This is a genomic window from Paenibacillus sp. MDV22-iso6 (assembly GCF_058408365.1).
On record NZ_JBZVDZ010000001.1, the window covers coordinates 113,444 to 171,114 of the forward strand.

47 protein-coding genes (2 of these 47 running past the window's edge) are annotated in these 57,671 nt (G+C 46.6%); 41 read left to right on the forward strand and 6 right to left on the reverse strand.

Annotated features, from left to right (window positions below; translation table 11 throughout):
- The 12 genes from AC4PM4_RS00615 to AC4PM4_RS00670 all read left to right on the forward strand — a co-directional run.
- Nucleotides 1-302: the 3' portion of an IucA/IucC family protein gene (locus AC4PM4_RS00615; RefSeq protein ID WP_491612441.1), read on the forward strand. Its footprint begins 1,771 nt before the window's first position; 302 of the gene's 2,073 nt are visible here — the last part of the coding sequence; the start codon falls outside the window, past its left edge; it ends in the stop codon at nt 300-302.
- A 134-nt stretch (nt 303-436) separates the two neighbouring features.
- Entirely contained in the window at nt 437-1,408 is a 972-nt protein-coding gene (locus tag AC4PM4_RS00620; protein ID WP_072733454.1) for an ABC transporter substrate-binding protein, read from the forward strand.
- 304 nt (nt 1,409-1,712) lie between these two features.
- Nucleotides 1,713-2,714 carry a FecCD family ABC transporter permease gene (locus AC4PM4_RS00625; protein WP_491612442.1) on the forward strand — a complete coding sequence of 334 codons (1,002 nt, stop codon included), beginning with the start codon at nt 1,713-1,715 and terminating at the stop codon, nt 2,712-2,714.
- Nucleotides 2,711-3,718, forward strand: coding sequence for a FecCD family ABC transporter permease (locus AC4PM4_RS00630; RefSeq protein ID WP_090949367.1), 1,008 nt, complete (start codon nt 2,711-2,713; stop codon nt 3,716-3,718). The genes AC4PM4_RS00625 and AC4PM4_RS00630 overlap by 4 nt, the downstream gene beginning before the upstream one ends.
- Before the next feature lie 57 nt (nt 3,719-3,775).
- Complete coding sequence (locus AC4PM4_RS00635; RefSeq protein WP_491612443.1) at nt 3,776-5,362, forward strand: helix-turn-helix domain-containing protein; 1,587 nt, start codon at nt 3,776-3,778, stop codon at nt 5,360-5,362.
- A gap of 76 nt (nt 5,363-5,438) precedes the next feature.
- Nucleotides 5,439-6,251, forward strand: coding sequence for a phosphotransferase family protein (locus AC4PM4_RS00640; RefSeq protein ID WP_090805693.1), 813 nt, complete (start codon nt 5,439-5,441; stop codon nt 6,249-6,251).
- A gap of 43 nt (nt 6,252-6,294) precedes the next feature.
- The gene (locus tag AC4PM4_RS00645; RefSeq protein ID WP_491612444.1) at nt 6,295-8,604 is read left to right on the forward strand and encodes a class I SAM-dependent methyltransferase; all 2,310 of its coding nucleotides are present in this window, start codon (nt 6,295-6,297) and stop codon (nt 8,602-8,604) included.
- Entirely contained in the window at nt 8,601-9,188 is a 588-nt protein-coding gene (locus AC4PM4_RS00650; RefSeq protein WP_072732531.1) for a histidine phosphatase family protein, read from the forward strand. Before AC4PM4_RS00645 ends, AC4PM4_RS00650 begins: the two co-directional genes overlap by 4 nt.
- An 11-nt stretch (nt 9,189-9,199) precedes the next feature.
- Nucleotides 9,200-9,925, forward strand: coding sequence for a 3'-5' exonuclease (locus tag AC4PM4_RS00655; protein ID WP_491612445.1), 726 nt, complete (start codon nt 9,200-9,202; stop codon nt 9,923-9,925).
- Nucleotides 9,918-10,289 carry an immunity protein PIM1 family protein gene (locus AC4PM4_RS00660; protein WP_175381236.1) on the forward strand — a complete coding sequence of 124 codons (372 nt, stop codon included), beginning with the start codon at nt 9,918-9,920 and terminating at the stop codon, nt 10,287-10,289. The genes AC4PM4_RS00655 and AC4PM4_RS00660 overlap by 8 nt, the downstream gene beginning before the upstream one ends.
- A gap of 180 nt (nt 10,290-10,469) precedes the next feature.
- Nucleotides 10,470-11,471, forward strand: coding sequence for an ABC transporter substrate-binding protein (locus AC4PM4_RS00665; protein ID WP_310852733.1), 1,002 nt, complete (start codon nt 10,470-10,472; stop codon nt 11,469-11,471).
- Between the two features lie 167 nt (nt 11,472-11,638).
- The gene (locus AC4PM4_RS00670; RefSeq protein ID WP_491612446.1) at nt 11,639-13,228 is read left to right on the forward strand and encodes a helix-turn-helix domain-containing protein; all 1,590 of its coding nucleotides are present in this window, start codon (nt 11,639-11,641) and stop codon (nt 13,226-13,228) included.
- A 211-nt stretch (nt 13,229-13,439) separates the two neighbouring features.
- On the opposite strand, the gene AC4PM4_RS00675 is transcribed toward AC4PM4_RS00670, so the two are convergent.
- Both AC4PM4_RS00675 and AC4PM4_RS00680 read right to left on the reverse strand, forming a co-directional pair.
- Nucleotides 13,440-14,108, reverse strand: a complete 669-nt coding sequence (locus AC4PM4_RS00675) for an SOS response-associated peptidase (RefSeq protein ID WP_310852735.1) — start codon at nt 14,106-14,108, stop codon at nt 13,440-13,442.
- A 253-nt stretch (nt 14,109-14,361) separates the two neighbouring features.
- Complete coding sequence (locus AC4PM4_RS00680; RefSeq protein WP_053779906.1) at nt 14,362-14,739, reverse strand: VOC family protein; 378 nt, start codon at nt 14,737-14,739, stop codon at nt 14,362-14,364.
- A gap of 251 nt (nt 14,740-14,990) precedes the next feature.
- On the opposite strand from AC4PM4_RS00680, the gene AC4PM4_RS00685 reads away from it, so the two are divergent.
- The 6 genes from AC4PM4_RS00685 to infC all read left to right on the forward strand — a co-directional run bounded on the left by AC4PM4_RS00685 (nt 14,991) and on the right by infC (nt 23,192).
- Complete coding sequence (locus tag AC4PM4_RS00685; protein WP_491612448.1) at nt 14,991-17,261, forward strand: putative PEP-binding protein; 2,271 nt, start codon at nt 14,991-14,993, stop codon at nt 17,259-17,261.
- 104 nt (nt 17,262-17,365) lie between these two features.
- On the forward strand, nt 17,366-19,303 hold the full coding sequence (locus AC4PM4_RS00690) for an LTA synthase family protein (protein ID WP_491612449.1): 1,938 nt from the start codon (nt 17,366-17,368) through the stop codon (nt 19,301-19,303).
- A 181-nt stretch (nt 19,304-19,484) separates the two neighbouring features.
- A complete protein-coding gene (locus AC4PM4_RS00695) occupies nt 19,485-20,492 on the forward strand; it encodes an LLM class flavin-dependent oxidoreductase (RefSeq protein WP_269056026.1) in 1,008 nt (335 codons plus the stop codon).
- 113 nt (nt 20,493-20,605) lie between these two features.
- On the forward strand, nt 20,606-21,337 hold the full coding sequence (locus tag AC4PM4_RS00700; protein WP_491613046.1) for a metallophosphoesterase family protein: 732 nt from the start codon (nt 20,606-20,608) through the stop codon (nt 21,335-21,337).
- Between the two features lie 305 nt (nt 21,338-21,642).
- The gene (locus tag AC4PM4_RS00705) at nt 21,643-22,575 is read left to right on the forward strand and encodes a manganese-dependent inorganic pyrophosphatase (RefSeq protein ID WP_063563370.1); all 933 of its coding nucleotides are present in this window, start codon (nt 21,643-21,645) and stop codon (nt 22,573-22,575) included.
- Between the two features lie 125 nt (nt 22,576-22,700).
- A complete protein-coding gene (infC, locus tag AC4PM4_RS00710) occupies nt 22,701-23,192 on the forward strand; it encodes a translation initiation factor IF-3 (protein ID WP_063563371.1) in 492 nt (163 codons plus the stop codon).
- A 187-nt stretch (nt 23,193-23,379) separates the two neighbouring features.
- On the opposite strand, the gene AC4PM4_RS00715 is transcribed toward infC, so the two are convergent.
- Nucleotides 23,380-24,207 (reverse strand): protein-glutamine gamma-glutamyltransferase, encoded by an 828-nt coding sequence (locus AC4PM4_RS00715; RefSeq protein WP_491612450.1) that lies wholly within the window; start codon nt 24,205-24,207, stop codon nt 23,380-23,382.
- A gap of 274 nt (nt 24,208-24,481) precedes the next feature.
- Between AC4PM4_RS00715 and AC4PM4_RS00720 the strand changes: the two genes are divergently transcribed.
- Nucleotides 24,482-27,229 (forward strand): hybrid sensor histidine kinase/response regulator, encoded by a 2,748-nt coding sequence (locus AC4PM4_RS00720; RefSeq protein ID WP_491612451.1) that lies wholly within the window; start codon nt 24,482-24,484, stop codon nt 27,227-27,229.
- A gap of 102 nt (nt 27,230-27,331) precedes the next feature.
- Here AC4PM4_RS00720 and AC4PM4_RS00725 read toward each other — a convergent pair whose 3' ends face one another.
- Nucleotides 27,332-27,544 (reverse strand): cation:proton antiporter regulatory subunit, encoded by a 213-nt coding sequence (locus AC4PM4_RS00725; protein WP_053779896.1) that lies wholly within the window; start codon nt 27,542-27,544, stop codon nt 27,332-27,334.
- 142 nt (nt 27,545-27,686) lie between these two features.
- Entirely contained in the window at nt 27,687-28,427 is a 741-nt protein-coding gene (locus tag AC4PM4_RS00730; RefSeq protein ID WP_072732543.1) for a hypothetical protein, read from the reverse strand.
- A gap of 689 nt (nt 28,428-29,116) precedes the next feature.
- Between AC4PM4_RS00730 and AC4PM4_RS00735 the strand changes: the two genes are divergently transcribed.
- The 14 genes from AC4PM4_RS00735 to AC4PM4_RS00800 all read left to right on the forward strand — a co-directional run bounded on the left by AC4PM4_RS00735 (nt 29,117) and on the right by AC4PM4_RS00800 (nt 47,234).
- Complete coding sequence (locus AC4PM4_RS00735) at nt 29,117-29,923, forward strand: glycoside hydrolase family 12 protein (RefSeq protein ID WP_231952556.1); 807 nt, start codon at nt 29,117-29,119, stop codon at nt 29,921-29,923.
- 261 nt (nt 29,924-30,184) lie between these two features.
- Nucleotides 30,185-31,879: a M3 family oligoendopeptidase gene (locus AC4PM4_RS00740; RefSeq protein ID WP_491612452.1), complete on the forward strand. Its 1,695-nt coding sequence runs from the start codon at nt 30,185-30,187 to the stop codon at nt 31,877-31,879.
- 131 nt (nt 31,880-32,010) lie between these two features.
- Nucleotides 32,011-32,868 (forward strand): GNAT family N-acetyltransferase, encoded by an 858-nt coding sequence (locus AC4PM4_RS00745; RefSeq protein ID WP_491612454.1) that lies wholly within the window; start codon nt 32,011-32,013, stop codon nt 32,866-32,868.
- 282 nt (nt 32,869-33,150) lie between these two features.
- Nucleotides 33,151-34,302 carry an iron-containing alcohol dehydrogenase gene (locus AC4PM4_RS00750; protein ID WP_491612456.1) on the forward strand — a complete coding sequence of 384 codons (1,152 nt, stop codon included), beginning with the start codon at nt 33,151-33,153 and terminating at the stop codon, nt 34,300-34,302.
- Between the two features lie 211 nt (nt 34,303-34,513).
- A complete protein-coding gene (locus AC4PM4_RS00755) occupies nt 34,514-36,133 on the forward strand; it encodes an ABC transporter substrate-binding protein (RefSeq protein ID WP_064638877.1) in 1,620 nt (539 codons plus the stop codon).
- On the forward strand, nt 36,130-37,074 hold the full coding sequence (locus AC4PM4_RS00760; protein ID WP_491612457.1) for an ABC transporter permease: 945 nt from the start codon (nt 36,130-36,132) through the stop codon (nt 37,072-37,074). The genes AC4PM4_RS00755 and AC4PM4_RS00760 overlap by 4 nt, the downstream gene beginning before the upstream one ends.
- Nucleotides 37,071-37,937 carry an ABC transporter permease gene (locus tag AC4PM4_RS00765; RefSeq protein ID WP_090805739.1) on the forward strand — a complete coding sequence of 289 codons (867 nt, stop codon included), beginning with the start codon at nt 37,071-37,073 and terminating at the stop codon, nt 37,935-37,937. Before AC4PM4_RS00760 ends, AC4PM4_RS00765 begins: the two co-directional genes overlap by 4 nt.
- The gene (locus tag AC4PM4_RS00770; protein ID WP_072732548.1) at nt 37,937-38,689 is read left to right on the forward strand and encodes an ABC transporter ATP-binding protein; all 753 of its coding nucleotides are present in this window, start codon (nt 37,937-37,939) and stop codon (nt 38,687-38,689) included. Before AC4PM4_RS00765 ends, AC4PM4_RS00770 begins: the two co-directional genes overlap by 1 nt.
- A gap of 2 nt (nt 38,690-38,691) precedes the next feature.
- Complete coding sequence (locus AC4PM4_RS00775; RefSeq protein WP_491612458.1) at nt 38,692-39,477, forward strand: ABC transporter ATP-binding protein; 786 nt, start codon at nt 38,692-38,694, stop codon at nt 39,475-39,477.
- Nucleotides 39,461-40,519, forward strand: coding sequence for a pyridoxal-phosphate-dependent aminotransferase family protein (locus AC4PM4_RS00780; protein ID WP_491612459.1), 1,059 nt, complete (start codon nt 39,461-39,463; stop codon nt 40,517-40,519). The genes AC4PM4_RS00775 and AC4PM4_RS00780 overlap by 17 nt, the downstream gene beginning before the upstream one ends.
- A 2-nt stretch (nt 40,520-40,521) precedes the next feature.
- Nucleotides 40,522-41,664 (forward strand): amidohydrolase family protein, encoded by a 1,143-nt coding sequence (locus AC4PM4_RS00785; RefSeq protein ID WP_491612460.1) that lies wholly within the window; start codon nt 40,522-40,524, stop codon nt 41,662-41,664.
- Between the two features lie 505 nt (nt 41,665-42,169).
- Complete coding sequence (locus AC4PM4_RS00790) at nt 42,170-43,339, forward strand: glucose-1-phosphate adenylyltransferase (protein ID WP_090805747.1); 1,170 nt, start codon at nt 42,170-42,172, stop codon at nt 43,337-43,339.
- Between the two features lie 27 nt (nt 43,340-43,366).
- Entirely contained in the window at nt 43,367-44,470 is a 1,104-nt protein-coding gene (gene glgD, locus AC4PM4_RS00795; protein ID WP_491612462.1) for a glucose-1-phosphate adenylyltransferase subunit GlgD, read from the forward strand.
- A 331-nt stretch (nt 44,471-44,801) separates the two neighbouring features.
- Entirely contained in the window at nt 44,802-47,234 is a 2,433-nt protein-coding gene (locus tag AC4PM4_RS00800) for a glycogen/starch/alpha-glucan phosphorylase (protein ID WP_090805749.1), read from the forward strand.
- 111 nt (nt 47,235-47,345) lie between these two features.
- Here AC4PM4_RS00800 and AC4PM4_RS00805 read toward each other — a convergent pair whose 3' ends face one another.
- A complete protein-coding gene (locus tag AC4PM4_RS00805) occupies nt 47,346-48,155 on the reverse strand; it encodes a CPBP family intramembrane glutamic endopeptidase (protein ID WP_491612463.1) in 810 nt (269 codons plus the stop codon).
- Between the two features lie 291 nt (nt 48,156-48,446).
- On the opposite strand from AC4PM4_RS00805, the gene AC4PM4_RS00810 reads away from it, so the two are divergent.
- The 8 genes from AC4PM4_RS00810 to AC4PM4_RS00845 all read left to right on the forward strand — a co-directional run.
- On the forward strand, nt 48,447-48,596 hold the full coding sequence (locus AC4PM4_RS00810) for a hypothetical protein (RefSeq protein WP_491612465.1): 150 nt from the start codon (nt 48,447-48,449) through the stop codon (nt 48,594-48,596).
- A gap of 43 nt (nt 48,597-48,639) precedes the next feature.
- Nucleotides 48,640-49,098, forward strand: coding sequence for a VanZ family protein (locus tag AC4PM4_RS00815; RefSeq protein ID WP_090949437.1), 459 nt, complete (start codon nt 48,640-48,642; stop codon nt 49,096-49,098).
- Nucleotides 49,099-49,218: 120 nt separating this feature from the next.
- Nucleotides 49,219-50,910, forward strand: coding sequence for a glycoside hydrolase family 13 protein (locus AC4PM4_RS00820; RefSeq protein WP_491612466.1), 1,692 nt, complete (start codon nt 49,219-49,221; stop codon nt 50,908-50,910).
- A gap of 89 nt (nt 50,911-50,999) precedes the next feature.
- The gene (locus tag AC4PM4_RS00825) at nt 51,000-51,692 is read left to right on the forward strand and encodes a metal-dependent hydrolase (RefSeq protein ID WP_064638869.1); all 693 of its coding nucleotides are present in this window, start codon (nt 51,000-51,002) and stop codon (nt 51,690-51,692) included.
- Between the two features lie 240 nt (nt 51,693-51,932).
- On the forward strand, nt 51,933-53,285 hold the full coding sequence (dctA, locus tag AC4PM4_RS00830; protein ID WP_072732559.1) for a C4-dicarboxylate transporter DctA: 1,353 nt from the start codon (nt 51,933-51,935) through the stop codon (nt 53,283-53,285).
- 312 nt (nt 53,286-53,597) lie between these two features.
- The gene (gene treC, locus AC4PM4_RS00835; protein WP_491612467.1) at nt 53,598-55,319 is read left to right on the forward strand and encodes an alpha,alpha-phosphotrehalase; all 1,722 of its coding nucleotides are present in this window, start codon (nt 53,598-53,600) and stop codon (nt 55,317-55,319) included.
- Between the two features lie 29 nt (nt 55,320-55,348).
- Complete coding sequence (gene treP, locus AC4PM4_RS00840; protein ID WP_079694493.1) at nt 55,349-57,361, forward strand: PTS system trehalose-specific EIIBC component; 2,013 nt, start codon at nt 55,349-55,351, stop codon at nt 57,359-57,361.
- A gap of 274 nt (nt 57,362-57,635) precedes the next feature.
- A protein-coding gene (locus AC4PM4_RS00845; RefSeq protein ID WP_072732562.1) for a chemotaxis protein crosses the window boundary here: on the forward strand, nt 57,636-57,671 show its beginning. 819 nt of this gene lie beyond the right edge of the window; only the first 36 of its 855 coding nucleotides appear in the window; the start codon lies at nt 57,636-57,638; its stop codon lies beyond the right edge, outside the window.

A 57,671-nucleotide genomic window follows, 5' to 3' on the forward strand; every position in this document is an offset into this window, starting at 1 on the left:
TTTTCTTTATCAATCTTGGAGAGCTGGCTTTGTTCATGCAGGAGCATTACCAGATCAGAGAGCAGACCTTCTGGAACAGTGTTCGTAAGATCATTACCGACTATCAACAGCGTTTCCCTGAATTTCATGAACGGTACGAATTGTATTCCTTGTTTGATCCTGAGATCGGAGTAGAGCAATTGACGAAGCGGCGCTTGTTTCCAGATCATGAATTGCGTATTCATCAAGTTCCGAATCCACTGGAGCACACGATTATGGATAAATATGGGTCTAATGAGGATGAATTAAAAAATAGTATATGAGATCAAAAGAATATTGCATGGACAGAAACTGGAATTGTGGGATATTGTTTTAATAATGATAATCATTATTGATTAGGTTATTAAATAGGATCAGGGGGTTGGATGGGATGCAAGTAGAGAGAAAGAGGATTGGAATGAAATCATGGGTACATTTTGCTATGCTGGCGGTACTGATGCTGGTGCTAGCGGGTTGTGGAAATTCGGGATCGGGTGCAGCCAATGGTTCAGCAGCGGAAACCGCTCCAACCGAACCAAAGCAAGAAGAAACCGTAGCTAATACTGGCGATACACGTACCGTCAAAGATGCATATGGTGAGGTACAGGTTCCAACCAATGCAAGTCGAATTGTGGTACTGGACATTGGGGCCTTGGATAATTTGCTCGAGTTGGGCATTAAACCTATAGGCGCACCTTCCATCCTGGCAGCAGGCGATCCGTATCCGGCTTATCTAAAAGGCACAGAAGGCATTGAGAATATCGGATCGGTGAATGAACCAAGCCTGGAGGCTATCGATGCACTGAAGCCGGACTTGATCATTGGTAATAAAGATACACATGATGCTATCCATGATCAGTTAAAACAAATCGCGCCTACGGTGTTTGTAGAAACACTTGGGGTTACCTGGAAAGAAAATCTGCAGCTTCATGCCGATGCTGTAAACAAGCTGGAAGATGGCAAGAAGCTGTTGGATACATATCAGCAGCGCATTGAGGAATTGAAATCTACGCTTGCAGGCAAAGATGCCAAGGAAGTATCGCTGTTCCGTCCCCGTGAAGACAAAATTCAGGTCTATCTGAAAGAAACATTTGCAGGTACGATTATGGAAGATTCCGGAATTGTTCGTCCCGCAGCACAGCAGGATGCAGGCTTCTCCAAGGATATTACGGAAGAACAGATTGCTGATCTCGATGGTGACGTAGTCTTCTGGTTTAACCGTGAGCCGGATGCATTCGCCAAACTGGAGAAAAGTAAATTGTGGGCAACGTTGAAAGGAGTCCAAAACGAAGCTGTGCACCCGGTTGACTGGGAGTACTGGATGAGTGGCCTGGGCATTCAGGCTGTAAACAAGGTCGTGGATGACCTGAACACCTATGTAGCCAACTAAACGCAAAACATGCAGGACCTTTTCTAGCGGCAATGGATTGATATTCAGCACTTATCAATTGCAATTATGCTTCCAAGTGGTCATAGCTTAACTGTAAAATTGGGTCGTCGAATGTGACGATCCAATTTTTCTGATTTTTCTGCATAGGGTTCGTTCCATGTTATATTCGTGCTCTATATTTGTTCTTATATATTTGTTCTTATATAATAGAAGGAAAAATTTTGACAGTTCGTTTTTTCAAGTGATTTATACAACATATTGAAGTACATAAATCAAGCAGCATGCAGGTTGGAGGCGTAGAAAAATGAACACAAACACCAGGTTTAAAATCACTGGTTTAGCAACCATCATCGTGTTGACACTTCTCGCGTTTCTATTCAGCATCATGTATGGCATCGTACAGATTCCATTGCGTTCTGTTGTGGATACGTTCTATGCCTTTGATGGCTCGCGTGAACACCTGATCATTCAAACCGTCAGGCTGCCAAGAGCGGTTATTGCCGTAGTGGTTGGCAGCTCACTGGCTGTGGCCGGGTGCCTGATGCAGGCGATTAGCCGCAATGCCCTCGCAGGTCCTGAACTGTTCGGTATTAATTATGGCGCGGCACTTACCGCGGTGCTTGCTTCCTTTTGGCTGGGAACGACGTCTCTACAATTATTTGCATGGTCTGCGCTGTTGGGGGCGGCGGTTGCAGGCGTGCTGGTTTTCCTTCTTAGTTCCACGGGCAGACAACCCTTATCTTCAGTCAAACTAGTTCTGGCAGGGGCTACATTAAATTTGTTATTTGCTTCATTGACACAAGGCATTCTTATCCTGAATGAGCAGTCCCTGGATACGATGCGTTTCTGGTTGGCGGGTTCATTAACAGGCAGAGATCTCGATCTGTTTATTCAAATTCTGCCTTATCTGATCATTGGCATCATCTGTGCGTTTGCATTAAGCAGTCAATTGAACATTTTTGGCTTAGGAGATGAAGTGGCTCAAGGATTAGGACAGCGAATGAAGATGATTAGGATCATCTGTATTATCGCCATTGTTCTGCTGGCTGGCAGTGCCGTCGCACTTGCCGGACCCATCGGGTTTATCGGGTTGGCCGTTCCGCATATTGCAAGATCGATAACAGGCAGTGATTATCGCTGGGTAGTTCCTTACTCTGCTGTTCTCGGGGCACTACTGCTGCTCACAGCAGATATTGGGGCGAGATTTGTGTTGCCGGGGCAGGAAATTCCTGTTGGGGTGGTTACAGCCTTCTTCGGTGCTCCTTTCCTCATCTATCTGGCCCAAAGAAAGGAGAGATCGATATGATTTCTTCTATTATAAAGAGACGTGCAATCACCCTTATTCTGATCCTGTTGTTATTGAATGTGGGAGCGCTTGTGCTTAATGTGATGTCGGGAGATCGCTCCATCCCTCCGGGAGAAGTATTGCGTAGCTTGATAGGCAGAGGAGATCAGGAATATCACTTCACCATTCATCAGTTAAGGCTGCCCAGGGTACTGACCGGTTTTCTGGTTGGATGCGGTCTGGCATTGGCGGGTACAATCCTACAGGTCATTACGAGGAATCCTCTGGCATCACCTGGCGTGATTGGGCTGAATTCGGGTGCGGCTGCGGCGGTGGTTGCCGTCATGGTGCTGGTTCCTACTTTTCCAATGCGTCATATGCCGTGGATTGCATTCATTGGAGCCTTTCTCGCGGCCGCGGTAATCTATGGATTGTCATGGAGAAAAGGAGAGGCGAGTTCCACGGTTCGCATGCTGCTGATTGGTGTGGGCATCTCTTCAATGGCAGGTGCGTTAATCACGTATTTGCTAACGGTAGGCAAAATATTCCGGGTCTCCCAGGCTTCCGTGTGGATGGCAGGTAGTCTATACGGACGAACGTGGGAACACTTTTGGCCTTTAATGCCGTGGCTGCTGATCCTGTTTCTTCTATTAATATGGATGTCCAGATGGCTGGATATGTTTCTGCTGGATGTCCAGTCGGCTGCTGGACTCGGTCTGCGGGTGGAGACGATGCGGGTGTTGTTCCTTCTGATGAGCGTAGGGCTCGCCGGGTCTGCGGTGTCGATGGCAGGAACGATTGGATTTGTCGGCTTAATGGCCCCTCACATGGCAAAACATCTGGCAGGCAGCCGGAGTCTGGTTCGCTTGCCGATTGCGGCGTTGCTTGGAGGACTGATCGTCATGCTCGCAGATCTCGCCGGACGGACATGGTTCGCTCCGTATGAGATTCCAGCCGGATTAATTACGGCGATTATTGGGGCTCCGTATATGATGTATTTGCTGTTACGACGCAGAGGGATATAATGAAGAAAAGGATTCAGAATGCAAGAAAGGCTGGTGCATTTTTTCATGCCATCATATGTGAACGAAGCCAATCTAATCTATCTTTTATCTTCAGTACGTAAACGAAAGTTTCCCATGACCCGACAAGCCAAACATGTTCGGGTTCCTGTATACATATTATGCTTTATTACAGAGGGCGAAGGGGTTGTTGTACTGGATGGTGCGCTACAGAAGGTTCGTCCTCTCCAGTTATATTTGCTTGTACCCGGCATGATTGTGGAATTCCCGGAACAAGGTAGTACGTTCGAATATTATGGTGTATGGTTTGAACCGATTCGGCTAACCAAGACCAGAGGTAGATATGAAACATTGCCTTCCCTATCCTTATCCGGTGCACTCTCACCAGGGCATATTCCCGTTCATCATCCACAACAGATCCTCCAACAGATCGTGCAGTTGTATCATCACAGTCGGCAAGAACGAAATCGGGATTCATTGAATTTGAGAATTCAGTTAGAGCAATTGATCCAGAATATTATGAAGAATGAACCGGAACAGCCGGATACCGTAATGGATGAACGGGTTGAACGGAGCATCCTTTATATGGAGCAGCACTATACGGACAAAGTAAGCATTGAACAGCTGGCTGAAGCAGCAGGTGGCATGCCGCCGGTTGCTTTTTCACGGTTGTTCCGAAGTGAAACAGGTCTGCCACCAGTCGAGTACCTGAGCAATGTGCGCATGACCCATGCGAAACAGATGCTGAATACAAAGAACAGTCGAGTGAAGGAAGTGGCAGCTGCAGTCGGGTTTCGAAGTGAATTTTACTTTAGTCGCATGTTTCAGCGCATGGTGGGTGTATCCCCTACATTATATATGAAGCGAGGCAAGTTAAAGGTGGCTGTAGCATCCTCACTCGGATTCGGAGACCATCTGAAATCAGTTGGAATCGAGCCGGTCTGTGTGGTGGATTTATTCCAGTATCCAGGTCAGAGCAATGAGCAGTATGCGGAACAATTGCACAGCCAACTGCTGGAATTGGAGCAGTCCAATCCGGATATGATCATCGCCGATCATTATCATACAGAGTTCAGAGAGCAGTTTAAACAAACGGCTGCGCCTGTATTTCTGGATTTCTCTGTGTGGGACTGGAAAGGAAACTTTGAGAAAATTGCCGAGTTGGTGAACCGGGAACGTGAGGCTGCGGAGATGCTGACTCGTCTGGATGTGCAAACTGAGACAACAGGCCAGACATTGCGCCGTATACTGGGCCAGGAACGGATGACCATCATGCAAGTGAGCCACCGGACGATTGGCATTCAGGGCAGGGTGAATCATCCGCTCAATGAATTGGTATACGGCGAGCTTGGTCTGCGCCCGGGTAATCAGGCTCCAGCAGAACTGTGGCGTATGGAGCTGCAACCGGAGGCCATGCCTGTATTGGAGACGGAACATTTGTTAATTCATCATCATCATATTCTCGCCGGTAGTGACAAAATGTATGACCAGTTGACCAGAACGGCAGCATGGCCCCAGATTCCGGCGGTGAAGGATGGAAAAGTTAAGCGCATTCCCAATTGGTTTGTGATGAGCTGGACCCCACTGGGGAGACAACGAATCATGAATGAATTGATGGCAGCCGTGGGTGAACATCAACAGCGATAAACAGCACTGAACTGGTAGCGTTACAACAGGGATCGTACTGCAATAGGTAGTCTACTCATGTTAGGGAGAGTGAAGAATGAGACGTATTGGGCAAGGACGAACGGCTGAGATCTATGAGTACCCATCAAATCAGATTATGAAATTATACCATGCGGATTTTTCTGCCGAAGCCGTCCAGAATGAGTTTCGAATTACCGAGGCAGTATTCCAAAAGGGCTTACCTGTTCCACAAGCAATGTTGTATATGGATGATGTAATGCGCAAAGGGATTATATTTGAACGGATTGAAGGCAACACGATGTTATCCCTTATGATTCAGGAACCCTCGCTGATCGAAGAACTATCGCGTCAAATGGCAGACTCTCATCATAGCCTTCACGCCCAGCAGGATGATGAAGGAGCACTCCCCACACAAAAGCAGATTCTTACTGGGGCCATTCAAAATACCTCTCTATTGTCGGAAGAAGATAAGGTGCAGGTTATCAATTATATGTCGTCTCTTCCAGAGCGAAAGCAAATTTGTCATGGCGATTTTCATCCCGATAATGTCATGTTAAATGAAACGAGAGATCAATATTGGGTTATAGATTGGATGACAGGCATGTCGGGTGATCCAGCGGGTGATGTGGCACGAAGCTGGGTAATATTAATGAGCGGCACGTTGCCGGAGGATACAGACCTGGCTGTTCATAGGGGATTTGAATTGGCTCGCAATGTAATGCTGGATCATTATATCCAACATTACATCCAGATTTCCGGGATATCTCGCCAGGAGATGGATGCCTGGATTTTGCCTGTCGCGGCTGCACGTCTAGACGAGAGGTTACCTGCAGTGGAAGCGGATCAGTTAATCAAGCTTGTGCAGGATCGTATTCGTCTGCTGAAATGACATATCTAGCTTAACTAACAAGGATAACGAGGTGAAGAAATCAATGCTAAACGCACTAAAGACCATACAATCTTACAAGTCAGGCCATCTCCCGGAGGGGGAGCAGCCACTGTGGCTACAGCTGCTGGCAGCGGCAGAACAGCCGAATATTAACCTGGAACGCATTTTTTCTATAGCTGAGCTGGAAGGCACGAATCCGGTACTGGATTACGTAGAACGCACACTCCAGGTGCTGGAGCAGCTTCAGGTTTCTTTTTGGATGCGAGAAATTCTGGAGGATGTGCTGGTCTGGTCGGAAACGGCAAAGGTAGGATCACCGAAACAGCGGCGAAAATGGCAGAAACAGGGGGTTAACCTGTTCGTGCACAATGTGGGTTCAGCACAGGTATATGACATGTACGGAAGTATTGGACATTTGCATGGCAAGCAAGGACATCGTGAGGAGAAACATTCATCTCGATTGGAATCCCCGAGTGATTTATCAAATGATGATCCAAGTGGTAGTACACAAATTGTGCAAACAGCATATGGTTCACTCCCACCTCGGTATGAGATCATTCGTACCCTTATTGCCACACACGGACTTATTGGTCAGTACATAAGAGGAGAAATTCCATTTGCCGAAAATGCCCCACTGCACTCGTTCATAACGCAAGGGTGGCTGACCGCAGATGAAATGCAGGCCATCCTGATCGCATTAAATGAATGTATCATTGCTGGCGTTGACCCAGCGTTGTGGAATCAAGTTCAGGCTGAAGTGCAGCGTATCGTAGGTTGGATTATTACAAAGCCGGATCATACAGACTGGAATGTGAAGGAGCGGCTGTCACGCTTACGGAGCTCATCTATACGTCAGGGAGAAGCGATGGATGAAGCATATGCGAAACTTCAAGCTCAGCTTGAGATAGAGAAACTTCTCGCTCCTCTGGCTCATCGGACCTTATGGTATGTGGAGTCAGCGATGCATGATTTTTCATTGCAGGAGATGGTTAAGATATTCCTTTTGACGCTGCACAGTGAAGCTATGGTGGTATCTGGAGATGACTCGATGAATAACAGCACAGGTATTGGCATAGAAGCCGAAGAAGAAGCAGTGGGCTTGAACTCGACTTCGCAGGAGCAACAAGGGGATATGGTAAGGCATATCAGCTTCGAACCATTAATGAACACGATGTATTACGATTATAAAGGTGTCAAGAAACTGAATGTTTACAAGAAACGAATGATTGAAAAGTATTTGGAGCAATATTCGTGGGAGCAGATTGAAGCAGGTGAGACGATTACTTACCCCCATCTGACACATCGGATTGAGCGGCACCCGGATTTGAGGGATACGGTATTTGTGACATTTGAATTTTCCCCGGCGGCCGAGAAGCTAATTGCTTTTTGTATTGAAGCAGAAAAGTCTCCGTTATACGAAAAGGCTGTGCTGTTGTTATTTGACCTGTTTGGACTCCGTCGGGATGCGTATGATCGGTTCCATAATGAAGAGACGTATCTGGCCGACATGAACAGCTCAGGTGATTACAAGAAAGTACTGCTGGATTACATGGTTGGCAAACGTGTGCTCGATATCGGTCCCGGCGGTGGAATATTGCTCGATCTGATTGAGCAGGAACGACCTGAGATGGAACCAATCGGCATTGATATTTCAGCGAATGTCATTGAGGCGTTGGAGCGCAAAAAGCAGCGGGAGGCACATCGCTGGCAAGTATTGAAGGGAGATGCTCTTCAACTGGATCAATACGTACAGTCAGGCACGGTGGATACGGTTATTTTTTCATCCATTCTGCATGAACTGTATTCGTATATTGAACGTGACGGACGAAGCTTTAACAGCGATACGGTCGTTGCTGCGCTGAGAAGTTCATTTAACGTGTTGTCACCCGGGGGCCGGATTCTGATCAGGGATGGTATCATGACTGAACCCGAAGCGCAGAAGCGTCGAATTCGTTTCCTCGAACCGGATGGGATGCGATGGCTGGAGCGGTATGCGCAGGATTTCCAGGGACGCAGCATTGAATTTGAGCAGATCTCTGAGGACGAGGCGGTGCTGGATATTAACGATGCTATGGAATTTCTGTACACCTATACATGGGGCGAAGAAGCATATGTCCATGAGATTCAGGAGCAATTTGGCATATTTACCCCATCGGCATATGAGCACTGTATTCGCGAAGCGCTGGGTGAGCAAGCCGAGATTATTACATTCAGGCACTTTCTTCAGGAAGGATATACGGAGGCGCTTGGAGAACGAATTATATTTATGGATGAACAGGGTCAACCTGCACCTTTGCCAGACAGCACTTGCCTAATTGTGATTGAAAAGAAGAAAGGAATGGCGGACAGATGACGAATGAAGCCAACACGGCTTTATATTTTGTAAGGCACGCGCAGTCTGAATATATGGAAGGGCAGGAACGCGAGCGAGGTCTGACGGAACAAGGAAAAAGGGATGCGGCGACCGTCGCGGGTCTGCTCCACCGGGAGCAGATACAATCGTTTTATTCCAGCCCGTATAGACGGGCCGTGGATACGATTCAGGGGTTGGCTGAAGTGTCAGGTGGCATTGTGGTCACCGAAGAGGATTTGCGTGAGCGTGAGCTGTCAGGTCCTGAAGTGAAGCATGAACATTTTCGTGAAGCCAAACAAAGGCTCTATGATGATCCTGCATTTGCTTATTCAGGTGGAGAATCCGGCGAAGTCGCTGGGGCGCGGGCAATCGCTGTTATACAGCGTATCCTGGATAGGCATCCGGGACAAAAAATAGTGATTGGCACCCATGGGGACATCATGACCCTGATTTTCAATTATTATGATCCGTCCTATGGTTATGACTTCTGGGCAAACACAACGATGCCGGACATCTACAAACTGGAGTTTGATCGTGATGGTAGGTTGGTTCAGGTAACACGATTGTGGGAAGAGCAGGTGTAGTCCTTTGAAATATGCGTTCTATAGATGAAAAAGGGGAGAGCCAAATGAAGATTACATTTATGCCGGATACGTACACTGTTGAAGAGCTAAGAGTCTCTCGCTTGCAAGATAGGATGTACTGCATATTTGATCTAGAGGGCACAGGGATTAATCCGGCAGAGGAGAGTGTGACCCAATTTGGTGCAATGAACTACAAAAAAGGAGAATCATTAGATTCATCGTTCACTTCACTTGCATGTGCCTTTAAACCGATTCCGGAAGCGGTCTCGAAGTTAACGGGTATTTCAAATGAGGATATGATCCAGGCTCCCTCATTTGCAGAAGCATACCAGGCTTTTCTGGAATTCATCGGGGATAAGGTGTTAGTAACGCAGGCGGGTTATGAGTATGATTTGCCCATATTGAAACGACATTGTGATATGAATGGGCTGCCGATGTTTACCAATCCGGTGTTGGATACAAAAGCGATGTTTACATATATTCATCCTGAAATCTCCGAGGTCATCTCTACCGATTTCCTGATCCAGTATTATGACCTGAATACAGACGGAATTCACAGGCACAATGCCTTAGCTGATTGTAGTGTGATTGCTCGTATTTTTGAGCATGTCCTGAATGAATATCAGGCTCTTGCATTGGATCATTTTACTGCGGATGGGGAACGTGAGATGAAGCGTTTTGTGATTCCCGAGATGTATTTAACAGCACCGAATGGAGGAGGGAAGCCGGATGAGTAGAGTGGATGTGGATAAATTGCTGGCTGATATGAATGAGGGGCGGCTTCTTAGTCAGCAGACATTCGAAGGACTGGATGTGGAAGCCTATCTGGATCAACGGGATGCTTCCGAATTTGCCGATGAGTGGATGCAGGCATTTGAACGGTTTGCTCAGTCTGACGTCGTGGAAGAAGAAGTGCTTCGTGCAAGCAGGGAACTGGCTTTCAAACGAACGATCGCTCTTGCGGGCGATCCTGAACTGGCCGGATATGTCAGTGATGATATTGGATTGATTGGCGCTGCCCTGTTACAGGACGAAATGCAGGATTCATTTGTTATGCAATTACTTGAACGTTATCAACAAGGTACATTGCCCCTGCGTTAAGCGGGGGTGACGGTTGTATATTCTTTTCGTTTGTATAAAAAAATAGCTGCGAATGTGTATTGTGAGTTTTACACAGCATAAGGTACAATTCATCTAAGCATTGAGTGAGAATGATAATCATTATTTATAAAACATGTTCTCACCGATACAACAACAGATTACATAGGGGTGAAGGGTATCATGGTAAGCTTCAGTAAAGGCTTCAAAGGGTGGACGATCATACTGCTACTCATAGTGGTAGTTATATCGGGGTGTAGTGCAAATTCTGAGTCAAAAGCAGAAGAGGCTCCTGCATCTGAGACAGCGGTTTCGGATGGCAGTACATCTGAAACAACAGAAAAAGAAGCAGAGACACGTGTCGTTCAGGATGAATTCGGTGATGTGACGATCCCGGTGCATCCGCAGCGGATTGCTGGTATTTATGTGGAAGATTATCTCAAGGCTCTCGATATCACACCTGTAGTACAGTGGTATAATCCGATGTGGGGTGTGCAGGAATATCTGGATCTGGATGTGCCTCAATTCGATACTACAGGTAGCATTGAGGCTTTGTTGGAGTATGATCCGGATCTCATCATTGTGGATGGCGGAGCGGACATGGAGAAATATGAGATGTATTCAAAGGTGGCACCGACGTATCGTCTGCCTGAAGATATTTTGCAGGATTCCAATCAAATCTTGACGACTATTGCCGATGTTGTCGGTAAACCGGACAAGGGTAAAGAAGTTGTTGCGGCATTTGAGGCCAAGATTGCAGATGCTAAGGCGAAACTTCAGGCAGCCGTTGGGGATGAGACCGTAGCGGTTGTCCGATTGAATATCAGCAATAATACATTGGCATTGTTCGGTGTGAAAAATCGATTTACCGGATTTCTTTATTCGGAGCTTGGTCTAACACCTCATCCTCTGGTCGCCAAGATGGAAGAATATCAGGAAATTCTGTCCGAAGAGGCTTTTCCAGAGCTTGATGCGGATCATATTATTGTATTTCCATCCAATGGAGAGTGGTCATCTCCAGAGAACAAGGAAGCTTTGAAGGTGCTGGATAGCAAGTTGTGGAAATCTCTCCCGGCAGTCAAAAACAACCATGTGTACATGATGGAAAGATCGTATTGGCAATCAGGTGCGATTACGGCAAACACAATGAAGATTGATGATCTCTTGCAAAAAATGACGCCATAATCCCTTTTCCATAAGAAAGTTCTTCCCTCAGGGTTGAAGAGCTTTCTTTTTTCGTTTACACTATTATAAATGATAATAATTCTCAATTAAGGAAGATGAATATGTGTCCCACGATTGTACAACTGATTCCCAAGCCCTGGTTATGCTTGCTTCAACATATGAAATACATGGATTATAGCCAAGTCGATATCGCCAACAGGCAGACATATAACAAGACATCCTCACACGCTCTTTTCGTAGTGACGGGTGGGCATGGCTCAATAGACTCTTTGGACAATAGGCACACTCGTCTGGAAAAAGGGATGATTATGTTTGTTCCAGCTGGACGTACCATTGTGATTGAAGGCTCCTGTGAGCTGCAATATTATAGAATTGAGCTGATGGTAGCTGAGGTGAAAGAAGATAAGGCCAGTAGGTTGAGTATAACAGGTGAAACGGTGCAACACGAGCCGCAAGCCTTTATATCAGATCCAGATCGGTTGCCTCTTATTGAGCTGAATTATAGTCCATGGAGTTCCTGTCTGAAATCGTTGGAACAGATATTGCGTGGGCTGACTGCTCAAGATTGGTTGGACCAATGGGAGATACAACTGCGTTTTCAGGAGTGGTTCCGTGTGCTGCTTCGGCAAAATGATCCCGAGATTGAATCGCCGGATGACCGTGCACGGCTTCAAAGCTCGATTCGTTATATTCGCGAACACTATGATCAGCCCATAACGGTTGACGATCTGGCAGCAGAGGTCCGGCTTACCAGATCCAGTTATACCCGACAATTCAAAGAGATTACAGGCAAGCTTCCGCTTGATTATGTAAATGCTGTACGATTGGAGCATTCCAAACTGCTGTTACAGATGACCGATGATCGCTTGCATGATATTGCACAGAATGTGGGATTTAATAACGAATATTATTTTGGTCGCCGATTCAAGCAATATACAGGTATTTCACCGGGATTGTATCGGCGACATCACCGTCAAGAGGTGCGTGTGTTTGCTCCGTATCTGGAGGACTTTGTTCTTGCCCTTGGAATAAAACCGATACTGCAAACTTCCCATCGTTCTTGGGGAAGACAGCAATATTTAGGGTTGGAAGATGTTCCTGAATTTGATGTTACTCAGCTGGACATAGGGTTTAATGAGACGAATGTACCTGAATTTATTATGCTGAACAACGGATACCAACGCTGGAATCTGGAGCGGTTTGAGCAAATAGCCCCGACATTTTATATGGAGCACGAGGGAGAGGATTGGCGTTCCATTTTGAAATCGACAGCAGATATATTGGGAAAAGTAAATCGGGTTCAGGATGTAATAGGTGCCTATGAGGATAAAGCCGTTGAGGCCAAGGGACAGTTGGCACGTCATGCGCGGGGACAAACGGTAGCTCTTTTACGTATTTCGTCATCTGAAATTATACTCTACGGGAACCAATATGGTTACGTAGGACCGGTATTGTATCAAGATCTCGGATTGACCCCGCATTTTCGTGTACAGCAATGGGCGAGTCAAAGTAGAAGAGTCGGTATTGGGCTTGAGCAGCTGAGTCAGCTTGAAGCAGATCATCTCTTTATTACATTTGACAATATGGATTCTGCCTATGCCGGAGAGGAACGGAAGCTTCTGGAAAGAGATGAGTGGAGACGGCTGCCTGCAGTGAAAAGCGGTCATGTATATGAGGTGGATTTTATGACCTGGATGAATTATGGTGTCATCTCCCACGGAAAGAAAATCGACGATATACTGCAGTATTTGGGATGAATTAGGCAACACGGGAGCACTAAATTAATTTAAAAAATCACGAGGAAAATCACATTCTCTGCTAAATCTCACAATTGAATTATACTTGAGTAATCGTATACAATCGTTGACATGGCTGAGAATATGGAATCCTTAGAGCTTAATGATATATCTCTATTAATTCATTAACATAAAGGAGCAGAGGGGATAACCTCGCTGCTCCTTTTTATTCTTAACTGACCTCTTTGATCAATTCCTCGTTATTATTTCGCACATTACCTACTGCAGAATCCACCTTGTAAGCTATCATTTCATCGGCCTCATGCGGGCTGAGAAGCCTCAGAACGCTTTCCTTGTCCGATTCCTTGTTTAGCCAATCCGCTTCATCTTGCGGCCGGAGAATGACTGGCATACGATCGTGGATGTCCGCCATAAGATTGTTAGGTTCCGTAGTAATGATAGTGCAAGTTGAAAGCTTGTTACCTTCTGGATCAATCCAAGTATCGTATAGACCAGCAAGCGAGAAGATGGAGGCATCTTTCATTAAAATCCGCATGGGTTGCTTTACGGATCCATCCTTTTTCCATTCATAAAATCCCGAGCATGGGATAATACAACGCTTGGAACTGATCAGGCGCTTAAAGGCAGGTTTCTCTGTGAGGGTCTCTGCACGGGCATTAATCATTTTATTTCCTATTTTTTCATCCTTGGCCCAATTAGGAACTAAACCCCATCGGAGCGCCCCCAATCGATTACCGTCTTTGCTACCGATAATTGTCGGGATGAATTGCATAGGTGCAGCGTTGTAATTAGGTTTGTACTCATATCCTTCAGCAATAGAAGCATAGTACCTGTCCATAATTTCTTCGATTGGATCTGTAATCGTGAATCTTCCGCACATATCGAAGCCTCCTTTAAAACGCTATAGTATGTAATTTAACTCAAATCTTTAACGTTAGAAACGGGTAATATGTGGAGTTGTATATCCATTTAAAAATAAATATGCAAAAAATCACGTGGAATTACTGCGCAACAACATGGGAAAACAGCAACGTATGCAGGCAGGTTTGCATATGAGCAAAATATATAGAAAAAAGCCTGTTCACTACTGAACGGGCTTTTTGATGTGGTATTACTCAGGTGATCCAGGAGATTTAATTTTTCTCCATAACAGCAAAGTAATTGTTTTCGTCATCTGCAAAGTTGAATACTCTTCCGCCAGGCATCGTTACAATCTCGCCAACCGTAACTTGTTTATTGGATAAGTGAGTGTATAGTTGATCCAAGTTATCTGTGAAAAGCATGAGAGATGGTGTACCAAGGTTTAATTCAGGGGACATTTTGGCAACGAATTCTTTGTCGTGCAGGATAATGGTGGTTTGAGCATCCTTCACAGGAGCAATCTCGATCCAGCGCATTCCATTCCCATTGACTTCGTTAACGATATGGAAACCTGCTTTTTCTGTCCAAAATTGAAGAGCCTTATCCTGATCATTTACATACAACATAATTTGTCCGACTTGAGTAAACATTGATTTACACTCCTTATATACGTAGTTGATCATGGTTGAAGCAGGTATGCCTTTGGATGTAGCTTTTTAGTTTGAGTCAAGCTTTATATTACCATATATGAGCACCTGTCATACAACTTCAATTCAAGCACAAAAAGAGGAAGCATATGTCCTTGACTGCCGCATTGCGACATACCATTAGATAAAGGACAATTCGAGCCAACGAATTGCCTTTTAAGCACAGCCATGTAATGGCAGATGGGAGCGCTGTAATGACGAAACGGGTAGTTCTATTGGAAGAAGGTACGGCAGAGATGAAAGGGCTAATGGGTATTAAAGGGGCTGAACTTGCGGCGTTGCTCCAGGCAGGTTGGCCCGTTCCGGCCGGATTCATTGTAACAAAGGAAGGCTGTCGCGCATTCTGTACCCGTCTTGCACATCTTTCAGCTGAAGGAACCCAAGAGATTGGCAGCGCAATTCAGCATCTTGAGCAGCAATCCGGCAAATTCTTCGGCGATTCCTTAACACCGCTGCTGCTTTCCGTCCGGTCAAGTGAATCGAGTTCCCGTAATACGGCATCCCATGCTTTGCTTCATGTAGGACTGAATGATGTGACGGTGGAGGGGCTCGCTAAGCAAACGAATGATCGTCAGTATGCCCTTAATTGTTATCGAATTTTATTACAAGATTATGGTCAACTGGTGTACGACATTCCGTATGATCTATTTGAAGAAAAATTGGAAGACATCTCGATACTCGATGAAGCGAATCTAGAATTCACCATCGCGGAATATAAACGTTTAATAGAAGAGAGAGGACGTCATCCGTTCCCTCAGGATGTGCAGTTACAGTTAAAACAAGTGATGCGTGCAGTTTCTGATTCACAACGTGTTATAAGGCCCAACTCCCAACAAGAACTTCTTCGTAATCCTTCTCATTTCTCCGATGAAACTCAAGGAGCAGCTGTTCTTATACAGGTGATGGTCAATGGCGAGCGTGGTGACCGCAGCGGGTTCGGAACGGTATATTCTCGTCATCCAGGTACCGGGGAACGAGGTATGACAGGGGATTACATTTCAACTGATGCTTCTCGGCGTTCAAATGAAGGACTGGATCAACTGCGGAATGAAGAGTCTGAACTGTATGGTCTTTTGCAGGATGCTTGCGGTTATCTGGAGTCCCACACGAGAGAAGTACAGGAGATTCAATTTGTTGTGGATTCTGGGACCTTGTATCTTGTGGAAATTAGTGAAGCAAGGTTAACCTCACAGGCGACGCTGAGGAGTACTGTAGATCTTGTGGATGAAGAGGTAATCACCAAAGAGGATGCCATATTACGTATCCAGCCTTGGCATGTGACGGAATTGCTGAAAGCATCTTCAAATTTATCATCCGAGTTACAGCTCCTACTTGAATGGGCAGATGAAATGAAGGGGCTTACAATACTTTCGAATGTGGATCATCCAAAGGACGCCGTGAAGGCCCGCTCGTTAGGGGCTGAGGGCATTGGATTGTGTCGGACAGAACAACTGTTGTTGTCTGCTTCGAGATTTCCTTTTGTACAGAAAATGATTCTGGCAGACAGCGAAGCAGAGCGCAAACGTGGACTGGAACGTCTGTTGCCGATGCAACAGGCTGATTTTGAACAACTCTTCGAAGCAATGGATGGTTATCCGGTAACCATTCGATTGCTTGATCCGCCGCTGCATGAGCTGCTGCCTGATATTGAAAGGTTAAAAGAACGACGTGAGCAGTTGGCTCTCAGGAAATTAGAGGAAAATAACACCGAAGTGCAGGAGCTTGAGCGTGTCATTCGCAGGGTGCTGGAATTGCATGAACAATATCCGTTGCTAGGACAGCAGGACTGTCGACTGGGAACTGTGTTCCCGGAAATCTACGATATGCAGCTTGAAGCTATTTTTCGTGCAGCGGTGAAGGGCATCCGCCAAGGGTTATGGGTGCGGCCTGAGATTATGATTCCTTTGGTGGGCCATGCCAATGAACTTCAAGTCATGAGAGATCTGGTGGATCATGTAGCGGACCAGGTGCTTGGAGAGGAGAAGCGTCACTGTCTTTACAGAGTGGGAGCACGAATTGAAGTTCCTCGAGCGGCATTGACTGCAGCTCCCATCGCGCGTCATGCGGACTTCTTCTCGTTTGGCACCGATGAGCTGACACAGATGACGTTTGGTTACAGTCGTCATAATACGGAGAAGCCATTCCTTCATTTTATTGAGTCACAACGCTCACTGCCCAGCAATCCATTTCAGGTACTGGATATCGACGGAGTGGGGCAGTTGGTGGAGATGGCTCTCGTTCAGGGCCGAATTCGGAAACCTCATCTAAAAGCAGGCATCTATGGCGAGAATGCAGCCGATCCGGCTTCCATTGCTTTTTGCCACCGGATTGGTCTGGATTATGTGAGCTGTCTGCCAGAACAGGTACCGCTTGCCCGTATCGCTGCCGCACAGGCGGCACTCCTTGCTCAGAAGCAGGACCCAAACGAAAACAGGCAGGATGGCGATATATCGACGATTGCGTAATGTTTCCATATCCCCTCATGGAATACCAACCCTAAAACTGTTATACTGAAATATGCGTTTTGTAAAAGGAACGTAAAAATTTCAGATAAGGGTTGAAAGCGACCATGTTTAATTCCAAAAATGAGCGGACCTCATCACGGACTTTATTTGCCGTGTTATTTATTCTTATGCTGCTGAAGCTGTCGCTTTTGCGGTATTTCTTTTTCCAGGGTCTGTCTGGCATCGGTTTCGTTACTGACGCATTGGGGGCCCTGACAGTGGTATGCATCCTCGATCTGATCGTGCCCAAAGGGTGGAAGCGTTCAGTGTACGCAGGTTTTAATGTGTTGTTCTCGCTGGTATTGTTCGCGGCGACACTTTATAACGTACATTTCAGTTCGGTTCCCACATATACGGCACTCAGCGAACTGGGCCAAGTCGCCCAAGTGAGGGGCAGTATCGGGCCTTTGGTGCGACCTGAGCACTTCCTGTTTTTTGTGGATATCGTACTCGCTCTGCCCGTATGGTTTATCTTGCGCAGTCGACGTGCCTCAGCTCGTAACAGCAGCTATCGTGACAGTGGACTCCATTTCGGCAGAAGCCGGAGACGGTATTGGGGCAAGTTGGGTGTAGCCCTTACGGCTGCTTTTTGCATCGTGCTGTCCGGCAGCTTCATTGTCAAAGGGGAAACCATTGATAATGAATTGGTTCGTGCCGAAAATCTGGGCTTTCTGAATTACCAGGTGTCATCGGCGATTCTGACGAGCAAAGAGAATGAAGCCATTGCGAATGGCAACATTAACGAAACCATCGACAAGATTAATCAACTGGTTAGCAAGTATCCGTATCAGGATAAGTCTAGTCAAGACACGGCTATTAAAACCAAATATTTTGGTCAGGCCAAAGGAAGCAACTTGATTGTCCTCCAACTGGAGTCATTTCAAAACTTCCCGATTAATGCTTCTCTCAATGGTCAGGTACTAACCCCGGTTCTGAATGATCTGGCCAAAGAAAGCTATTATTTCTCTCATTTTTTCCAACAGATCGGACAGGGAAATACATCGGATGCTGAGTTTATGTCGAACACATCCATCTATCCAACCGGAGTTGTACCTATGTCAGCAGGGTATAGTGACCGTGATCTGCCAAGTCTTCCGAAACTGCTTGGGAAAGAAGGATATGAATCTGAAACGTTCCACGTTAATGACGTCACCTTCTGGAACCGGAACAAAATGTATCCGGCGCTTGGATTCAATCGGTACTTCGACAAACCCAGCTTCAAGAATGATAAGTTTAATGATTTTGGACCATCGGATGAGGAGCTATATCGTGTAGGTGTGGAAAAAATGGCTGCGCATCAGGCTGCTAATCAGCCGTTCTATGCTCAATTCATTACAGCATCCAGCCACTCGCCGTTTACGGTTCCGGCGGACCGGGCGAGAATTACCATCCCGGCCACTATCACCAATACGTTACTGCGTGATTACCTGCAGGCGATCAATTATACGGATTATGCAGTAGGTCAGTTGATCGATGAACTCAAGGCAAATGGGTTGTGGGATAACACAACACTCGTTATATATGGTGACCATTTTGGTCTGCCGGCAAACGATGAGATTACTCAGCAGATTCAGACCAATCTGGGCGTGCCCTATGACGGTAAAGTTAGTCGTTTCAACATCCCGCTCTTGATCCACACACCGAAACAGGCGAAAGGTCAAGTCATAGAACAGCCTGGTGGTCAGTTGGATATTTTGCCAACGGTGATGAACTTGATGGGTGTCTCTTTGAAGGAAGAGAAATTCACAGCCTTTGGACACGATTTGCTTAACATGGACCATAATGCGTTCGGTATCCGGTATTACTTGCCGACAGGTTCATTTGTGAACAATGACATTATGTTTATTCCGGGTGCGGGCTTTGATGATGGAACAGCCTACTCGTTAAAAACGTATGAACCCGTCACGGATCTTGAACCGTATCGTTCTGACTATGAGCACGTGCTCAGCTTGATGAAGCTGTCTGACGAGTATGTGAAGCTGTTACCCAAACGTGCACCGTAATTGAATTTTTAAATGTATGAAATACTATAACGTCACTGGCTCACGAGCTGGTGGCGTTATTTGTTTATTCATCGTAAATCGAAACGTGTAATGAAAAGGAGATAACCTTTGAAACTGTAATCAATAATGTTACAATGGAAGATGCAGCCACTAACGCAGATGACGAAAGGAATGAATATAGATGAAACTTAGTGTACTTGAACATGGACATATTAATGAAGGACGGACGGTACAGGATACCCTTCGGGAGACGGTAACTCTTGCCAAACATGCGGATGAACTGGGCTTCTCCCGCTTCTGGATGTCGGAGCATCATGGCAGCGGGGCACTGTCATTTTCCAGTCCGGAAGTTATGATTGCACACGTTGCAGCACATACCGATCGAATTCGCGTAGGTTCAGGAGGCATTATGCTGCCCCATTACAGTGCATATAAAGTTGCCGAGAACTTTCGTTTGCTGGAAGCACTACACCCTGGCCGAATCGATCTTGGCATTGGTAGAGCACCGGGCGGCATGCCGATTGCCAGCAGGGCTCTGAATGAAGGAAAGTCATCGAATGTGCAATTCTTCCCGCAGCAGATTGCCGATCTGGGTGGATACTTTCATGAACAGCTGCCGGAAGATCATCGTTTTGCATCCTTAGTAGCCGGACCATCCGTACCAACTGTTCCCGAAGTATGGCTTCTCGGCTCCAGTTCCGAAGGTGCACGAATTGCTGCAGCACAAGGGACCGCTTACGCGTTTGCCCAATTTTTCGGAACGCCGGGTGGAGAGGAAGCGATGAAGCATTATCGCAGACATTTCAAGCCTTCTATCCTGAATGACAAACCACACTCCATGATTGCGGTGTCGGCATTCTGTGCAGAGACTGAAGAAGCAGCCGCTGAACTGGCTCGCAGCAATGAATTATTCTTCCTGCGGCTTGGCCGGGGTCTGGAGCAGAACTCATTCCCATCCCTGGAAACGGTGAACAACTATCCATTTACGGCCATGGAGATGGAACAGATCCGTCAACGCCGTTCTTTTTCCATTGTAGGTACACCGGATCAGGTAAAAGACAAAATTACGGCAATGGCTGAACGTTATGAAGCGGATGAAGTTATTATTGCATCAGCGATTCACTCATTCGAGGATCGTTTGCGTTCATTCAGCCTGATAGCGGAAGCCTTTGGTATAAAGCAGGATTAATCGGTACTGAACGGGAATTAGTATTCTGAAATGGCTGGAGCCTTGCTTAGCAAGGTTCCGGTTATACTCTTGCGTGATCAGGGAGAGGAGAGATTCACATTCGCAGATGTGTCATTAGTGATATTCATGGCTGTTACGACGAATTCAATGCTCTGCTTGAGCAGGCAGCATACGATCCGGAGCAGGACGAGCTGATTTTGTTAGGTGATTATGTCGACCGCGGACCGAAGAGCAAAGAGGTCGTGGAACAGATTATGCAGATGCACGAGCAGTACAATATTATTGTGATCAAAGGAAATCATGATGCGATGATGGTCAAGGCGCTGAACCATGATGTCGAGGACTATGACAAACACTGGATTCGTAATGGAGGTTTACAGACGCTGGCCAGCTATGTTGAGGTTTCTTTGGATGATGAGCAGTTGGACTGGGATGTTTATACTGAAGCCAAACAGTGGCTCCGTACACACTATGAGCATCATCTTCGTTTTTTGGAACAGCTTCCCCTTGTATACGAAATTCCTGGTTATATCTTTGTACATGCCGGGATTAATCCGGATGTGGAGGATTGGCGGACTCAGTCAGAGCGTGACTTCATTTGGATTCGGGAGCCGTTCTATTCAAGACCAACATCGCTCAAGGAGACCGTGGTATTCGGTCATACTCCAGTCAAAAATTTGCATAACGAGCCAGGTGTCTGGTTTGACCCCAGTGGAGACAAGATTGGCATTGATGGCGGATGTGCTTATGGTGCTCGATTGAACTTGCTTGAGATCAGCGAAGACGGGAGTCTACAGACTCTTTTTGTGAAAAGAGGAGAGACCCGTCAGGGTCCCGAGGTTTAATCCACGCGGCGAATTTCAAATAAATCTCTTTAAACAAAAGTATAAATTAAATCCCGTTGAAGCTCTAACCTTTTACTTTCTTGAGAATGTGGATTGGTATACATACCGACAATGGATCGAAGCTGGCGGAACGGCAGAGTTGTGCATTCGTTTACGGAGTATAAAGGCAAGACCTGACATGATTTTGTAATTAATTCGCTGTAAAGGGATTGGAATTAAGCCTTATTAACGCTATAATCAGTAAGGGTATGCTTGAATTATTACATTTTATTAATCTAAATCAGAATTGACGGAGGGCTATTAATATGGAAAAAGCATTAATCTTCGGTCACAAAAATCCCGATACGGATACGATCTGCTCGGCCATTGCCTATGCAGACTTGAAGACAAAATTGGGTCAGGACGTTGAAGCTGTTCGTCTCGGCGAAGTAAACGGCGAAACTCAATTTGCATTGGACCAATTCAAAGTGGCAGCGCCACGTCTGATCAAAACAGCAGCTAACGAAGTGAACAAGGTCATCCTGGTTGACCACAATGAGCGTCAACAAAGTGTCAGCGATATTGAGGAAGTGACGGTTGTTGAAGTTATCGACCATCACCGGATCGCGAACTTTGAGACAAGCCAGCCTCTGTATTTCCGTGCAGAACCTGTAGGTTGTACAGCAACCATTTTGAATAAATTGTACAAAGAAAACGGTGTGGAAATCAGCGCACCGATTGCTGGTCTGATGCTGTCCGCAATCATTTCCGACTCCCTGTTGTTCAAATCCCCAACATGCACAGAGCAAGATGTAGCAGCAGCCCGTGAACTGGCTGCCATTGCTGGTGTGGATGCAGATAGCTATGGTCTGGAGATGCTGAAAGCGGGCGCGGACCTGAGTCAGAAAACGATTGCTGAACTGATTTCCCTGGATGCGAAAGAATTCGCTATGGGCCAAGCAAAAGTGGAAATTGCACAAGTGAACGCGATTGACGTGAATGATGTGCTTGTGAAACAACCTGAGCTTGAAGCAGCGATTGAAGCAATTATTTCCAGCAAAGGTCTCGACCTGTTCGTATTTGTCGTAACCGACATCCTGAACAACGATTCCGTTGCATTGGCTTATGGTGCTTCCACCAAAGCTGTAGAAAAAGCGTACAATGTAACATTGTCGGATAGCAGAGCGTTGCTCAAAGGCGTAGTATCCCGCAAATCGCAAATTGTTCCAGTTCTGACCGAAGCGTTCAACTCGTTGTAAGATGCACAAAACCGACGTATAACCATTACGTCCAGATATATGATGAATATTCAGTTACAACATCCAAGCCTGCTCTTGATCTGTCATAGGTCAGGACAGGCTTTTGTTGTAGAGGAGGATGTACCATGATCAAAAATGAAAAAATTAAAGCGACTGAAGTCCAGCTGACCGGCCTGAACGGTGAAGATCTCGGCATCATGTCTACTCGTGACGCACTTGCACTTGCGAAGCAGCATAAGGTGGATCTGATTTGTATGTCTCTAATGACCAGCCCGCCGCCATGTAAACTGATGGGCGCTGGAGCAGCGAGACAGGAAAAGCAGCAAGAGAAGAAGAAGGCGGTAAAATCCCCGGATAAACGTAAAGTGAAGGAGATCCGACTGAACCTGCAGATGGAAGACCACGATCGGGAGACCAAGCAATCTCAGGCAGAGCGTATCCTGACGAAGGGGGACTCGGTGAAGCTCGTCATCCAGGTGCATGGAGCCAAGGAAGGAACAGCAGGCAAGGAATGGGCAGAACAGCTGTGCAAATCTCTGGCTGAGTATGGCAGTAAAACGACAGGTATTCAGGTGAGCGGCAAACAGGTCGTTGTACAGTTAGACCCCATTGGATAACAAAGATGAACGAATTCAGCTGAATAACAAGGAACAGTGGGACAATACGGTCGTTATTGGGCTGGCTTTCCCTAATGTTCTAATAACCCCGTGAAGCAACAGTTGACCTGCTGCTCTACGGGGTTTTCAGCATGAAATATCGTTATAGCAATTCTGTACTCCTAATGATAATCACGCTTTAAGCTGTTTAGACTCGCAAGTAACGGCTGCCACCGATGCGTACATACAACTGTCCCGGCAAGACCGGAGTAGATGAGGCTGTTTGTGAATTCGAGTTACTGTTCTTGGCGTAGCGGGATAGATATAGAAAGTCCGGATAAATTACCGTATCCATCAAATAGGCTGACACTGTACTTCCAGGAATGCGGTTTTGATTCAGTGAACGAATGATTTCTTGCCCGCTTGCAATCCCGATTCCATGACCATAATATACGTCTTCACGAAGCATAATGGTATTCTCTCCCTGCCACTCTGGTGTTTCAGGGGAAACGTCCGGATTTTTGAAGTACAATACGTCTCCAGGAAGCGCAGAGTCGCTGCCGTTCTTCTCCGTTAATCGCAGATCGCTGTCATAGTGCCAGTCGTAGAGCAGAAGGTTGCGGAACAGTGAATTGAAATCATCTTCCCGAATGCTGTTCAATACTCCGCCATAAAGGACAATCACAGTCGCTGTTGCACATTCAAAGGCATACAAATGACCATTCTTCCATATGTCCCGGATTCCTTCCGCAGGCGTTACCTCAGATCTTAGTTCAAAGCCACCTTCAGCATTTCGGTTCCAATAGGCAGGATTACATCTGGATTTCTCGAACGAGGCAAAGCTGACCCCGCTTCGATCGAGCGCTTCTGCTGCATCCACCAGAGACTCGCGCAACGTCCATTCAAAATGAAGATGATCCATGGATTGATATGTGTATACTGTTGGACTGTTCTGTAGTTGCTGTAACCAATGCCATGCAAAAGCAGACCAATCCGAACGTACCAGCTCAATCGGTTGATTCGCAACAATGATCATAATCATAACCTCCAGTATTATTTGGATGTTCAGCCTTGTACAAACGGGTATGCACGCGTATTCTGTAGTATATGACGACACTTATGCGATTTTGTATGTCTACAAGTACAGACAGCATGAACACACGATAAGAATGTCGATTATTGCCTGGAATTTTTGTTGATCTCGTTTATAAATCATGACATTTGGGGTACTACTCTTATAGATGAAGTTATGTTCAGGTCGATCTGTTCATACGGAATATATTCAGATTCCCCATAAAGGAGGATATGTGGTGTCGAATCCAATTGCAGAGAATCGCTCTCTGTTCGAGCAGTTATATACACATGCACCGATCGGCATTGCTGTTGCTTCGCATGTGAACGGACGTTGGCTTCAGCTTAATCCGGCATTTTGTGAAATGCTGGGATACAGTGAAGATGAATTGATTGACTCACCAATTGTACATATGATCTATGAGGAAGACTTAGAGATGGAGGAGTTCAGATCCCATTTCTGGGATATGACCAATGGATTAAGTCTGATGTATGAAACTGAGTTACGGCTTAAGCGTAAGGATGATTCTCTTCTCTGGGCGACGGTAAGAGCCTGCATCGTCAGGGATGAAGTGAGCGGCGAGCCGCTTTATTTGCTTGTTCAGGCAGCGGATATTTCGAAGCAGAAGGACGCGGAGAATCGATTGATTATACAGCGCAAGCAGTTGGAGGAGAGCAGTCGAATCTCAAGATTGCTGGCCGAGTCCTCGCTTGACCTGATTGCCATACACCATGCCGATCCGGAGCGGACGTTCAAGTACGTATCTCCAGCCAGCAAAAGTATGTTGGGATATGATCCAGAAGAAGTTGTTGGTCAACCTGGCCTGTTCTGCATTCACCCCGACGACGTGCGTCTAGTTGAAGCTTTCGTGGCTGGTCAAATCCAGGGCCTTGCACCTGATCGAATTAGCTATCGGCTCCAGCATAAGGATGGTTCTGTTAAATGGGCGGATACCATCACTCATTATGTATATGACATACAGGGAAATCTGCAGGAAATGATTGGAGTGACCCGTGATATTACAGCGAGCAAGCAGCAGCAATTAAGTCTTCAGGAGTACCAATCATTGTTCGACAGTAACCCTCTTGGAGTTGCTTCATTGGATTTGGACGGAAACCTGCTTAAGGCCAATGCAGGTCAAGAGCAATTGACAGGCCATACCAAGGAGGAACTTCTTAGTTCATCCTTTGATCATCTCATTGACCCGGTGGACCTGGATAAGACGAGGTATCATTTTGAAGAGACTGTAAAAGGAATCGCACAGAGCTATGAAGTGGGGTTGATTCACAAAGACGGACAGCGCATTGAAACAAGTGTGATTAATGTTCCGATTTTGCTAGAGGATCGTGTCGTGGGCGTCTATGGAATAACTAGTGATATTACGGAGTCTAAAAGGTATGTAGAGGAAATTGAAAATCTCAGTTACGAAAGAGCATTGATTCTCAATGCCATGTCTGAGGGAGTCATTGGCCTCGATCAGAATGGTAACCTGATATTTGCCAATCCGATTGCAACGGAGATGATGGATTTCTGTCCGTCTGAGATGAATGGCAAGCCACTTGAAGAGATCATGTTACAAATGCAAAGTGAGGGTATACCTTATCCGTCCAATAGCACTCCTATTCTTCAAGCTGTACGTGAAGGGCGAAGCCTGCCGCGATCTGAGTCTGTATTTTGGAAGCAGGATGGCTCCAGCTTCCTGGCGGAGTTCCAACTGAAACCGATAATGGAGCAGGGGGAGAATCGTGGAGCTGTACTGGTTTTCCGCGATATGACATCGGTGAAGGACATCATTCGTGCCAAGGAAGTGGCAGAACATGCGGACCGAGCCAAGTCCGAGTTCCTGGCGATTATGAGTCATGAGCTTCGTACACCTCTGAATGGAATTATGGGCATGGCCCATCTGTTAAAAGAAACAGAGTTGGATGAGGAGCAGAACGGCTTCGCCGATATCATCATCGACAGTGGTGAATCACTGCTGCACATTCTGAATGAGATCTTGGATTTCAGTAAGATTGAAGCAGGAAAAATGGATCTTGAACGCCAGCCAGTGGATATTAAATCTGTTCTTGGCGGGGTCATGGAACTATTTGCGCTTAGAGCTTCCGAAAAGAATATTGAACTATACTGTGAAATGTCAGAGCAGATTCCCGAACGCGTACGAGGCGATGAAACTCGCATTCGTCAGATTCTGATTAATCTAGTAGGCAATGCCATCAAATTCACGGAGAAGGGAAGCATTCAGGTTCACGTGAACGTTAAGCCAGCGGAATTTTACAATGAGAATCATCTGATCTTGTCCGTTTCGGTCAAAGATACGGGGATTGGCATTCCGTTCAATAAGCAACATCAACTGTTCCAGTCTTTCTCACAGCTCGATCCGGCTATCAATCGCAAATATGGAGGCACAGGTCTGGGGCTGGCCATCAGCAAGAAGCTGGTGGAACTGATGGGCGGCGCCATTGGTGTACAGAGTGAGACAGGTGAGGGGGCGGATTTCCACTTCACCCTGTTACTTGAACGATGGCAAGATGAGTCTACGGATCAGATTGAAGAGGTGGCCGATCACAACCTGCAGCTGGATCGAACAAGTCTGGCAGCGGGGATCAAAATTCTTATAGCTGAGGATCAGTCATTGAACAGCCATTTGCTGGAGGAAATGCTTCGTAAGCACGGAGGTCTATGTGATATCGTGGAGAATGGTGCAGAAGCGGTGAAAGCATTGGAAAGGGAGACATACGACCTTCTCTTTATGGATATCCAAATGCCTGTTATGGATGGGATTGAAGCGACCTGCCGGATTAGGCAAACCCACCCTGAAATTCCGGTCATTGCTGCCATCACGGCATTTGCAGGAGCGAACGACCGTGAAGCTTGTCTGAAATGCGGTATGCAGGACTTTATCAGCAAACCGTTCAGCTCTACGGAAATAAGTCGTGTGCTAAACACATGGGTTCCGTACATACGCTCCCAGCATGAGCGCTGATGGGCTGCATGTCTCAAGTTATCAAAAAAAATAACCTGCCTCTGAAATTCAAGGGCAGGTTATTTTGGTCTTCCGTGGGTGTTGGTAGTAGCCTGACAGATGTCAGGACCATCCTCCAATTAATCCCGAAAGGGTTACACACTCGTCATCTTCCAGTTCTGCAATTAGGGTAAGTTCTTCGTTGTCATTGGGGTCCACCGAGAATAATTCACGGCGTCCGTCTTCGTGGACAATAATGACCAACTTATTACCGCTTTTTGTATCAAACTGGTACTTCACTCCGATACCAGGCAATGGGCATTCCCGGATATTCATGAAACCTGTCACCTCTTTAGCTTTTCCATAGTTAAGTTAACCGTTCACACAGTACGGATGTATTCTACTATCCATAACACCATTTGGCAAGTCAGAAATGAAATAGTAGTCATCTCCTCCAAGCTTATTGCGCTGTGGTTAGTTATACATTCCGACTCTGTCGGGTTCGTCTGCGACGGACCATGAACCAGATAAGTAATGCAATGATCAGCACCAAGGCAATGCCCCCCGTAATTATAATGTTCCGAATATTCGGGACCTGTACGGTCAAATCTAGCTTATTCGTATTCAGTGGTGAGACGTGCCAAATTAGGGTTTTTCCGTGATCTTCAACCAGATCTGCATTGGAATCCTGCGCTTTGATTGGCAGCGTTAGCTTGAAATCAAAATTGACATCTTTCAGTAGCAGGTTTTTGAGAAATCCGGGGACCTTATTAATTTGGTCTTTGACCTCACCATCGGGTATGGTCTGCATCAGGTCTGCTTCCGCAGCAATATGCAATTTGGAAGTGAAAAATCCAGGTGTAGTGGATTGCTCCATTTTGATTCCATCAGGTAGATCCGACGTGCTGAAGGTAGAGACGGTATTACTTTTCTCATAATGGGTCGTCGCTTTGAGTTGTGTCCGATCTCCCTGGTCCGAAACTTCGGCCTGGAAATTATTCTGCTTCAACGTATTTGCGAGCATTGTCATGAGATTGTCTTGTCCCATCATTCCCAGGGCTGAGTCGGTTACGCTGAGATTCAGGGCCAGATCGGATGAACCGTCCATATTAACCGTGACATGAGCTTCACCATCAGCGCAGGCGGATAGTATAAACAGCATAAGAGTTAGTAAAAAAGCGAGTAATAACTGACGATAATAGGGTATGCGAGTCGACATTCAGTTCAAACCTTTCTGCGTATAATCCAATTCCAATTCATAGAAGTATAGTATACACCGTAAGGATGGCGGATGAAACTTTGTTCACTATAAGAGCAAGGTAGATCGTACGCTATGATATGATATATCTATAAAATTAGAGTGAAAAAGTAGGCTCCGAAGCATTAAAGGAGAGATTGGATAATGACAGCAAGTGAACATTTGGATGCAGATCCGGTGATGTGGAATAATCGAATGAATGACATACCGGTTGGAATTACAATGAAAAAGGACACGATATATGGAGTGGAAATGAAGATTTCGTATTTTTGTCAATGTTCAGTCAATTCAAAATGGGTTTCACCGTGTAAACTGATAGTAGTGTGAAGAAATACGGAGCAGGGGGGTTACATTCATGACATATATCATTATTATGGGTATTATTATGGTTGTGGGAATGGTCGGAATGGGCTGGTTCTACAAGATTATGGACAACGATCAACACTAGGGTATATTGAAAAGAAACTTGAAAAGACAAGCCTATAAGCTGGCTTCGCAATGGATGCGAGGCGGGCTTATTTGTATATAATGCCAAAAAGTCTAAATATAGCATGAAAAAATGTCGGATTTAAGTGGTATGCTTGTACATGGAAATGTTTTACACTTACATCTGTAAGCGTTTACATTAAAATTTACGGGAGGCTAACATTATGGGTTTGAAGATGAAAAAAAGATCAGGCAAGAAAGCATGGATGCTGCTGGTCATGTCATTACTGATTGCGGCCGTTCCAATTACAGCCAGCGCAGCATCGGATTCCACAGCGTATGCCAAACTTAATTTCAGCAACAACAAGTATTATATATTCAACAATAGCTGGGGTAGCTCAAGTGTCAGTGGCTGGTCCCAGTCCGTGTATGTGAACAGTAATACTGATCTGGGTTACGTTTGGAACTGGCCAACGACTGCCGGTGGAGTCAAAGCTTATCCTTCTCTTGTCAGCGGCTGGCACTGGACTGAGGGTTTCACGCCAGGCAGTGGGCTGCCAACGCGATTGTCTGCGAACAAAAGTATCAATACCGGAGTAAGTTATTCTAAGGCGTCCAACACTACAGGGGAATATAATAATGCGTATGATATCTGGCTGCATGACATCGGCAATGCGACCTGGTCAAGCACACCCACCGAGGAGATTATGATCTGGAACGATTGGACTTCCGGTGTAGGTCCTATTGGTTCCAAAGTGTTCTCGGATGTATCCATTGGTGGACAAACCTATGATCTGTATCGCGGCGAGATTACCGACAACGGAGTGCATCAATGGTGGGTATACTCGTTCCTGAAGAAGTCAAAATCCCCTAACAACTTTAGCATCAACGTCAAAAACTTCACTGATTATCTGATCTCCAAAAGTTACTTTACCAACAGCAAATATGTAAGCAGTGTTGAGTATGGAACCGAAATTACGAAAGGCAGCGGCCAGATCAATTACTCTAACTGGTATGTGAACGTGCAGTAACGGCTCTGTTTATACGCTTATTCCTGATTTAATGAGATGCTGCTCGGAGGAAAACCCATTTCCTGCTGACGCAGCATCTTTTACTTGTGTATTGGACCTAACATTCATGCGTAACATAGGTAACGAGTGATGTAGCTGCATTTGACCGATGGACAAATATTTTTCGTAAAGTTGGGATTTTTAGGCTGCTCTTTTGTATAATAGGGTTTAGTTCAACTCGGGGAATCCCGAAATATGCCTAACAGGAAAGGGTGTACATAAATGAAATTTAGTGAGTATACGTATACACGTCCCGATCTGGAACAAATCAAAACGTCATTCCGTGAGCTTCTGAGTGGTTTTGAAGCCGCGACTACGGTTGAAGAGCAGAGTGGATATATGGACAAGATTAACGCTTTGCGAAGTGACTTTGAGACTCAGGCACAATTGGTCTACATCCGTCATTCGATTGATACCAATGATACATTTTACAAAGAAGAAAATGAATTTCTGGATGAAAGCTCTCCAATCATTCAAGAATACATCACCGATTATTACCGGGCATTGGTAAACTCCAAATTTCGTGGTGAACTGGAACAAAAATGGGGTTCACAGCTGTTCCAGCTGGCGGATCTGTCCCTGAAAACATTCAGCCCTGAAATTATCGAGGACCTTCAGAAAGAGAACAAACTTTCCACGGAATACAACCAGCTGATTGCTTCGGCCAAAATTCCGTTTGAAGGTGAAGAACGCACATTGCCGCAGTTGCATCCTTTTGAGTTGTCCACGGATCGCTCCATGCGGGAACGTGCATCGGAAGCAAGATATACGTTCATGGCTGAACATGAGGCTGAATTCGATCGCATTTACGACGATTTGGTGAAAGTGCGTACACAGATCGCGAAGAAGCTGGGATATCCAACATATGTGGAACTCGGTTATGACCGTATGAACCGTACGGATTACAACGCGGAGATGGTGTCCAATTTCAGAGCACAAGTCCGTGATTATATCGTGCCTGTAGCGACGAAGCTCAGAGAGCGTCAGCGCAGCCGGATTGATGTGGATACCCTCTATTTTTATGATCAGGGCTTCAGCTTTAAGACAGGGAACCCGACACCTAAAGGGGATGCAGACTGGATCATTGACAATGGTAAGAAAATGTACGCTGAATTGTCACCGGAAACGGATACGTTTTTCCAGATGATGACCGACAATGAATTGATGGATTTGGTGAGCAAAAAAGGCAAGCAGGGCGGGGGCTATTGCACCTTCCTGAACGATTACAAAGTGCCGTTTATTTTCTCCAACTTTAACGGTACATCAGGCGATATCGACGTATTGACACACGAAGCAGGTCACGCGTTCCAGGTATATGAGAGTCGTCACTTCGAAGTACCTGAGTACAACTGGCCGACGTATGAATCCGCAGAGATCCATTCCATGAGCATGGAATTCTTTACATGGCCGTGGATGGAATTGTTCTTCAAGGAAGATACGGACAAATACAAATTTGATCACCTGTCTTCCGGATTGCTCTTTATTCCTTATGGCGTAGCAGTCGATGAATTCCAGCATTTTGTCTATGCAAACCCGGATGCAACACCAGCGGAGCGCAAACAGGCATGGCGCAATATTGAGAAGACTTATCTGCCGCACATCAATTACAAAGATAACGCCTATTTGGAACAAGGCGGATTCTGGCACAAACAGGGTCATATCTTCTCGTCGCCGTTCTATTACATTGACTACACACTGGCACAAATCTGTGCATTCCAGTTCTGGAAACGCAGTAACCAGGATATGAAGTCCGCATGGGCTGACTATCTGACATTATGTAAAGCCGGAGGAAGCCTGTCCTTCACAGGATTGGTAGAACTGGCAGGTTTGAATTCTCCGTTTGAAGACGGCTGCGTATCCTCCGTCATCGGCGATATCGAAGCCTGGTTGGACGCAGTAGACGATAAAGCACTGTAAGCGAAAAATAAAAATAAAGGTCGAAGAGGTGAAAGGGAACGAGGAAAAAACCTGACGTTACAGCATTCTGAGGCAGGGCGGATTTGAATGTATTCATTTCCCTAACTATACAAAGAATGCGAGGTTATACCATGTTGGTTTTACTGGATCAACCGTCCCAAAGGAAGCAATTAGCGCCCTTCATCTCGGGAACGAACGGGAATGTGGTTATGGGTGGAGTGCTTGCGAGACTTCAACGGGGGCGTGTCTATGCAGACCAGCTTCATGCGCCGAAAAGCGCCCTGATTTGGGCCGAAAACGAAATGTTTTACCTGATCGGAAGATCGGATAATGAACAATTCATTAGCCTTGTTAGGGAGGTACTTGTTCAGGAGCTATTACCTGAAGCGTTAGATGCTGGCGAAGACATGCTGAATCTTGAAGTTTACCCCGAGCCCGGCTCAGATTGGTCTCCCGTCCTGGATCACATGTTCAATGGGCGTTTGCGAGAAGGATTGCGAGTTCCTTTTCAATTCAATCTTGCGAAGTATGAACAGTGGCTGGAACGCAGTTCCAGCTCCTTGTTCGTTCCTCCGGGATATAAGCTTCAAATTATCGATCGAGCTGTAATGCTGGAGGACAAAAGCTGTATCATTGAACAGGAAATTTTGAAATTCTGGCATTCGCTGGTGGACTTCTTCCGATACGGAGCAGGCACATGCACGGTATATGAAGGGCAGGTTGTAGGTACATGTATCTCTGTGTTTGTCAGTGACATTCACCATGAAACAGGCATCAACACCTACGATCCGATACACCGTGGCAAGGGCCTGGCTACGGCCATGGCAAGCGCTTATGTGCAATCCGTTCTGGAACGGAATTGTGTTCCACACTGGACGACAGAGGAATTCCGTCATGATTCCATCGCGATAGCGGGTAAGCTTGGTTTTGATCAAGGCAGAGCTTATCCCGTCTATTACATGCCGATTCAGGAGCTTCTAAATTACTGAATATCTGTAGGGGCTGTCCCGAAGTCATGAAAATGACCAGGGATAGCCCCTGTTTTTTGATTCGAGCGGTGAAACTTGTGAATCCAAGATCAAGTTACCCTTTTTAATTCAAGCACAGATAAGCAAGTTACTGAAGAGCATTCATGATTATTGGATAATTCTTAGATAATTCCGTGCAAATGAAACATTTATCAACTCGGTTGTGATTTATTTCACTATATCTGAAAACGGATTCAGTTACAATAAAGATAGTAAATCAGGGGTAACAGGAGGCTGGTTCAGATGGCAACACACGCTTATTATGTTCCGCCCGTGAACTTGATGGGCAGAGGATGTTTACACGAAGCAGGCAAGATGATTGAGAATATGGGTATTCGCAAAGCGCTTGTCGTAACTGATCGTCGATTGATTTCTTCCGGCGTTGCTGAACAAGTGCTGTCTATACTAAGAAAATCAGGGTTAGACTATGTGGTATATGATGAGGTTCAGCCCAATCCCACCTGTCAGAATGTACATGACGGACTTCAGGTATTTCAGGTTCATGGCTGTGACGCCATTATATCGATAGGCGGAGGTTCACCTCAGGATGCTGCCAAAGGAATTGGCATTGTAGCAACCAACGGTGGACATATCCGTGATTATGAAGGTTTGCATCAATCGAAACACAAGTCCGTGCCGCTTGTTGCCATTAACACAACGGCTGGCACGTCGAGTGAGGTGACCATGAACTACGTGATTACAGATGAGGAACGTAAGGTGAAAATGGTGATGGTGGATCGAAACAGTCTCGTTGACTTGTCGGTGAATGACCCGGAACTGATGCTGAGCAAGCCAGCCAGTCTTACAGCGGCCACGGGCATGGATGCATTGACCCATGCGGTGGAAGCCATGGTGACGCCTGGCGGGTTCACGGTGACGAGTGCTACAGCGGCTGCTGCCGTTGAGCTGATCTTTGAATATTTGCCCAGAGCGGTCAGGGATGGTAGTGATCTGGAAGCAAGAGAGCATATGACGTATGCGTGTTTTCTTGGCGGGATTGCTTTTAACAATGCAGGCTTGGGCTATGTACATGCGATGGCCCATCAACTTGGTGGAGTCTATGACCTTCCGCATGGGGTATGTAACGCGATGTTGCTCCCTTATGTAGAGGAATTGAATGCAAAGCATGTACCAGGTAAATTCCGTCATATTGCCAAGGCAATCGGTATGGATGTAAAAGGAAAACGGGATGAGGAGTGCTCGGAGTACGTGATCGAAGCCATTCGTCAGCTTTCCAAGGAGGTAGGCATTCCTGAGAAACTGTCAGAATTGGGTGTGAAAGATCCTGATGTTGAATTGCTGGCGGATAATGCCATGAAAGATGCTTGTGCACCGGGCAATCCGTATCAACCTTCCAGGGATGAAGTGATGGAGCTATTCCGCAAAATCATATAAAGTTAAGAACAAAGAGAGAGCCAGAATATATTCTGGCTTTTTTGATGTGTCACGTGCTTCTGAGCCTTATAAATACGGATTCATTTCCTTCATTGGATAAAATAGTTTTATCTCGCAATAGTCATTATTTTTTGTTTGACAGAGGGGGTGCTTTAATCCATAATCAATCCATACTAAACACATAAGCTTTATTGGAAGGGGAGAGTCAGTCATGTCACAGTTTAAATCATCAACGAGAAAGTCATTATGGGTAGGAGCGTTAGCCGTTCTATTATTGGTAATCGTTAGCGGTTGCTCCGGATCGACCAATGATCCTGCTCCCAATGCAGCAGCCCAGCCAGGCACGAGCCAAGGTACGGATGAAAATTCAAAGACGGACGAGACTGCAACGGGGGGGACTTTTGTATATGGTCGGCCGGCTTCCGTAACCTCGTTTGATTTGCATAATCAGATTACATCGAACAATGCTTTTGCCATTGATAAAGTATTTGAACCTTTGGTTGCTTTTGACAACAAGGGCGAGATTGTGGACTGGCTTGCCAAGTCGCATAACATCAGTGATGACGGTTTGACGTATACGTTTGTGTTGCGTGATGGCTTGAAGTTCTCCAACGGCACAGATGTTACGGCTGAGGATGCCGTATTCTCGCTGGAGCGCCATTTGAAGGTGGGTGGCCCATTGGCAATATCGGCCAAGGTAGACACTGTCAAAGCAACGGATAGCCATACATTGGTGATTACGCTTAAAGAGCCGTATACGCCATTTATCTCTGAGCTTTCCAACTTCTCGAACGGTATTATTCCGAACAATTTTGGCGGAGTTACCGAGGAAGAATTTTTTAAGAAGCCGGTAGGTACAGGACCGTTCGTGGTTGAACAGTGGGACCCTGCAGGCGATGTGACCTTTACGAAGAACACTCACTACTGGCAAGAAGGAAAGCCATCGGTTGATAAGCTGGTTTACAAGCTGATAGAAGATGACAGCCAAGCAATCAACCAGTTGAAGGCGGGAGAAGTAGATGCGATTGAGTCGCTGGCTCTGCAAAATGCTGATGAAATCAAAAATGGCGCGGATACAACCGTTGTAACCAACGGCAGCTGGGTGACAGAGCAATTGTTCTTTAATACGTTGGATAAGCATTTTTCCGATGTGCATGTTCGCCGGGCATTGGCTCTGGCACTTGATCGTGACGGTCTGACTAAGGCGCTTACCTTTGGTTACGCACAGACTGCTAATTCATTGCTGCCTACAACGATTCCTTACAATTCGAATGATACTCTCAAGGCATTAAATTTTGATGTAAATGCAGCCAAAGCGGAACTTGCTAAATCGGCCTTCCCTGATGGATTTACTACAAAACTGCTTGTAGCTTCAGGCAACAGCACTAGAGCGCAAGAAGCGCAAATCATTCAGGCAGCGGGGAAACAAATTGGCATTAATATCGAGATTGAATCGATTGAACTGGCTACCTTCCGTGAACGATTCTTTGCTTATGATTTCGCAGCGATGCTGAACAGTGGGCAAGCCGATTCTCCAGAAGCGAACTCAATCGTTGCGTTCCAGACTGACCCTGATGGCTTCAGCAAATCTTACTGGACGCATTACACCAATGATAAAGTAACCAAGCTTCTGTATAAAGGTCAACAAACACCGGACGGCGATGGCCGTGCCGAAATATACTCCAAATTGCTTCAAACGCTTGCCGATGAAGTGCCTTACATTCCACTTTATTATCCGGATATTCTGATTGGCGTTCGTTCTTCAGTAGATGGCATTGTTGTTTTGCCTAATGGCAGTGTGCGTTTTGAAGACGTTCGTATTCAGAAATGAAGAAGTTCTGGTTGATCAGTACTGTGGGAAGAGCGTTGGCAGTGATCCTTTGTGTGATGACAGCAGTCTTTTTTCTCATCAGAATGGTACCAGGAGATCCTGCTAAAATGATTCTTGGCGAGTACAGCACGCCCGAGGCCGTGGAGAGCATGCACCATGCTCTCGGGCTGGATCTGCCGCTGGGGGAACAATTCATAAGGTTTGTGAAGACACTGTTCACTCAGGGGGATACCGGCAACTCCATTATTAACGGAACCTCCACTAGAGAATTAATTGCTGATCGTGCACCCGTTACCTTGCTGCTCATTGGCATGGCATGTGCATTGTCAATTGTCATTGCACTCGTGCTTGCTACATTGGCCGCTACACACAAGGATAAGCTGCTGGATCATTTGATACGTATTTTTCCTACGGTAACGCTAGGTATGCCAATCTTCTGGGTTGGCATCCTTTTGATTCTGCTGCTGAGTGTTCATCTTCACTGGTTTCCCGTTGGTGGAGTTGGGGAAGGGTGGTGGGGCACCTTATACAGTTTGACACTTCCCGCCATTACCGTGGCTTTTTCACAGATTCCGACATTGGTTCGTTCATTGAGAGCTCAGATGCTTGAAGTACTGGAATCTGATTTTGTAGTTACATTGAAGGCTGCGAGATTACCGAGCCGGGTCATTCTATTCAAACATGTCCTACGCAATGCGGCGCTACCGACGCTGATCCTTCTTGGTGTTAATATTTCTTATCTCATTGGCGGCACATTGGTCGTTGAACAGGTATTTGGTATCAAAGGAATTGGCAGTCTTTTGTTTAGTTCCATTTCCAAACGGGATTTCCCGGTCATTCAAGGCATAGCCCTTTACTGTGCTGTATCTGTTGTGATCATCAGTCTCCTGGTAGAGCTTCTTTCCAGGTGGCTTGATCCCAGAACGAAAGGAAAACCATGAAAACGATACAAATAGAACCTCAGTTATATGAAGACAGCCAAAACACCAGTCTCATGAATCGTATATTGAAAACTCCTTCCCTGCTTGTGGGAAGTGTGATGTTTGCCGTGCTGATCATCTTGACTGTAATCATACCGTGGATTAGTCCTTATGACCCTTCGGAGCAAAATTTGAGTGCCTTTTTGCAACCTCCGTCTGCTGAACATTGGTTGGGCACAGACCAACTGGGACGTGATTTGTTCACTAGACTGATTTATGCCGCGCGAACCGATTTGAGCATTATGGTGCTGGCGGAAATTGTACCTTTTTGCATGGGCGTATTTCTAGGGATGCTCGCAGGGTATTACGGAAAATGGACTGATAAGATCATATCGTTGGTCACCGATACATTTATCGCTTTCCCTTTTTATCTCATCGTCATTATTGTGGCTTTTGCCAGTGGAGCAGGTGAGCGGGGGATTTATATTACGTTTATGCTCGTTGGCTGGATTGTCTTTGCACGTGTCGTCAGGGGGCTGAGTGCATCGTACCGCAAGCAGGAATGGATCGCATCCGCACAGACGTTGGGCTTGCCGGGAATACGGATTATCCTTCGTCATCTCCTGCCCAATGTATTACCTCAGGCGATCGTTGTCCTCATGACGGATATGGTGGGGCTGCTGGTGGCGATTGTTACACTTGGATACCTGGGCATTGGCATCGCACCACCGACCCCGGATTGGGGCACGATGATCTCGGATGGACAATCCTTTATCACGACAGCCTGGTGGCTCTCGGCAGTTCCGGGATTTGCAGTCGTTTACACGGGAATTGCTTTGTCGCTTGTCGGTGATGGATTGGCCGATGTATGGAGGAAAAAATAATGTCCACTGAACCGATTCTTGAAGTCAAGGCACTATCTCTGTCAACCAAGTCAAATCAAAAATTAGTTCAAGATGTACATTTCTCGCTTGGGCGAGGGGAGAGCCTGGGATTAGTAGGTGAATCCGGCTCCGGTAAATCACTAACTCTTCGTTCCATTCTGGGACTGTTACCAAGCGGTGTGGAGCAGACGGGTGGAACCATTCGGAGTGATGTGAACAGCGCCATGGTGTTTCAAGACCCGAGAGGTGCGCTCGATCCGCTCTGTCCCGTTGTTAAACAGCTGGCGGAAGTTGTCTATTACAGGCAAAAGTTAAGCAGGAAGGCCTCCAGGGTAGCAGCGCTGGAATTACTTGAACTGTTGGGGCTTCCCGACTCATTGAAGCGTGAGGATCGATACCCTAGCCAGCTGTCAGGTGGGCAGTGTCAGCGGGTAGTCATTGCATTGGCTCTGGCGTGCAAGCCAGGCATTCTGCTCTGTGATGAGCCAACAACGGCACTGGACGTTACTGTGCAGCGTCAAATTATAGAAACGATCCAACGTTTGCAGCGTGAACTGGGATTCGCCATGGTGTTTGTAACACATAATCTGGCGATTGCAGCGACGCTGTGCTCGAAGCTGTGCGTGATGAAGCAAGGGCGGATCGTGGAGCACGGGGATTCGCTTGGCCTTTTGCAAAACCCGCAAGATCCTTACACCGAGATGCTTATTAACTCGGTGCTTCCTTTACCGAAGCTAGAAGGGAGCGAATAACTATGGAACTAGCTTTGCAGGTTCAGAATGTTACGGTTCAATATGGTGACTTTACTGCGCTGGATAACATCACACTAAATCTTCAGAGGCATACCACGCTTGGTCTTGTTGGTGAGTCCGGTTCGGGCAAATCTACCCTTGCGAGAGTCATTGCCGGGTTAATTACGCCAGATGAGGGGCAGATTTTGCTGGGAGATCAGCAATTAAAGAAGAAGAGAAGTCGTGAGCAGTATAAAAGCATACAGATGATCTTCCAAAATCCGGATGCTTCACTGAATCCCAAACATTCCATTCGGCAGATTCTTGCTGAAGCGCTGTTGTTTCATCGCATTGTAGACCGTTCACAGGTGGAGAAAAGATCGAGAGATCTCTTGGCCCGTGTTCAGTTGGAAAGCAGGGTACTGGACAAGTATCCGCATGAATTCTCCGGCGGTCAGCGCCAACGGATCGCCATTGCACGTGCATTAAGCGTAGAGCCGAGTCTGCTAATTGCGGATGAGCCGACAAGTGCACTGGATGTTTCTGTGCAGCGGAGTGTGCTCGATCTGTTCAATTCACTTAAGAGGGAACTTAATCTTACGTTACTGTTCATTTCTCATGATCTTGGAGTTATCCATGCCATTAGCGATACGGTAGCAGTCATGCGGCAGGGTCAGCTTGTGGAGATTAGTCCCAAAGATCAATTCTTCACACGACCTGAAACGGCATACAGCCGAGAGCTGCTGTCCGCAGTTCCAAAGATGCCGAAATCAAGTTCTTTAGGAGGTTTATATGAGCCAACAATATAAAGGAAACATACCCCTTACCCTGTCGGAATACGATACGCTTACACAATTGCTCTCCAGGCTCTTGTCTACGAAGTATCCTCCTGTGATCATCCCGGGTGAGGCCATCTTGGGCATAGAGGCCGTGGCAGCTGGAATATCTGCACCGGGTCGTACGATAGTTAATGTCGTAACAGGGCCTTATGGCAGTTTGTTTGGTCAGTGGCTTGAACGTGGAGGGGCAACGGTTATTGAAGTCAAAGTTCCTTTTGATGAAGTTGTACCTGTGGAGAAGGTAGCTGCTGCGATTGAAAAGTATCAACCGTCCGCACTATCCTTTGTTCAAGCAGAGGTGGTTACAGGTGGATCGAATCCCGCAGAAGAAATCATAAAGATTGCGCGTGCCCATAACCTGATTACGGTGAGCGACTCTGTATCAGCGATTGGGGGAGAGCCTCTGCCGGTCGATGAATGGGGTGTTGATTTTGTAGCTGTGGGTGCACAAAAAGCCCTGGCTGGGCCTAACGGCATCAGCGCAGTAAGCATTTCGCCGCGTGGATGGGAATTTCTCGAATCCAATGCGCATGCACCGCGCAACTCCATCCTGTCTTTGCTTGATCTGAAGCCACCAGGCGATGGGGCTGCACCCGTCCGCGTTCCTCCCAACATTCCAACGCTGGAAGCCAGAGCACTGATTTTGGCTTTGACAGCTATTGAGTCTGAAGGCTTGGAGCAGGTGATCAAGCGTCATGAACAGGCTGCGTTATCTGCTATAGCGGGAATTCAGGCCCTGGGTCTGGAGCCTTGGCAAAAAGATAACAGAACTTATTCGACTCTCACAACCACGGTTCGAATTTCCGGGGAGGAGAAGTTGCATATCGATCAGCCGATCGGCATCGTTGCTCCGGGGGATGGGGAACTTTTTGGTCAGCTTCTGCGAATTAATCATTTTGGAGTTAATGCGTCCTTGGCAGGAGTGGAGGAAGCTGTTGCGACCATTGCGGCATTATTGAATGAGGACCATGAGCATGCAGTCCAGGCTGTTCGCCTCGTTTGGGGGAAATGAATATGACCCAGGTAAAATCGGAAGAGCAAAGCTTCAAACATATCTTTATAGCAGGCATTAAAGGCAAACGGTTCGATATCTCGATTCAGAATGGCCGGTTTGCATCTGTTACAGAATCCGTGCCGCAGAATGATAACTCATCGCTTCCGGGTACAGATATATGGATAAGTCCCGGAGTTATTGATCTTCATACGCATCTAGCCTGGACAGACTTTGACCATGCGGATCAATTAAAGCGTGACAGCCACGAGGTTGAAGTGATGCAAGCGCAAGCTTTTGCAGCCACCCTCCGGACGGGAGTAACTACGGCTCGTGATGCAGGTGGAATGTTACCAAGCACTGCTCGACATCTCGCTCAGCACTATCAACACCCCTTAAGAGTTGAAACCAGCAGTGAAATGCTGGGAGCGGCAGATGCCCGTGGTGTGAAGCATCTAGAACAACGGCTGAACGGAATTTTTGATACAGGCGCAGGATGGGTTAAAATTATGGCTACAGGTGGGCTGGGAGCCCCTACGGAACAAGTGCTCGATCCTGTATTTTCGGAGGAAGAGTTCGCATTCATCGTTCGACATGCCCATGCCAACCATAAAAAGGTGCTGGTTCATACCTGGGGTGGAGTGACGATAGACTGGTCTATTCAGGCCGGGGTGGAATCGGTGGAACATGGAATGTTCTTATCAGAGGATCAGGCGGGCAGGCTTGCGCAGTCCCGAACGGCCTTTGTGCCGACCACATCGATATATCGTATTGCCGCAGATCCAAAAGGCGTGCTGGCGTTGCCTACTGTCATCAGTGATCGTGCAGCGCGCGCTGCAGAAGCTCATTCTACTGCCATCGGATATGCCAAAAGAGCAGGAGTCCGTTTCGGTTTCGGTACCGATTACGCCACACCTTCACTGCATGGCTATAATCTGCAAGAACTGGATACGCTGATCGATTATGGCCTGACCCGGGCAGAGGCGTGGCAATCTGCGACGTCAAACGCTGCTGATATTCTGGGTCGTGGCAACGAATTGGGACAGATTGCAGAAGGCTATATTGCCGATGCTATTATTTTCAATGCCGATCCGTATCAAACGGAAAATGCAGATCAGCTGCAGGAGAGCATCGTATCCGTAATTATTGGAGCGCAGAAACCATAACTTGGTTTCTGCGTTTTTTCTTTACTCGTGAATGCAGTGAGCGCTATGTTGCTTCGGAGGAGTAGGTTTTCTGGCGAATATTAAGCGATAAATAAATCCCCAAAAGTTTTCCAAAAGGATTTTGCAGACCCATCAGCGAATACAATATTTAATAACAGCGGCATAAAGGAAGGAGTGATATCCACTTAAACTTTTGTCGAAGTTTTCCAGCAAGATTCCTCAGCCCGTTTCGTGTTTAATGTTATATAGGAGTAGTGTATTGCATTTTACACGGGTACACCTTGATTTTTACATCCACCTATCACCTCTACACAACAAGTACAGGCAATTCTGCATGTATCATCTACTTTCAGACATTACAAAGAATAACGTTTGGCTGGAATTTCCGAGCAACATAGTCTGTACAGCATGCTCCTAATCATGACAAAAGTGTCCACACAACAGCATATCGGATTATGGGCTCTGAAATGATTTAGAACGAATGCACATGGAGGAGGCTGTAATGATGGCAAAAAAAGAAGTTGTAGCGATGCTGCTCGCTGGAGGGCAAGGCAAAAGATTAAAGGGACTGACCAAATCACTGGCCAAGCCTGCTGTTTATTTTGGCGGAACCTACCGCATCATTGATTTTCCTCTAAGTAATTGCTCCAATTCTGGCATCGACACGGTCGGTGTATTGACCCAATACGAACCACTGGTGCTGCACTCTTATATCGGCATTGGCAGTGATTGGGATCTGGACCGCAAAAATGGCGGGGTATATGTACTTCCTCCTCATGAACGTGAAGACGGCAGTAGCTGGTACCGCGGTACGGCGGATGCGATCTACCGTAACCTGAATTTTATCGAACAATTCGATCCTGAGCATGTGCTCATCTTGTCAGGGGATCATATCTATAAAATGGATTACGAGAAAATGCTTCAATACCATAAAGAAAAGGATGCAGATTGCACCATATCGGTCATTGACGTTCCGTTGGAAGAAGCCAGCCGGTTCGGGTTGCTCAACACCCACGATGATTATCGCATCTATGAATTCGAAGAAAAACCTCCTGAACCCAAGAGCACGCTTGCTTCCATGGGTATCTATCTCTTCAAGTGGGATGTACTGAAACGCTTCCTGATCCAGGACGAACAGCAGGCATCCACCTCCTATGATTTTGGCAAAGATATCATTCCCTTGCTGCTTGAAAATGAAAAATCACTATACGCTTATCCATTTGAAGGGTATTGGAAGGACGTCGGTACAATCCACAGTCTGTGGGAATCCAATATGGACCTGCTGGATGAGGAAACGCCGTTTAACCTGAACGATCCGGATTGGCGTATCTATACTCGTAATCCGAATCAGCCTGCGCAATATATTTCACCATCGGCGAAGGTACGGAATTGCATCATCAGTGAAGGTAGTGTGGTACATGGTGAGGTTAAACACTCGGTGTTGTTCTACGGTATTGAGGTGGGAGAGAACAGTTCCGTAACCGATTCAGTGATCATGCCAAAAGTGAAGATCGGTCAAAATGTACGCATTCACAAAGCTATTATTGCCGAAGGATTGGTGATCCCGGATGGAGTACATCTGTCACCCGCCCCTGAGGATGAGAGTGATATATTACTGGTCGATCAGGAAGAACTGGAACGTCAGCTTCTCGAGGGAATGACAAGTAAAGCCTAATCTAAACCCCAAAGGACGGTGCATGCGATGAAACCATTGATCGGAGTTATTAACCTTGACCATGAGCTTGAGGAATTGAAGGAATTGACGTACTTTCGCTGCGGAGCCGCGGTGCCTTATGCCGGTCGTTACCGTCTGATTGATTTTGTGTTATCCAATATGATGAATGCTGGCATTGAGAGTATCGGCGTATTTGTACGTCGCAAGTACCGTTCACTCATGGATCATCTGGGAGATGGCAAGCCGTGGGATCTGGATCGCAAGCATGGCGGCATGTTTATTTTGCCACCGGACTGGAACGATCCAACCGATACGTCACAAGGGGATTTGCAGCATTTTCACAATAATCTCGATTTCTTCCGCCGGGGTTCAGGGCAATATGTAGTCCATGCAGGTAGTCGGCACGTAACCAAAGCAGATCTGCAGGATGTATACAGGTACCATATAAGCAAAGGCGCGGATGTAACGCTGGTCTGCAAAAAAGTGGATCAACTGCTGCCTGAGCATAACGCCTGTGTCAAAGTTGAAGATGACGGGAACGGTAATGTGGTGGACATTCACCAAAGCGCTGATCACCCGAATATATATACAGAAATTTTCATTATGGAAAAAGAACTGTTCCTGCGCCAGGTGCAGCGCTGCATCGCTCATGGGGAAAGCCATTTCTTCCGTGATGTGATTCAGAAAAATCCGGATGGCTTGAACATTGCTGCGTATGCCTATGATGGCTATCACGCCGTGATCAATTCGATTGATAGCTATTACCGCAACAGTCTGGAATTGTTGAATAGCGGATTGTATGAGCAGCTGTTCAAGGAACAGCCTGTTCAAACCAAGATTAAATACGAGGCACCTGCCAAATATCTGGACTCTGCTGAGGTCAAACATTCCTTGCTCGCGAACGGCTGTATTGTGGGTGGGGAAGTGGAGGACAGCATCCTGTTCCGTGGGGTGCATGTGGCGAAAGGTGCCAAAATTAAAGGTTCCATTATTATGCAAAAATGCTACATCGGAGAAGGCGCCGTTCTGGAGAACGTCATTCTCGACAAAGATGTGAAGCTAAGCGGCGGCCAGACGCTGATCGGCGACCCGTCGAACCCATATATTCTGGCGAAGAGTACTATTATCTAATACCAACACTTAACCGATATCATCTATAAATATATATAAAATAAAAATCCTGTAGGATGGATTTAAGGTTCATGAGCGAAAGTTGAAATGCAACTTCGATTGTGCTTGCCAACGTGCAAACGTAGTGCAGGGAACGAAATCGATTCTGAAGAAGCGTAGCGTTCGCCTTTATCACTGTATTTTCACATCTGAATAATAGAATAAAGAAAATACAGGGATAACAGCGATCGAAAGAACGATTCGTACCCGTAACGGCCACTTTGCAGAACATTGAGCACTTGAGTGTATGAACCGCCACATCCTACAGGATTTCACCGGGAGGAACCTTCTTTTGTTTGACAACAAGGAAACGTTCAAGAGTATTTTTAGACGCAATCTGGTCAGCAAATTGGGCAAACCACTAGCAGAAGCAACGCAGGAGGATGTCTATCACGTACTTGGAAGCATGATCCGCGAATATGCGGGTCAAGATTGGGCGGCGTCGAATCAGGGGTTTAAGCAGCGCCAGGATAAACAGGTCTATTACTTCTCGCTGGAATTCCTGATTGGACGTCTGCTCGGCAACAACCTGTTAAATGTGAATGAATTGGAACTCGTTCGTGACAGTCTGGCTGAATTGGGTTTCTCTTTGGAAGAAGTGGAAGAACAGGAAGCGGACGCAGGGCTCGGCAACGGAGGTCTGGGAAGACTCGCGGCCTGTTTTCTGGATTCACTGGCTTCCCTTGGCTATGCAGGACATGGATGCGGAATCCGATATAAATATGGCTTGTTTGAGCAAAAAATTATTAACGGCAATCAGGTGGAATTACCCGATAATTGGCTCGAGAAGGGCAATGAATGGGAAGTGCGCCGTCCGGACAAAAAGGTGGAAGTGCAGTTCTGGGGCCGTGTGGAGGCTTATGAACAGGATGGGCATTATCAATTTGTCACGAAGGATGCCGAATCAGTTGTAGCTGTACCATATGATGTGCCTGTGATTGGTTATGGCCAGCCCCATGTAAACACCTTGCGATTGTGGAGTGCGGAGCCCAAGCGGGAGACTTCGCTTGATACCCCTTCGAACTATTACGGATATCTGGATTATAGCCGTTCGGTAGAATCGATCTCGGAGTTCTTGTACCCGGATGATTCCCAATACGAGGGCAAGCTGCTCCGTCTGAAACAGCAATATTTCATGTGCTCGGCAGGCGTACAGAGTGCTTTGCGTACATTTAATAAGCTGGAGCTTTCGTATGATCGATTGCCGGATAAAGTGGCGTTCCATATCAACGATACGCATCCAACACTCGTGATTCCCGAACTGATGCGCATTCTGATCGATGTCAAAGGCTACGGATGGGATGAAGCATGGGATATTACGACCCGCACCGTATCATATACCAACCATACAACGCTAAGTGAGGCGCTTGAAAAGTGGCCTGTAGCCATGATCAGCAAGCTGCTGCCGCGCATTTACATGATTATTGAAGAGATAAACAAACGCTTCTGTGGCATGCTGCTCGAACGTTATCCCGGAGACCAGGATCGTATCCAGCATTTGGCGATTGTTGCGAATGATCAGGTACGGATGGCTCATCTGGCGATTGTGGGCAGTCATAGCGTCAACGGTGTCGCAGCATTGCATACCGAAATATTGAAGGAACGGGAAATGGCTCCGTTCTATGCACTATATCCCGAGCGCTTCAATAACAAAACCAATGGCATTACCCATCGCCGCTGGCTAATGCATGCCAATCCGAAGCTATCGAATCTGATCACAGATACGATTGGAAGTGAGTGGATTAGGGAGCCGGGCAGACTGAATGAGCTGGTAGGCGTTGCAGACGATGCTTCATTCCAGCAGCAGTTCCATTCCATTAAACGTAATAATAAGGAGCGACTGGCCGCGTACATCCTGGATCATACCGGGAAGGCGGTCAATCCGGATTCCATCTTTGACGTACAGGTGAAAAGGCTGCATGGATACAAACGGCAGCTGCTGAACATTCTGCATGTTATGCATTTGTATAACCGTCTCAAGAGCGATGCTTCGTTTGATATCGTGCCACGTACGTTCATTTTTGGAGCTAAGGCAGCGCCGAGTTATTATTTTGCCAAGAAAATTATCAAGTTGATTAACACGGTGGCAGATACGGTCAATCGTGATGCTGCTGTGAAAGATCGTCTACAGGTATTTTTCCTGGAAAACTACTCGGTCTCTCTTGCCGAGAAAATCATTCCTGCCGCGGATGTCAGCGAACAGATTTCAACCGCAGGTAAGGAAGCCTCCGGTACGGGGAACATGAAGTTTATGATGAACGGAGCGTTAACCATTGGTACCATGGACGGCGCAAATGTCGAGATGGCAGAGCAGGTTGGTCAAGACAATATGTTTATCTTTGGTCTGAGTGCAGACGAGGTGCTTGAATATTACCGATCCGGCAGTTATCGGCCGAATGAGATTGTACAGCAGGATGAACGAATTCGTGAGGTCGTGGAGCAGCTGGTACACCCAGGAGTGTTCTGTGAGCGTGATGGTGAATTCTGGGATATCTATGATTCCTTGCTGGCTCATGGTGACGAGTACTTTGTGTTACGTGACTTTGCTGCCTATGCCGATGCGCATGCTGCCATTGATTCGGCGTACCGCGATGTATCGGGCTGGACACGCAAGGCAGTGCTGAATACGGCTCATTCCGGCATTTTCTCCAGTGATCGTACCATCAGTGAGTATGCGACTGATATCTGGGGCATTCATCCGGTGTCCGGACACTGGAAAGCTTAAATAAGTAGTATTTAACAATGAAATCCCCTTGTACATTAGGTTGATCTCTGTTGGGTTCATATACCTTCATCAGAGATCACTCCTTATTGCACAAGGGGATTTTTGTATGAATCAGCCGACTGGTCGTGACACACTTTGTGCGTTATCGCGCCGCTTTTCACGACGAAGGATGATCGGAACCGTGATCACTGCAGCGATCACCAACAACGGAGCTAGTAAACCAGCGATGGGTAACGCCGATGCGCCATTCGCTGAGAAGACGCTCAAGTCCCAGAACCCGTGCAGGAATATGGAGGCCACGAGTGATCCGGTAGACCGCCGAGCAAGATAGAAGATCGAACCAAGGCCAAAAGCGATCACTACCTGGAACAGGGCACCCGCTCCGATACCCCAGAACATGTTCGGCAGGTGGAAGACTGCGAACATCGCTGTTGAGAGCAGCCAGACCCCGGTTTCGCCGAATCGGCTGCGCAGAGCAACAATTAACTGACCTCGGTTGATCATCTCCTCATTGAAGCCAACCATGATACTGCCGAAAATGAGATACAGCCACATGAGGGGGGTGACCCGGCTGAAATCGCCGGTCAGCATATTCACGATCGCGATGACCATCATGATGATCGGCAGAGTCATTGTCCATCGAGAAAGACGCTGCCTTTCAACCAGGCTAGGACGCCACCATCCGTAGATCGTGACCATTGTGATGGTCAGCACCGCACCGCCGGACAGCGGTGCTATATACCAGAGAAGAAGGGTCCGCTCACTCTCACCCACTCGCGTGTAGTCGATGCCGTTGAGCAAAAAGATCGCGTAGAAAACTGCGCTGTAGAGGAAATATGTGAGAACTGCCCATCCAACGCGGGGACGAACCCGAAGGGCAGGGTCCAAAGTTTCTTGCAGCTTGTCCCTATTAATTGACATGATAAACACTCCCACTATACATTAATATTTTTTCATTTGCTCTTGTTTTTTTAAGATTTTAACTTCGATTGAGTCAAGATATAGTCCCGCTAAGTCTTTGGAAACAGTGCCGACAGCTGCCTCATTTACAATTCTAATTGCCCAAGTTAAATAGAAGCTAACGAAATGGATAAAAACCAGCTAAATTTTCACTGCTGTAGTTTAGGTTCTGTTTAGGTAACGATGGGGTAGGATGAGGCAGACAGTTGAAGGGCTTGCTCTAGTAAAAAACATATTATATTTCCTCTCTTGATGAACAGCATGGAAAATGACAAAAAAGTACTGAAGCCTAGCTATTTTCCCATTGAAATTCCTGGCGGTTTATATGCCGGGTTCACGGTGGATGTATGGAACTCCACGCCTGAGCAGCTGGACATGAAGATCGATATCCCTTTAAAATAGACCTTACCGCTCCGCGGGAAAAAAGGTCGGAGGAATTCAGACAATGAACGAACGTTCGTGGCTCCACTCCAGGTGGATGCTCACAATCGTCGCATGTATGGCATTGTTATATGTGTTGATTATGGGTAACTTGCTCTTTGTCAGCGGGAGAACGCCTGGCGTGAATTATCAATATAATCTGGTACCATTAGAGACAATCAAGCCTCTTCTTTTTCAGAAGAACAGATACCATACGGAAGCCTGGGTGAAGAATCTGTTCGGGAACATTGTTTTGTTCATCCCGCTTGGGATATGGATTCCCTGGTTATTCCGCAGGTGCCGAAAGTTTTTACCATTTACAGGTATTGTCGTCTTACTTTTGTTAGCTGTTGAGATTATGCAATTGATTACCCGTGTTGGTTCGTTTGATGTCGATGACATTATTTTGAATACAGTGGGTGCCTGGATTGGATACATAGGGTTTGCCTTATTCATCTTCTCACAGAGAAGGACTCGAAAATGAACTGCGAATAGCAGTTAATGATCGGGTCTTTTTGTGTTCATGGATCTTTTCTGTTTATAAGAGGGACATTTCGGATAAAACATACTAACGGGTTATATAGTAAAGAGTGATGAAAGCGAGGTGGTCTATATCGTTTGGTGGAAAGAGAGTGTGGTGTACCAGATCTATCCCAACAGCTTCAAAGATTCGGATGGGGACGGTCAGGGTGACTTGCAGGGGATATATGACAAGCTCGATTATTTGACTGATCTGGGCGTGGATGTAATTTGGATTTGTCCAATCTACGATTCACCTGGTCATGATAACGGATACGATATCCGTGATTATTACTCCATTTTACGTAAGTATGGCACGATGGAGGATTTTGACCGTTTGCTGGCTGAGGCGCACAAGCGCGGTCTCAAGATCATGATGGATCTGGTGCTGAATCATACGTCGGATGAACATGCGTGGTTTGCCGAGTCACGTTCATCGAAAGTGAACCCGAAACGGGACTATTATATTTGGCGTTCAGGCAAAAATGGTCAGGTTCCAAACAACTGGGAGTCCTACTTTGGGGGTTCTGTGTGGAAGCTTGATCCGGAGACGAATGAATATTATTTGCATCTCTATACAGAACACCAGCCTGACCTGAATTGGAACAATCCACAGATGGCAGAAGAGATGTATGAGATGGTGCATTGGTGGTTGCAAAAGGGTGTGGATGGTTTCCGTTTCGATGCGGTGGCGCATATCGGCAAGGCGGAGGGGTTACCCAGCGCACATAATCCGGATAATCTGCCGGTCGTTCCTGCGTACCAGCTTTTTTCCAACCTCGAGCAGGTGCATTCGATTCTGAATAAACTTAATGACATGATCCTGAAGCCGTATGGTCCAATGACTGTTGGAGAGACTTCCGGGCTTGGACCGGAACAGGCGCTGGCCTATGTTGGGACAGATCGGAATGAGCTCAATATGGTGTTCCAGTTTGAGCATATGTTTGTGGACGCTCAATCATCTGGAATCGGCAAATGGAACTATCGAGAGTGGAAGCTGCCCGAGCTGAAAGAAATTATGAGCCGCTGGCAAACCGTGCTGCATGGCAGAGGCTGGAATGCCAATTATATGGGCAATCATGACCAGCCGCGTCCGGTATCCCGTTTCGGTGATGATGGAAAGTACAGGGTGCGCTCTGCCCAGATGCTGGCTACTTGGATGCTCACCCTTGAGGGTACGCCTTACATTTATCAAGGGGAAGAAATCGGCATGACCAATGTTGCTTTCCCAGATATTGAGGATTATCGAGATATTGAAACGATGAATTATTATCGGCAGCATATTGGACAAGGGCGAGCGAAACATGAAGTCATGCAAGCGATCTGGCGCAAGAGTCGTGATAATGCCCGTACACCGATGCAGTGGGATGATACGAAACATGCCGGATTTACCGATGGTGAGCCATGGATTCAGGTGAATGCGAATTATCCTGAGATTAATGTGGAGGATGCTGAACGTGATCCCCATTCCATTTTGCATTATTACCGCAAACTAATCGCTCTTCGCAAACAACATAAAGTACTTATCTATGGGGAATACGAGCTGCTTTTGCCCGATGATCCCGATATTTATGCCTATACCCGGACGCTGGATGATGAGCAGATGCTTGTTATTCTGAATTTCCGTGAACATGAGCCTGAGATGCAATGGCCTGAAGGTTGGAACGATGAAAATGCCAAGACGGTCATTAGCAATGTCAGCAGACGATATTCCACCGATAAGGGTGCGATACTTCTTCAGCCATATGAAGCACGGGTTTATCGAATGCAGAGATGAGACATCATTTTGCTTTGGCGAAGAGTTTTGAATTATAATATGGGTTGAAAATCAAATCAAACGAACGCATATGTCAGGAGGATACCAAGTTGCTGAATATTACTTACCACGGACACTCCAGTGTACAACTGGGCACAGAAGAGAAGTCGTTGATCATTGATCCTTTCCTGCGTGGCAATGAACTTGCTGTCACCAAACCGGAAGACATCAAGACCGATGCCGTTTTACTGACACATGCACATATGGATCACATTTTGGATGCTGAACCCATCGCCAAGGCTAACAATGCTAAGGTGGTTGCGATTGTGGAACTGGCTACATATATGTCATGGAAAGGCCTGGACACCCTTGGCATGAACATGGGTGGAACGGTGGATCTTGGCTTTGCGCAAGCCAAAATGATTCAGGCTTTCCATACGTCCGGTATCGTACTGGAAGAGGAACAACGGATCATGTACGCAGGATTGCCTGCAGGATATATTATTAACATTGGTGGCAAAACCGTTTTGCATGCCGGAGATACTAGCCTGTTCGGTGATATGAAAATGATTGGTGACCGCCATGATATCGACGTAGCACTATTGCCTATTGGTGGACATTTCACCATGGGACCGGAGGATGCACTGCAGGCTGCTGAATGGTTCAATGCCAAGCTGACGATTCCGGTGCATTATGATACGTTCCCGGTTATTCGTCAGGATGCCGAGAAGTTTGTGGAGCAGCTTGCTTCCAAAGGTCTGGAAGGCCGTGTGCTGGCACCGGGACAATCCCTTACCCTGTAATGCTCTATTAATCACTGTTCAATCATAAAAGCAATACAAAGCTAAAGACGAATATCACGTCAAGATAACTGACGTGATATTCGTCTTTTTTCGGTTTCAAGTTCAATTTAGTACTCCATAGTTGGTCTGAATGACAAAAACCGTGAAATCCCATTGTTGAAGTTCATGCTCAAATGTTATAAAAAATTACACGGAAACCAAATGGAAATCCGAATTGACCTAAAAACAGGGGGAGCGTTCATGTCATTCGTGAAATCATTGTTTTTTCAAATTATTGTAGCGGTTATCATCGGGATTGGTGTAGGCATTCTGTGGCCTGATCTGGGTAGTCTGCTGCAGCCGCTCGGAACAGGTTTTATCAAGTTGATCAAAATGATCATTGCTCCATTAATCTTTATGGTTATCGTGACAGGCATTGCCAAAATCGGTGATCTGAAATCGGTTGGACGCATTGGATTCAAAGCCATTCTGTGGTTTGAAATCGCAACGACGGTTGCCCTCGTCCTTGGACTTGGCACAGCCAATCTGCTTCGTCCGGGTGCAAGCATGAATGTGGACCCCTCGACCCTTGATGCAAGTGGCATCGAAGCCAAAACCAATGGCTCTGAACTGCCGCATGTGGTCGACTTTATTATGAATATTATTCCAACAAGTGTTGTAGATGCTTTTGCACAAAATGCATTGTTGCAAGTGCTGCTCGTTGCCTGTTTGTTTGGGGTAGCCTTGGCAGCAACGGAAAGTAAGGCGAAGGAGAATGTGCTGACGTTGATTGAAAATGTATTGGGAATCTTGTTCCGCATTATTGGGTACATTATGAAACTGGCACCAATCGGAGCATTCGGCGCCATGGCGTACACGGTTGGAGCATATGGGGCATCCACACTCTCCTCCTTCGGTTTGCTGATTATTGCCTGTTACGGAGCAGCGTTACTGTTTCTGGTGATGCTTGCACTGGCTGCCTGGTGGATCACAGGGCTGAACTTTCTGCAATTTGTAAAATATACACGTTCCGAAGTGATGCTTGCGATTGGTACAGGTTCCTCGGAAGTCGTTATGCCCCGCATGATGGACAAGTTGACCAAGGCAGGATGTGACCGTGCTGTCGTCGGTCTCGTTGTCCCGACAGGGTACTCGTTCAATCTGGACGGAGCCTCGATCTACCTATCGCTAGCGACGGTTTTTCTGGCTCAGGCGGTTGGCATTGATCTGACACTGGGACAAGAAATTACGATTTTACTGGTTTTAATGCTTAGCTCCAAAGGTATGGCGGGTGTACCTGGCTCCGCATTCCTTGCTCTGTCTGCTACAGCTGCAGCCCTGAATGCATTCCCAGTAGCGGCTGTTGCCTTACTGCTAGGTGCAGACCGCTTCATGGATACCATGAGAGTATTCACGAATTTGATGGGCAACTGTGTTGCGGCATTTGTCGTGGCGAAATGGGAAGGGCTGTTGGACCAAAAACGTATGCGGGCCGTGCTTTCCGGGGAGATTAGTGCAGAAGAGCTGGAGAGAGAAGAACAAGCATCCTTGTCCTCGGTGAAGTTGAACAAAAGGGAACAGGGAAAAGGAATGGTTTCAACGGACATACTGTAAGAAACAGGAATTAAACGAGATCCGTATGAATTTTTAACTCATCATATCTTTGAATATGAACCGTCTGTTTACCCGCATGAAATCATGGGATAACAGACGGTTTTTTCGTTTAAGATACAGATATCATGGAGTTCTCGAACGCAAGCTTCAAAATAATTGTTACAGAGGAATCATTAATGGGGAATGTGTAGAAGAGGAAAAAGATAGCATATTGAAGTTTCAACTTGTATATACATGTTTAGTTATGTAATATATAAATGGAGTTAGGCCAAGAGAACCACATAAGCAATACAATTTATTGGAGGCGTTAACATGAGTTCAACCAACACAACTTCATCATCGTGGTGGAAGACTTCCACGGTGTATCAGGTATATCCCAAGAGTTTCAACGATACAACTGGATCGGGTACCGGAGACATTCGGGGATTGACCGAAAAGCTGGATTACTTGCAACATCTCGGTATTGATATCGTGTGGCTGCAGCCCGTATATGTCTCTCCACAGCATGATAACGGTTATGACGTAGCGGACTATTATCGGATTAATCCTGATTTTGGTACGATGGAAGATTTTGACGAACTGCTTAAAGGTCTGAAGGCACGTGACATGAAGCTGATGATTGATATCGTGGTGAATCACTCTTCTACGGATCATGAGTGGTTCCAGCAATCACGTTCTTCCAAGGATAACCCATATCGCGATTATTATATTTGGAAGGACCCTGCTCCGGATGGTGGTGTGCCGAATAACTGGCAATCCAAGTTCGGCGGACCTGCATGGCAGTTTGATAAGCAGACAGGACAATATTTCCTGACGTTGTTTGACAAAACACAGGCTGATTTGAATTGGGAGAACGAGCAGGTACGTAAGGCAGTACGGGACATGATCAAGTTCTGGGCGGAGAAGGGTGTAGATGGTTTCCGTATGGACGTCATCAATCTGATCTCCAAGGACCAGCGTTTCCCCGACGATGATGGTAGCGTTTCCCCAGGCGACGGACGCAAGTTCTACACCGATGGACCACGTGTGCATGAGTACATTACAGAGATGTATGAAGAGGTGTTTGGACCACACAATATGGTAACGGTTGGGGAGATGTCCTCCACTACGCTGGAGCATTGCATCAAATATTCAAACCCTGCTTCCCGGGAATTCTCCATGACGTTTAACTTCCACCATCTGAAAGTGGATTATCCGAATGGACAGAAGTGGGAACTGATGCCTTACGATTTTGAAGCGATGAAACAGTTATTTAGTGAGTGGCAGACAGGAATGCAGGCAGGTGGGGGATGGAATGCGTTGTTCTTGAACAACCATGATCAACCGCGGGCGTTGTCTCGTTTCGCCGATGATGGCGATTACCGTGCTGAGAGTGCCAAAATGCTCGCTACGACCATTCATGGCATGCAGGGAACACCTTACGTATACCAAGGTGAAGAGATCGGGATGCCGAATCCGGTCTGGAATGACGTTAGCGAGTTCCGTGATATTGAATCAACCAATATGTACCGACTGCTTCAGGAAGAACGGGGCAAATCCGCTGAGGAGGCATTCCAAATTGTGAAAGAGCGTTCCCGGGACAATTCCCGGACACCGATGCAATGGGATGGAAGCGAAAATGCCGGATTTACAACGGGTACACCGTGGATCAAAGTGGACGAACGATATCCGTCGATTCATGTGGCCCAGCAGATGGCAGACCCGAACTCGATCTATTATCATTATCGCAAGCTGATTGCTCTGCGCAAACAGGTTGGTGTGCTGACCGACGGTCTGTATGAACGTTTGGACGATGCACACCCAGACGTATTCGCATATGCGCGGACCAATGGAAGCGAGACGCTGCTTGTGGTATCCAACTTCAGCAAGCGGGACGTAAAATTTGCTTTCTCTGAAGCCGTCTGGAATGACCACATTGCGGGTAAATCCGCAGAGCTGCTGATTGGCAATACGGAAGTATCGCCTGCACTTGAGCAAGAAATCTCCCTGAGCCCGTATTCATCCTATATGTGGCTTGTACCGCAACAGGACTAATTCACATTATATAAATGGGAAGTGACAATATGGCAATTGATAAAAAACAGGTTGAGGAGATCGTTCGCGCGGTCGGCGGCAAAGATAATATTGAAGCTGCAACGCATTGTGTCACACGCCTCCGGTTCGCCCTATACGACGAAAGTAAAGTAGATACGGAAAGTCTGGAACAGAACGATCTGGTCAAAGGACAGTTCTCCTCACAAGGACAATTCCAGGTGGTCATCGGACCTGGGCTTGTGGATAAAGTGTATGATGAAATGATTCAGATTACCGGGGGCGAACGTGCTTCCAAGGATGACGTGAAGGCTGTTGCGGGTAAAAAGCAAAACCCGATTCAGCGTGCGATCAAAACACTATCGGACATTTTCATCCCGATCCTGCCAGCCATCATCACGGCCGGTCTCTTGCTCGGTATTAATAACATTCTGACAGGACCAGGCATATTCTTTGATGGAAAATCACTGGTGGATGTATATCCGGCATGGAAGGATCTCGCATCTATTATTAACACCATTGCGAGCACAGCCTTTACCTTCCTGCCTGCGTTAATTGGTTGGTCCGCTGTAACAAGGTTCGGCGGCAGTCCGTTGCTCGGGATTGTACTTGGTCTGATCCTGGTACATCCCGATCTGCTGAGTGCTTATGGCTACGCCAATGCAGTCAACGAAGGCACCGTGCCTACGTGGAATCTGTTCGGCTGGCATATTGAGAAGATCGGTTATCAGGGGCAGGTTCTGCCGGTATTGGTATCCGCCTATCTGCTTGCCAAGCTGGAGATTTTCCTGAACAAAAGGGTGCATGATTCGATCAAACTGCTTGTAGTTGCACCTGTCACTTTATTGATTACGGGATTCCTGGCATTTACAATCATTGGTCCAGTTACATTTGCCATTGCGAATGGAATTACATCCGGCTTGATCTATATTTACGATTCATATGCGGCTCTTGGTGGTCTGATCTACGGTGGACTATACGCATTGCTCGTTATTACAGGAATGCACCATACGTTCCTAGCGGTAGACGTACAGCTGATTGGTAGCCAAGGCGGAACGTTCCTGTGGCCGATGCTGGCACTGTCCAATATCGCGCAAGGTTCTGCCGCACTTGCTATGATGCTCGTGCTTCGTGAGAAGAAAATGAGAGGACTTGCGGCAACTTCATCCGTTTCAGCCTTCCTCGGGGTAACCGAGCCGGCGATCTTCGGGGTGAATATCCGTTATCGTTATCCGTTTATCTTCGGTATGGTCGGTTCTGCGATCGGCGGTGTACTGCTTACGATGAATAATGTTCAGGCAACCTCTATCGGTGTAGGTGGCGTACCTGGATTCTTGTCCATTTTCCCGAACAAATGGGGAGTATTCTTCATCGGTATGGCGATTGTACTGGTTGTTCCGTTCGTATTGACTGTTATTTTCGGAAGAGCGAAGTTGAGAAAAGAAGACCGCAACGCAGATCAAGCTACTGTAGCTGGTGGTCAAACACCTACAGCGAAATCAGCTTCTAGCACAACTACAACAAATGCAGTTGCAGAGCCACGCACACGCAGTATTGCTCAGGTGGCGGATGAGCCTGTGAATACACTGGAAATCATGGCACCATTAACTGGTATAGCTGTTCCGCTTGAACAAGTACCTGATCCGGCGTTTGCGGAAAAACAAATGGGTGAAGGGGTTGCCATTGAACCTTCTGGCAATCAGGTTGTTGCCCCGTTTGATGCTCAGGTTGCCCATGTCATCAAGAGCAAACATGCTGTCATTCTTGAGCACGCGAGTGGCTTGCAGATTCTGATTCATGTCGGAATTAATACGGTATCGCTCAAAGGCGAAGGTTTTAACATGCATGTTGAAACTGGAGAGAAGGTAAGAGCCGGGCAAACGTTGCTTGAATTCGACCGTAAAGTGATTGAAGCTGCGGGATATCCGCTCATTACGCCAATCATTATTCCGGACGGTCAGGACATGGTTGATCGGGTGGAGGTCACTACAGGTGATGTTACATCCAATCAGAACGGTGTGCTTAAGGTACATCTGAAAGGTTAAGTACACGAACAAATGGGGAGCTGCGATATTCGCAGCTTCTTTTTTCATCTTGAAACCGAGATCAAGCTGAACGCATACCAATTTGTATGGGTTTACTCTTTATGGATTTCGTTTTTTTTATTGGTTACGTGGTAAACTGTATCTAGGATACATGTGGCAAAATCTCATGTTTGCAACGATCGGAAAGCTTGTTCATTAGGACTATGCATGTTCAGGTTGAGAAGTTCATATGGTTCAAAGAGAGTGGCTAGTCAATGGACGGAGGAGGAGAGCCATGACTCGTGTTGCGGTAATGGTCATTCATGGTCTG

Bases quoted from the DNA above. Each gene is read 5' to 3' on its own strand.
- AC4PM4_RS00620 (WP_072733454.1), top strand. From the start codon at position 437: ATGAAATCATGGGTACATTTTGCTATGCTGGCGGTACTGATGCTGGTG.
- AC4PM4_RS00625 (WP_491612442.1), top strand. From the start codon at position 1,713: ATGAACACAAACACCAGGTTTAAAATCACTGGTTTAGCAACCATCATC.
- AC4PM4_RS00630 (WP_090949367.1), top strand. From the start codon at position 2,711: ATGATTTCTTCTATTATAAAGAGACGTGCAATCACCCTTATTCTGATC.
- AC4PM4_RS00640 (WP_090805693.1), top strand. From the start codon at position 5,439: ATGAGACGTATTGGGCAAGGACGAACGGCTGAGATCTATGAGTACCCA.
- AC4PM4_RS00645 (WP_491612444.1), top strand. From the start codon at position 6,295: ATGCTAAACGCACTAAAGACCATACAATCTTACAAGTCAGGCCATCTC.
- AC4PM4_RS00650 (WP_072732531.1), top strand. From the start codon at position 8,601: ATGACGAATGAAGCCAACACGGCTTTATATTTTGTAAGGCACGCGCAG.
- AC4PM4_RS00655 (WP_491612445.1), top strand. From the start codon at position 9,200: ATGCGTTCTATAGATGAAAAAGGGGAGAGCCAAATGAAGATTACATTT.
- AC4PM4_RS00660 (WP_175381236.1), top strand. From the start codon at position 9,918: ATGAGTAGAGTGGATGTGGATAAATTGCTGGCTGATATGAATGAGGGG.
- AC4PM4_RS00665 (WP_310852733.1), top strand. From the start codon at position 10,470: ATGGTAAGCTTCAGTAAAGGCTTCAAAGGGTGGACGATCATACTGCTA.
- AC4PM4_RS00670 (WP_491612446.1), top strand. From the start codon at position 11,639: ATGGATTATAGCCAAGTCGATATCGCCAACAGGCAGACATATAACAAG.
- AC4PM4_RS00675 (WP_310852735.1), bottom strand. From the start codon at position 14,108: ATGTGCGGAAGATTCACGATTACAGATCCAATCGAAGAAATTATGGAC.
- AC4PM4_RS00680 (WP_053779906.1), bottom strand. From the start codon at position 14,739: ATGTTTACTCAAGTCGGACAAATTATGTTGTATGTAAATGATCAGGAT.
- AC4PM4_RS00685 (WP_491612448.1), top strand. From the start codon at position 14,991: ATGACGAAACGGGTAGTTCTATTGGAAGAAGGTACGGCAGAGATGAAA.
- AC4PM4_RS00690 (WP_491612449.1), top strand. From the start codon at position 17,366: ATGTTTAATTCCAAAAATGAGCGGACCTCATCACGGACTTTATTTGCC.
- AC4PM4_RS00695 (WP_269056026.1), top strand. From the start codon at position 19,485: ATGAAACTTAGTGTACTTGAACATGGACATATTAATGAAGGACGGACG.
- AC4PM4_RS00705 (WP_063563370.1), top strand. From the start codon at position 21,643: ATGGAAAAAGCATTAATCTTCGGTCACAAAAATCCCGATACGGATACG.
- infC (WP_063563371.1), top strand. From the start codon at position 22,701: ATGATCAAAAATGAAAAAATTAAAGCGACTGAAGTCCAGCTGACCGGC.
- AC4PM4_RS00715 (WP_491612450.1), bottom strand. From the start codon at position 24,207: ATGATCATTGTTGCGAATCAACCGATTGAGCTGGTACGTTCGGATTGG.
- AC4PM4_RS00725 (WP_053779896.1), bottom strand. From the start codon at position 27,544: ATGAATATCCGGGAATGCCCATTGCCTGGTATCGGAGTGAAGTACCAG.
- AC4PM4_RS00730 (WP_072732543.1), bottom strand. From the start codon at position 28,427: ATGTCGACTCGCATACCCTATTATCGTCAGTTATTACTCGCTTTTTTA.
- AC4PM4_RS00735 (WP_231952556.1), top strand. From the start codon at position 29,117: ATGGGTTTGAAGATGAAAAAAAGATCAGGCAAGAAAGCATGGATGCTG.
- AC4PM4_RS00740 (WP_491612452.1), top strand. From the start codon at position 30,185: ATGAAATTTAGTGAGTATACGTATACACGTCCCGATCTGGAACAAATC.
- AC4PM4_RS00745 (WP_491612454.1), top strand. From the start codon at position 32,011: ATGTTGGTTTTACTGGATCAACCGTCCCAAAGGAAGCAATTAGCGCCC.
- AC4PM4_RS00750 (WP_491612456.1), top strand. From the start codon at position 33,151: ATGGCAACACACGCTTATTATGTTCCGCCCGTGAACTTGATGGGCAGA.
- AC4PM4_RS00755 (WP_064638877.1), top strand. From the start codon at position 34,514: ATGTCACAGTTTAAATCATCAACGAGAAAGTCATTATGGGTAGGAGCG.
- AC4PM4_RS00760 (WP_491612457.1), top strand. From the start codon at position 36,130: ATGAAGAAGTTCTGGTTGATCAGTACTGTGGGAAGAGCGTTGGCAGTG.
- AC4PM4_RS00765 (WP_090805739.1), top strand. From the start codon at position 37,071: ATGAAAACGATACAAATAGAACCTCAGTTATATGAAGACAGCCAAAAC.
- AC4PM4_RS00770 (WP_072732548.1), top strand. From the start codon at position 37,937: ATGTCCACTGAACCGATTCTTGAAGTCAAGGCACTATCTCTGTCAACC.
- AC4PM4_RS00775 (WP_491612458.1), top strand. From the start codon at position 38,692: ATGGAACTAGCTTTGCAGGTTCAGAATGTTACGGTTCAATATGGTGAC.
- AC4PM4_RS00780 (WP_491612459.1), top strand. From the start codon at position 39,461: ATGAGCCAACAATATAAAGGAAACATACCCCTTACCCTGTCGGAATAC.
- AC4PM4_RS00785 (WP_491612460.1), top strand. From the start codon at position 40,522: ATGACCCAGGTAAAATCGGAAGAGCAAAGCTTCAAACATATCTTTATA.
- AC4PM4_RS00790 (WP_090805747.1), top strand. From the start codon at position 42,170: ATGGCAAAAAAAGAAGTTGTAGCGATGCTGCTCGCTGGAGGGCAAGGC.
- glgD (WP_491612462.1), top strand. From the start codon at position 43,367: ATGAAACCATTGATCGGAGTTATTAACCTTGACCATGAGCTTGAGGAA.
- AC4PM4_RS00805 (WP_491612463.1), bottom strand. From the start codon at position 48,155: ATGTCAATTAATAGGGACAAGCTGCAAGAAACTTTGGACCCTGCCCTT.
- AC4PM4_RS00810 (WP_491612465.1), top strand. From the start codon at position 48,447: ATGAACAGCATGGAAAATGACAAAAAAGTACTGAAGCCTAGCTATTTT.
- AC4PM4_RS00815 (WP_090949437.1), top strand. From the start codon at position 48,640: ATGAACGAACGTTCGTGGCTCCACTCCAGGTGGATGCTCACAATCGTC.
- dctA (WP_072732559.1), top strand. From the start codon at position 51,933: ATGTCATTCGTGAAATCATTGTTTTTTCAAATTATTGTAGCGGTTATC.
- treC (WP_491612467.1), top strand. From the start codon at position 53,598: ATGAGTTCAACCAACACAACTTCATCATCGTGGTGGAAGACTTCCACG.
- treP (WP_079694493.1), top strand. From the start codon at position 55,349: ATGGCAATTGATAAAAAACAGGTTGAGGAGATCGTTCGCGCGGTCGGC.